Below are 55,205 nucleotides of genomic sequence, written 5' to 3' on the forward strand. Positions count from 1 at the left end.
AGGGCCGCCGAGCCGAGCGCCAGGGCGGCCGCGCCGCCGACCGCGAGGTACGCCGTGCGGCCGTCGCCGCCGGTCTCGGCCAGGTTCACCGGGCTGCCGGCGGCCCGCGGCCGGTTCGGCTCGTCGGTGGCGGCCTGTGCGCCGCGGTCCGCCGCGGCCGTGTCCCCGGCCGACCGCACGGCCGGGTCCGGCGCCGGATGCGACTCCGGGCTCGTGGCCGGTTCCGCCGACGCGGGCGCCACCGGATCCGTCGTGGTCCGGGCGTCGTCGTCCCCGTGGCCGTGGTGCTCGACCGACGACCTGCCGGCGCCGTCCTCGATCTGCCGCTCGGTCGGCGCGGAGGCGGCCGGCGCCGGGGCGGAGCCGCCGGACGCGCCGCCGCCGTTCCCGCCGCCGTAGGTGACGTCCGAGCAGGAGTAGAACGCCTCCGGGCTGTCCGAGCGCTGCCACACCGCGTACAGCAGGTGCCTGCCCGAGCGTTCGGGCAGCGTGCCGGAGAAGGTGTAGAAGCCGTCCACGGCGACCGGGTCGGTGGCTGTCGCCACCGGATGCGCCAGATCGAGGTCGTCCCAGGCCGGCGACTTGGCCGGGTCGTAGCCCGGCTTGGTGAGGTAGACCGTGAAGGTGCCCTTGTGCGGGGCGGTCACGCGGTACCTGAAGGTGTACGCGCCGCTGCGCACGCCCGTCGCGGGCCAGTCCGCGCGGGGCAGGTCCAGGCCCTTGAACTCCTCGTTGCCGGCGCTGCACAGCCTGCCGTCCGGTATCAGCTCCCGGTGGCGGCCGTCCGCGTCGCCGATCCGGATGCCGTTCCAGTCGTACAGCGCCTGGGTGCCGCCGGCCTCGACGGCCGCCTTGCAAGCCGCCGACTTCGGGCTCTCCGGCCCCTCCGCGTAGCACTGGGCCACCCGGCTGACCGGGTCCCCCATGGAGCCGTGCGCGGCCGCGGGCGCCGCGGCGAGCGCGGTCAGGGCCAGCGGGGCCAGGCCAAGGACGGCGGAAGCGGCGGCCGTGCGGCGTGCGGGCATCAGGGGGACTCCTCGGGGCGGTTGTTCTGACACGGCGGGACGGATCCCGTTGAGTGGGACGGATCCCGTGGGGGTGATCAGAAGCTAGCCGCAACGCACCGCGGAAACGCCGGTTGGAGGTGGTGCGGGGAGATCCTTATGCTCGCGTTAAGGGAGCGCTGAGGCTGCGCTCAGGTGGGGATGGGACAGGGGCTGAGCGGTGGGCACGCAGGGCATGGCGGACGAGGGGATCACGGCGGCGTCCGCCGCCGACGTACCGGCCGTGAAGGCGGTGACCGACGCGGCCTACCACCCCTACATCGAGCGCATCGGAGTCGTCCCGGCGCCCATGGAGGCGGACCACGCGGCGAACGTGGCGGCGGGGAAGGTGTTCGTCGTCCGGGAGCCCGAAGGGGGCCGGGTGACGGGGCTCGTCGTGATCGAGGCGCGCGCGGACCATCTCTTCCTCGACAGCGTCGCCGTCCACCCCGACGCGCACGGGACGGGGGTGGGACGGCGGCTGCTGGAGTTCGTGGACACGCGCGCGCGTGCGCTGGGCCTGCCCGAGGTCAGGCTCTACACGAACGCGCTGATGTGGGAGAACCAGCGGATCTATCCGCGCTTCGGCTACGAGGTCGTCGAGCGCCGTGTGGACGGGCCCTACGACCGCGTCCACTACCGCAAGCGGCTGGTCTGACGTCTCATCGCCCGGTCGCCGGTCATGTGTCCGGCCACCACGTGCGCGCGATGTCCTTGCGGACCTCGGGCCGCCCGGCGGGACGCCGGTCCGCTTCCTCGCGGACGCGGCGGGCGTCCGTCTTCCTCAGGGGCTTCTGCACTGTCACTCGGCGCATGGCTGCCTCCTTCGAGGCCTACCGGGTCCGTCTTCGTACGGAGGTAGGACCTTTCGGGCGAGAGTCGCTTATCGGTGCGGGTCTGTCTGTGGCGGCTGTCACGATTCGGTTGTCAGTGGTCGGTGTCACTCTGGGGTGCATGAGTGCGCATACGACGACCGACGGTGACGGGGCGGGCTGGGCCGGGGTGGACTGGGACGCCCAGGCCGCCGTCTTCGACGAGGAGCCGGATCACGGGCTGCGCGACCCGGGGGTGCGCGCCGCCTGGGCCGAACGGCTGCGCGGCTGGCTGCCCGGGCGCCCCGCCGAGATCCTCGACCTCGGCTGCGGCACCGGCAGCCTGTCGCTCCTCGCGGCCGAGCAGGGGCATCGGGTGACCGGCGTCGACCTGTCCCCGGCGATGGTGGAGCGGGCCCGGGCGAAGCTCGCCGGCCACGACGCGGTGTTCCTGGCCGGCGACGCGGCGGACCCGCCGGTGGGCCGGCAGCGCTTCGACGCCGTCCTGGTCCGGCACGTCCTGTGGACACTGCCCGACCCCGCCCGCGCGCTGCGGCACTGGCAGGGGCTGCTGCGGCCGGACGGACGGCTCGTCCTGATCGAGGGAGTCTGGGGCACGCTCACCCCCGTCGGCATACCCCCGGACCGGCTGACCATGCTTCTGCGGCCACTCGTCTCCCACATCCACCTGGAGTCACTGTCGGCCGACGCGCGACTCTGGGGCCGTGAGGTGGACGACGAGCGGTACGCGGTGGTGGCCTCGGACTGAGCCCGCGCGAGCCGGTCCGGGAATCAGGACAGCAGGGCCTCGAAGCCGCCCTCGCGGGCCAGTCCCTCCAGTTCGTCGAGGGCGGCCAGGGCGGCGGCCGCTGCCCCGGGGTCGGTGCGCGCCAGGCCGCTCGCCGCGAACTCGTCCTCGTCCAGGCGCCGTACGTCCGTGCCGTCGGCGGACCGCCACAGGTCCAGGTCGAGGTCCTCGACGACGAGGTCCGTGCCGGAGCGGGTGGCGGGGCGGGTGACGTCGCAGTACCAGCCCTTCAGCGCGCCTGAGGCGTCGCGGACCTCCTTCACCGAGTACCAGCGGTCCCGCCAGTAGTGCTCGGTGAAGACGTCGCCCGGCTCGAAGCGTACGAAGCCGAAGTCGCGGGCGCCCTCGCCCGCCCACGCGGCCCGGACGGTGAGGCGCGTGCCGTCGTCGGACACGAGCGTGCCCCGGTAGCGGATCTTGGTGCGGCCGCCCTTGACGAGGACGACGTCCACCTCCGTCGGCGCCGGCGGCCGGCCGCCGGCCTCAGCCGAGTTCGCGGACATGGCGCACCTCCGTCCCGCAGACCGCGTACCCGAACCACTCGTTGATCGCGATCATCGGCGCGTTGCCGGTGTCGTTGCCCGTGAACGCTTCCGTGTACCCGGCGGCCCGGGCGCGGTGCAGCGAGTCGTTCTTGGCGAGCTTGGCCAGGCCCCGGCCGCGGAAGGCGCGGGCGGTGCCCGTCATGGCGGTGGAGTAGCGGGTGCCGCCGTCCGTACGGGCCGCGGTGAAGGCCGCGGGACGGCCGTCCACCACCGCCACCGACGTCAGTTCGGGGCTGAACAGCGGGTGCCGCCAGGTCTCCGCCAGCCAGGCCGCGTAGTCGGTGAACTCGTAGTCCACGTCGCTGGGTTCGTCCGCCGTGGTCTCCGCGTCCAGCTCGAACAGGGGGCGCGGGTCGTCGGCGAAGTCCGTGCCCCGGCGCAGTTCCACGCCAGGCGGCGGGTCCTGCCGCGGCGGCAGGGTGCCGCCCGCCAGGTCCAGGCGGAGGAAGCGCGCGCTCCGGCTCGCGCGGTAGCCGTGCCGCTCGGCGAAGGCGCGGTTGCCCGGCTCGTCCAGGACCCAGGAGTGCAGCCTGGTCGCCCCGTGCGCGGCCAGATGTTCCTCGGCGGCCCGTACGAGGAGCGTGCCGGCGCCGCGGCGGGTGTGCTCGGGATCCACGTACACGTTGATGTTGCCCTGGCCGGGCTCGGTGCTCTCGTGGGACAGGTGCACCTGCGCGGTGCCGATCACCTCGCCGTCCGCCACGGCGACCAGCGGCCGGTAGTGGGCGTCGGGGTGCAGGTGGGTGAGGTCGTGGACGAGTGAGCCGGGGGTGAACAGTATGAACGGCAGCGCGCGGTGCCGGACACGGGCGAAGCCCTCGAGGTCGGCCGGCGCGTCGGGACGCAGGTCGCGGATGATCACGGTCATGGAGGGGCACGCTACGGCGGAGACCGGGCGGGGTGCCTCCCATTTTCCGCTGGGCCTTACGCGCGCGGGTGCGGGACAATCACCCCGTGACGTTGAAGATCCACATCGAGGACGGCGCACCTCCCTACGAGCAGGTGCGGGCGCAGATCTCCGAGCAGGCGCGGTCGGGGGTGCTGCCGGTGGGGTACCGGCTGCCCACGGTGCGCGGGCTGGCCGAGTCGCTCGGGCTCGCGGCGAACACGGTCGCCAAGGCCTACCGGGCGCTGGAGACGGACGGCGTGATCGAGACGCGTGGGCGCAACGGCACGTTCGTCGCCGCCGCGGACTCGGCGGCGGCGCGGGAGACCGCGGCCGCCGCCCAGGCGTACGCCGAGCGGGTGCGACGGCTCGGGCTCACCGAGGACGACGCGCTCACCGCCGTCCGGGACGCCCTGCGGGCGGCCTACGGGGAGCGGTAGGGGAGCGGCGGCCCCGCAACAGAGTCACCGGCCCGGAGGGACCTTCTGCCGGTCACCCGTGAGCGCCGGAGTGCGGGTCACCGCCAGGCCCGCGCTCCTGGCCGCCCGTGCGAACACCACCGCGTCCTGGACCGCCGCCCCCGTCGGGTCGTTGTTGAAGTAGGTGTACACGTCCCTGGTGTCCGGCCAGGTCGTGGCGATCCGGTCGACCCAGGTCTCCAGCGACCGCCGGCCGTAGTGCGGCCAGGCCCGGGCGCGGCCCACGTGGAAGCGGACGTACCCCCAGCCGGCCGTCCGCCACAGCGGCGTGACCGGGCGGGCGTAGGCGTCGGCCCAGCACAGGGCGGCGCCCCGGGCCCGGAGGACCTCGCGCACCTCCGGCGTCCACCACGAATCGTGGCGCGGCTCGACCGCGACCCGGGTGCCGGACGGGAAGCACGCCAGGCAGGCGTCCAGCAGTCCCGGATCCGCGCGCAGGGTCGGAGGGAGCTGGAGCAGCACCGGGCCCAGCCGGTCGCCGAGGCCCGCCGCGTGCGTCATCAGGCGGTGCACCGGCTCCCCGGGGTCCTTCAGCCGCTTGATGTGGGTGAGGTACCGGCTCGCCTTCACCGCGACCACGAAGTCCGCCGGGACCCGCTCCCGCCAGGCCTCGAAGGTCTCCCGCGCGGGCAGCCGGTAGAAGGCGTTGTTGACCTCCAGGGTGGCGAAGGCGGCGGCGTACTCCTCCAGCCACAGCCGTGTGGGGCACCCCTGCGGGTACAGCACGCCCCGCCAGTCCTTGTACTGCCAGCCCGACGTCCCGACGAACAGGGTCATACGCCCATCAAAGCACCGGTGCCCGCCCGGGACCCCTCACAGGTACAGACCCGCGTCGGCCCCCTCGCGCGGCTCCGGCAGCGCCGTCGGCGACGTGCCCCGCCGCAGCGCGTACAGCTCGGCGAGGGTCGCCCCGTCGCGGCCCACCCCTTCCTCGGTGCCCAGCCAGTTCACCGCCTCCCGGCGGGTCAGCCGGCCCACCTCGATGCGGGCCAGACACCGGCCCGGGCGGACCACGGCCGGGTGCAGGCGCTCCAGGTCCTCGTTGGTCGTCACCCCGACCAGTACGTTGCGCCCCTGGCCGAGCAGTCCGTCGGTGAGGTTCAGCAGCCGGGACAGCGCCTGGCCCGCGGTGTGCTTGGCCTCGCCGCGGATCAGCTCGTCGCAGTCCTCCAGCAGGAGCAGCCGCCAGCGCCCCTTGCCCGCCGTGTCCTCCTCGCCGATGGCGATGTCCATGAGGTAGCCGACATCGCTGAACAGCCGCTCCGGGTCCAGCACGCAGTCCACCTGGCACCAGTCGCGCCAGGACCGGGCCAGGGTCCGCAGCGCCGAGGTCTTGCCCGTGCCCGGCGGGCCGTGCAGCAGGAGCAGCCGGCCCGCGATGTCCTGGGGGGTCGTCTTCATCAGCCGGTCCATGGCGTCCGCGACCGGAGCGGTGTAGTTCGGCCGCAGTTCGTCCCAGGTGCCCGCCGAGATCTGCCGGGTGGTGCGGTGCGGGCCGCGCCGGGGCGAGACGTACCAGAAGCCCATCGTCACGTTCTCCGGCTGTGGCTCCGGCTCGTCCGCGGCGCCGTCCGTCGCCTGCTCCAGCACCTTCGCGGCCAGCTCGGCGCTGGTCGCGGTGACCGTGACGTCGGCTCCCCGGTTCCACCGGGAGATCAGCAGCGTCCAGCCCTCGCCCTCGGCGAGGGTCGCGCTGCGGTCGTCGTCGCGGGCCGCGCGCAGCACGCGGGCGTCCTCGGGCAGCAGGGTGGCGCCGGGGCGCACACGGTCGATGTTCGCCGCGTGCGAGTACGGCTGCTCGCCCGTCGCGAAGCGGCCGAGGAACAGCGCGTCGACGACGTCGGACGGCGAGTCGGAGTCGTCGACGGTGAGCCGGATCGGCAGAGCGTCGTGCGGGTTCGCGGGCATGCCGCCATGATCTGTCACGCGGGCGCCGCGCGCACCCGGTTTCCCCCGCGCGTCCCGTGCCGGCGCCCGGCCGGAGCCCGTCGCGGGCCGAGCCTGCCGGAACCCTGTCCCGCGGATGATTTCCGCCCTTACTGTTGTCCTTGATGAGACGTCATGGGGGGAATCCGGAGGCGGGGCGGTGGCGGCTCACCGCGCTGCTCGGCGTGGGAGTGACGGCGGTGGCCCTGGTCGTGGCCCTGCTCAGCACGCTGCCCGGCGGCGCGAGCACCGAGGGCACCACACGCGACGGCGGCAAGGTGCACGGGACACCGGCGACCCCGCGGAACGCGGACGAGCCGGACGTCGGCTGGGGCTTCACCCACACCCAGTTCAGCGCCGACGAGGGCAGCGCGGCCGCTACCGGCCGGGCCGAGGCGCTGCTGTCGAAGGACGGCGGCCTGCCGCAGAACCAGGCGATCATGGGCTGGGGCGCCGACAACCCCGAGCCGGTCAAGGGGCGTTACGACTTCGAGGCGCTGGACCGGCGGATCGACTTCGTCCGCGCCTCGGGCGGCACTCCGGTGATCACGCTGTGCTGCGCGCCCGACTGGATGAAGGGCGGCCGGGCCGGCGTGGACAACACCGACTGGAGCCAGGACGCCCTGGAGACCGCGCCGACCCGCGACCACTACAAGGACTACGCCGCACTCGCCGCGACCGTCGCCGAACGCTATCCGGACGTACGCCACTTCATCGTCTGGAACGAGTTCAAGGGCTTCTGGAACAACGCCGAGGGCCGCTGGGACTACGAGGGCTACACCGAGCTCTACAACCTGGTTCACAAGGCGCTCAAGCAGGTCGACCCCAAGATCATGGTGGGGGGACCGTACCTGGTCATGGACAGCGTCGACCCGCGGCAGAAGCAGGACGTCTCCACCGTCCTGAGGGGCCCCTGGGGAGCCCTGGACCAGCGGGTCCTGGACGCCTTCGCCTACTGGAACCAGCACAAGGCGGGCGCCGACTTCGTCGTCGTGGACGGCTCCAGCTACACCAAGGACGACGACCTGCTGCCCGACGAGTTCCGCGCCACCGACAAGCTGACGGACGTCGGCCGGTGGGTGCGGTCGCAGACGGGCGGCCTGCCGCTGTGGTGGGCCGAGTACTACGTCGAGCCCGCCGACCGCAACGACGACCGCAAGGACTGGTCCGAACCGCACCGCGTCGCCGTCCAGGCCGCCGGCCTGATCGCCATGGCCAAGGGCGGCGCCTCCACCGGCTTCTACTGGAACCCCGAGAACCGCACGGGCGACTGCCCCGGCTGCCTGTGGACCCCGACCGACTCCTCCGGCGGCGGCCGGGTGCTTCCCATGTACGACCTGGTCTCCCGGTTCAACCGGGCGTTCCCGCCGGGGACCCGGTACCGGACGGTGTCCGTCGCCCCGGACGACGTGCCCAACGTGCGCGTGCTGGCCGACGACCGGACGGTCCTGGTGGTCAACACCCTGAACCGCACGATCAGCGCGCGGATCGACGGCAGGCGCTTCGACATGAAGGCGTACGAGGTGAAGTGGCTCCAGCGGTAACCCGCCGGAGCCGCTCCACCCGCCGTCCGCTCAGCCGCCTCCCATGGTCAGGAACCGCTGCACCAGCGAGGCGAACAGCACCGCCAGCAGCGGCAGCGAGAACCAGAAGCTGCTCTGGAGCCACCGCAGCCGGCGCACACTGGGCCGCATCGCGACCCGGACGACCTCCCGCGCCGTCAGCAGCACGGTCAGCGCCAGCGCCGCGACTCCGCCGACCACCGACCACGGCGTCCACGTCACCCTCGGCCCGATGGGCCCCGGGTTCGGCTCGGGCACGGGATCGGAGGGCTGCTCACGCAGCTGGTACAGGGTCACGTCGTCGTTGCCGAGGACCTTCCTCAGCTCCCGCCGGTCGTCGAGGTGGCGCACCAGCCGCGACTCCCAGGTGGCCGAGTAGCCCACGTCCATCCGCAGATACGTCACCTGACTGCGGTTGATCATCAGGTACGCGTTCGGACCCGCGTCCTTGAGCGACTTGACCAGGCCCGAGACCAGCACCGGGTCGGCCGGAGCCAGGGTGGGCACGTAGTCGACGCGCTCCATGTCCCGCGCGCCCCACGGCATGGCCGGAGTGACGTTGACGGCCGGGTCGTTGCTCAGCCACAGCAGCCGTACCGTCGGCCTGTCGTGGGCGTACACGTAGTCCATGGCCGCGACCTCGCCGGGCCGGATCCGCTCGAAGGTCTCGTTGCCCCACCGGGCGACCAGGAAGCCGCCCATGAGCAGCAGGCCCGCCATCAGCGCGGCCAGCGGCGCCAGGCTCACCCGGTCCTTGTCCCGTTCCTCCGCGGTGGCGCCGGTGCGCGGGAAGAGCGCGAGCGCGGCGAGCAGGGCGGCCCCGGGCAGGGCGAACATGAAGACCCGCAGCGCCATCTCGCCGCCGTAGGACTGCATGCCGAAGCCGAGGAACGGCACGAAGGTGAGCACCGGCAGGGACCGCTCGCGGTACTTGTGCTCGCGTCGCCGCCACCAGCCCCAGCAGGCGAAGGCCATCACGGAGCCCGCCAGCAGCACGCGTGCGTACAGCACCAGTTGGTGGGTCGAGTCGCCGCCCTGGATCCGGCCCGAGACGGACGTCGAGACGTTGCTGCCGACGCCGCCGACCCCGCCGAACAGCTCGTCGAAGTGGCCGGACCAGTACGGCTCGGCCATGAAGCCCAGCCAGAACGCCGCCAGTACCGCGAACAGCACGGGCAGACCGCGCAGTTCGGATCGGCGGACCAGGACCAGCACGGCCAGCACGCCCAGCATCACGAACGGGGTGAGCTGGTGCGCCGGGACGCTGGCGGCGAACAGGCCGATCACCACCAGGAGCAGCACCGCCCGCTGCCGCCGGTCGGCCGGCTCCACCTCCGCCTCGCCCGGCCGGGCCTTGGTCCACAGCATCCGCGGCGCCCGGAACCAGACGAGGAGGATCGCCACGAAGGCCAGGTACAGCAGATAGGTGAAGCCCTGCGGGGAGAAGTAGTCCTGGCCCACCCAGCCGCTGAGCACGAAGATCCACACGCCGGTCCACCTGGCCCGCCAGCTCGCCCGCAGCGAGCGGGTCAGCAGGAACATGGGGGGCAGGTAGAGCAGCTGGATGGTCAGCGGCCACCAGCGGATGACCTCCGTGAAGTCGCTCAGACCGCACGCGCGGGCGACGAAGGCGGCCACCGCGAAGAACCCGGGCCAGCTCCACCGCGCGTCGAGGTCCGGCACGGCCGATCCGGTGCGGTCGATGAAGTCGATGAAGCCGAGGTGCTGCCAGGCGGTGGCGAAGCGCGGCTCGCTCTCGATCACCGCGGGCAGCGCGTGCAGGGAGACGACGGTGGCGACCAGGGTGACCAGCAGCAGTGCCCGGTGTTCGCGGCGCAGCCACAGCAGCGCGGCGAACACCCCGATCAGCAGCGCGGCGCCGGCCAGGGTCGGCAGCGGCAGCACCGAGACGAGACCGAGGCCGCCCATCCGGTCCAGGTCGGAGTCGTCAAGGCGCAGCGCGGGCACCCAGTACAGCAGCAGTGCCGCGGCCAGCAGACAACCGAGCAGGACGCCGGCCCGGGTGGGCGCGAGACGCTCCCGCCAGGACGGGTCGGGCCCGCTCCGGGCGAGGAGGTCCTCCTCCGGGGTGGCCTCCCGCGGCGAGGTCCCCATCTTCGGCACGACGGCCCCGTCCCTCGCCGCGAAGTGCGCCTCCGGCACGACGGCCCGCTCGCCGGCGGTGTACGGACCGCCGGGTACGACGGCTTGCTCTCCGGTGGGGTAGGGGCCGCCGGGTACTGCGGCTTGCTCTGCGGTGGAGTAGGGGCCGTCGGGTACGACGGCTCGGTCCTCCGGCCCGAACGGGGCGTCCACCTCTCGCTCTGCCGGTCCCGGCGAGGACGGCGAGACCGGATTCAGCTCCTCCACCGGCAGCCCCAGCGCCTCTGGTCCGTGCGGCCCGGCCGGGGGCCGGTCGGAGTCCACCGCGGCGGTGCCGGCGGGCGGGGTGCCCGGTCCGGGCCGTACGTCCGGCCGGCGCTCCACGTGGTCGAAGTCGATGTGGATGCCCAGGGCGAGGGTGTCGGACTCCGCTGCCCAGGCGGGCCCCCGGTGCGGTGCGATCCCGGCGGGGTCCTCGCGCGCCCCCAGGTCGGCGAGGTCCCCGTCGGGTGCGGCGTCGTCGGGGACGCCGGCGGAGGGCACGGCCCTGACGGTCCGGTACAGCTTCGGCGCGGCGATCGCGACGATCACGGCGAGGCTGGAGATCTCCGCGACGCCGGCGCCGGTCAGCCCCATCCGGGGCAGCAGCAGCAGCGTCAGACCCAGCACCAGCGCGCACAACAGGCCCTGGAGCCAGGCCAGTCCGGCGGTACGGCTCTGGGCGCGCAGCACCGCGAAGTACGTCTCCATCACGACCCGCAGCAGGGCGCCTACGGCGAACCAGCGCAGCAGCGGGGTGGCCGCGTGCGCGTAGCCCTCGCCGAAGACGTGCAGGATGTACGGCGCCAGCAGGAACAGCAGCCCGCAGATGGGCAGCATGATGCGGGCCATCCGCTTCAGCGCCTCGCGGGTGTTGGCGGCCAGCCGGGCCGGGTCGTGCGACCCCTCGACGGTCAGTGAGGCACCCATGTTGATGGCGAGCAGGTTGACCGTGCCGCCGATGGTGGTCGTGATGTAGAAGTACGCGTTGTCCGCGGAGCTGACCTGCGCGGCGATGATCACCGGCACCAGGTAGACGACCGCGAGGGAGAACAGCGAGCCGGTGTAGTCGCCCGCCAGGAACCGCCCGAGTTCCTTCGCGGTCGGCGGCTTGGCATGGTCCTCGGTCGCCCGTACGTGCCGGGGCACCAGGCGCCGGAACACCAACCAGCCCAGGGGCACGATGGAGAAGGCGATCGCCGCGACCCAGGAGACGAAGACGCCGGTCGTCGGGATCGCGGCGGCGAGCCCCACCAGCAGGGCCAGCTTCACTCCCGAGAAAACGGTGTTGCCCACCGGGACCCAGGGCGCGCTGCGCAGCCCGGTCAGCACCCCGTCCTGGAGGGTGAGCAGGTTCCACGCCATGACGGCGACGACGAAGCCGAGGCCGTGGGCGAGCCCGTGCAGGAAGCGGTACGACGGCCCCCACACGTCGAGGGTGAGCAGGAACATCCCGGCCGCGCACGCCACGATCAGCGAACTGCCCACGTACGTACGGGCGATGAGTCGCCCGGTGGCGCGGCCGGAGATCGGGATGAAGCGGGCCAGGGCCCCGGTGAGCGTCACCGCGGTCAGCCCGGCGAGGAGCTTCATGGCGGCGATGGCGGCCGAACCCTGGCCGACCGCGTCGTCGGAGTAGTAGCGGGCCGCGACCAGCCAGTAGCCGAGGCCCAGCACCGCGGAGATCCCGGTGTTGAGCATCAGCGCGTAGGCGTTGCGGAACAGCGGGTTGCCGCCGGGGGACCGGCTCCGTCCCGGCAGCCGCAGACGGCGCCCCGGCTGCTCGGGCGCGTCGGGTTCGGTGGCCGATGCCTCGGTGGTGGTGGTCGTGTCAGACACGGGTACGGATGGCCTTCCGGCGGACCTGTCGGGCTCTGCGGACCATGGCGTAGCCCTTGGTGAGGGCGCGGTCCCTGGCGAAGTTCCGGGTGATCGCGCGGCCCTCGACGATCCGCTCGAACTCCTCGGTGGTCGTGCTGCGGCGCACCGTGAGCCGGTGCAGCGCGTACGGGCCCTGTCGTCGGCGGGCCAGGGCGTTGCCGACGGCGAGGGCCTGGGTGAAGCCCGCCGCCCGCACCAGGGCCCGCACCCGGCGGCTGGAGTAGCCGTAGGGGTAGGCGAACGAGGCGGGCACGGTGCCCAGTTCACCGGCGACGATCTCCTTGCAGCGGATCAGCTCCGACCACAGGGTGTCGTCGTCGAGCTGGTCGAGCTGCGGGTGGGTGTGGCTGTGCCCGCCGATCTCGACCCCGCCGGCCGCGAGTTCGCGCACCTGGTCCCAGTCGAGCATGGTGTCCAGGCCCCCGCCGGTGTGGTGGGCGCCGCGGATCCAGCCCGTGGAGACGAACAGCGTGGCGGGGAAGCCGTAGTGGTCCAGCGTCGGCAGGGCGTAGCGGTGCACGCCCTCGTAGCCGTCGTCGAAGGTGATCAGGACGGGGTTCGCGGGCAGCGGCGGCGGGCCCCCGCCACGCCAGTGCCCGGCCAGCCGGGCCGTGGTGACCGGCTGGAAGCCCCGGTCCTTGAGCACGGCCATCTGCTCCGCGAACGCCTCGGGCGTCACGGACAGTTCGCGGGTGGCCTCGTTGGGCTCCGGCGCGACCGCGTGGTACATGAGCACCGGCACGGGCGCGCTGGTACGGCCGTTCATGTGGTGCGTCCCTCCTCGTCCTGCCCGGTCTCCTCGGTCTCCCCGGTCTCCCCGGTCTGCGGGGTCTGCGGGGTCTGCCCGGTCCTCACGTCCCGCGGGGCGTGCGCGATCCCGGCCGCCGATGACACCGATGACACCGATGACACCGATGACACCGAGAACGCCGTGCCGCTCCGCCGGGCCCTGACACTGCCGACGGCGTAGCCGCCCGCGGCCGTCAGCACCCCGGCGACGATCGCGCCGGCCCGGCCCGCGCCGCCCGGCCGGGCCAGCAGCGCGTCCCGCAGCCCGCGGGCCACTCCCGAGGGCAGCACCCGGGTCGTGTACCGGCGTTCGGACTCGAGGCCCTTCTGCGCGCCGACGCTCCGCGCGACCAGCGCCTTCGACAGGCCCTCCGCGTAGACGCGGGTGCGGAAGTAACGGAAGTGCTCGCGCGCCTCGGGCACCCGGTGGTGGATGACCGCCCGGTCGTCGATCAGGAGGACCGCGTCCGGGCGGGCCCGGGTGAGCCGGATGCACAGCTCCGTCTCCTCGCACCCCAGCGGGCGCTTGTCGCCGTCGCGGCCGATGCCGGTGGCGAAGCCGCCCGCCGCGTCGAACGCCGTGCGCCGGAAGGAGGCGTTGCCGCCGAGCACGTTGCGCACCCGGACCCGGCCCGGCGGCAGGCCGCGGTAGGTGCAGCCCACCACCCAGTCGAACTCCTCCGGGAACCAGGCCGGCCGGCGGCCCGACGCCCAGACCGGGACCGTCCGGCCGCCGACGGCCATGACCCGCGGGTCCGCGTACCCCTCGGCGAAGTGCCGCAGCCAGTCCCGCTCGGCCACGGCGTCGTCGTCGAGGAAGGCGACGATCTCGCCGCGGGAGGCGGCGATGCCCGTGTTGCGGCCGGCGGACAGGCCGCGCGGGCCCGCGTTGGCGAGCACCCGCACCTCGCCGCCGTCCGGGTACTCCTTGTACTCCTTGGCCAGCCTCTCCAGCAGCGCCGGGTTGTGGTCCACCACCAGGAGGGTCTCCAGGGCCGGCCGGGACTGCGCCCGCACCGAGGAGACCGCCGCGAGGATGTCCTCCCAGCGGTCCTCGGTGTAGACGCAGATCACGACGGAGATGCCGAGACCGCTCAAGACGCCTCTCCCCGCACCGTGTCGAGCATCGGTGACCGACGGGCCTGGCGGCCCTGGCGGCGCAGTTCACGCCGGTTGGAGCGCTCCTTGAGGATCACCTTCAGCACCCGCAGTCCGTCCCGTACGGCGCGCAGATTGCTGGCGCCGTGGATGCGCAGGTACTCGTGGCTGGGGATCTCCTGCACCTTCAGTCCGGCCTTGACCACTCTGATGTTCATCAGCGTCTCGACCTCGAAGCCGGTGCAGTCCAGCTCGATCTTGTCCAGGCAGTGCCGCCAGAACGCGTTGTACCCATAGCACAGGTCGGTGTAGCGGGCGCCGAACTTGCGGTTGACCACGGCGCACAGGGCCCGGTTGCCGAGCTTGCGGATGAAGGTCATGTCGTCGGTGCCGCCGCCGTTGGCGAACCGGGAGCCCTTGGCGAAGTCCGCGCCCGAGACCAGGGCCGAGACGTACGAGACGATCTCGCCGCCGTCGGCCGAGCCGTCGGCGTCGACCATCACGATGATGTCGCCGGTGCACTCCTCGAAACCGGTGATCAGGGCATCCCCCTTGCCCTTGCCGCGCTGGTCGACGACCTTCACCTTGGGCCACAGTTCCCGGGCCACTTCGACGGTGTCGTCGGTGGAATTGCCGTCCACGAGGACCACTTCGTGAATCCAGTCCGGAAGTGTCTTGAAGACGTAGGGCAGATTCTCGGCCTCGTTCATGGCGGGAATCACCACGCTCACCGGCGGTGTGATGGCCAAGTGCGAGGAAATGGGCCGGTATTCCGCGGCGAGCGTCGGATCCTGTTCCGACGAAGGCGAGCGCAGAACGGAGCTCATGAGTCGTGTTCCCTCTCGTCCGGCGGACCGCCCGCCCCTCGGGCGGCCCGGCTGTGTATCCGGTTCGAAAGGGGGGTTGATCACCCGGGGCGCGCCGGAAAGGCTCTCCGAACACGCCGGGTGAGCTGGCAAAGCTGTCCGGCCTGCCGGAAGAACGGCAGCCGGTCGCGCGGCACGGCTCGGTCACACCTGCGGTCACCGAGCACGGCACCCCCCTACCGCGCTCCGCGCCGGAACGTCCCGGCCCCGAGCCCTCCCCTTGAGCCGCTTGCAGACGGACCGATGCGGGTGAGATGTACGACGGTATTGATGATTGAACCAGTATGGCAAGACCTGGAACGAGGCCTCACGTTTTTGTTGGTTTTGCCGTAACGCAACCCTGTACGTACTGTTCAGCGCCTGGAACGGATTTGTCCCATGCGTTTGAGGATCCTGTCCGCGGGCTCGAACAGTTCCGGCCGCGACAGCACCGCGTTGCGCAGCGCCCGGACCGGGGCGCGGCGCGCCCGATGCCCGAGCGCCACCGGATGACGCCGTGTCACCCACCCTTCGCACACGCTGAGTTCGCGTGTCCTCAGGGAGTCCTTGTACTCCTTCTGGCCCCGGCCGAGATCCAGGTACGCGATGCCGTCGGCGGCGGCCGCCTCGGCCATGCGCAGATGCAGGATCAGCCCCGGGGAGAACTTCGCGTACGCCGGGTCGTAGGCCGGGAACCAGCAGGCCAGCACCCGTTCGGAGCGCAGCCCGAAGTGGGCGGCGACCGGCCGGCCGTCCGCGTACAGCACCGACAGGATCCCCGCGAAGGAGTCGGAGCGGGTGTGGAACAGCTGTGTCACCAGGCGGGTGATCCACTCGTGCGCGAAGCGGTCGCTGCGCCCGGTCCGCCGGTACTGGGCGGACTTCCAGGCCATCAGCCCGCGCAGCGCGGCGGGGTCGCGCTCGTCGTGGACGTAGCGCACCGGGCCCGTGTCGCGGCCCAGCCTGCGTTCCTTGGCGAGTGTGGTCCGGGTGAACTTGGGCGACCGGGCGCGCAGTTCGCGCACATACGTGTCGTAGCCCTGGTCGACGTCCATGACCGGGGACGGGAAGCTGCCGGAGGCTCCCGCCTCGAACGGCTCCTGGCCCGCCACCAGGTGGTCGAACTCCCAGACGGCCAGTGAGCAGGCCCGCAGCAGCTCACGGGCGTCCCAGGTGAAGCCGGGCCGGTGCACCAGGCCCTGGCAGTCGGAGACGCCGAGCCCGACGGCCCGGCCGACGCCGGTCGCCGATCTCTGGAACGGGAAGAACGCGGCGGGCTCGCCGTCCTCGCGGACCACCGCGATCCGCACCCCGCGTCTGCACCGGCCCACCGCGAGCGTGAACTCGGGGGACAGGAAGGGGTTCGCCAGTTCCTCCGCACCGTGCAGATGAGCCTTGGACTGCATCGCGGTCCACGCCGCCCGGTCGGCGGCGCTCAGCTCGCCGGGGCGGTACACGCTGATGTCCACGTCAGGAGCCCTGTCTTCTCGCCGTACGGCCGCGCTGCCGCCGCACCAGAACCAGCAGGAGAACGAGGGAGCTGAACGCGGTGACGGCCAGCAGCCCGCCGCTGACGGACCATCGGTGCACGGCCAGCATCCCCTGGGCCACCAGCATGTCGAGGACGACCGCGCCCGCCACCGAGACGAGGACACGGCCGAAAGGATCCAGCCCGCGCAGCGCGGCGGCGATGGCCGCGGCCGGCGCCGCGAGCAGGAAGAACAGCGTCAACGGGCCGCGCAGGGGGGAGTTGGAGCCGGTGAGCGCGAGCAGCGCACCGATCCCCCCGACTGCCGTCGCGGCGCCCGCGAGCAGCGGTGACAGGTCCCTCCCCGGCCCTGGCCGCGCCCGCTGTGTGCCCGGTGTTGAAGCTGTCTTGATGCGTATGGTCTGCATTGGCGACTTTGCCCCCCGAAGCGCCGGATGCCGGGCTTCAATGTCGCGCAGCCCGCGGCGCTCGTCAAGATGCGGAAGCCGCTCGTACGGGTGCTCGCCTGCTTACGGACCTCCTTCGAGTGGCCGGTTCCCGACCTCCCAAGCCTCTTGCGTCACAACGGATTTCGTTGATCGCTGAAAAGTTTTGACATGGACACTTCCCTGTCAACACGCGTAGCTGCTACCACGGTTACGGCAGAGATCCTGCTAAAGGGAGGTTCCATGAGACGAAGTTCCCGAATTTCCGCCTATATCGGTTCCCTCCTCCTGGCCATCGGCCTCGCCCTGACCGGGGCGGCGACGGCGCAGGCGGCCCAACTGGCAGCGAACGGCCCGTACGTGGCCCTCGGCGACTCCTACTCATCCGGGGTGGGCGCCGGCAGCTACATCAGCTCCAGCGGCAGCTGCAACCGCAGCACGAACGCGTACCCCTACCTGTGGAACGCCGCCAACTCCCCGTCGTCGTTCTCCTTCACCGCCTGCTCGGGTGCCAGGACCGACGACGTACTGGCCAACCAGCTCGGCCCGCTCAACTCCGCCACCGCCCTCGTCTCGATCACCGTCGGCGGCAACGACGCCGGGTTCTCGGACGTCATGACGACCTGTGTGCTCCAGTCCGACAGCGACTGCATCTCGCGCATCAACACCGCCAGGGCGTACATCGACTCGACGCTGCCCGGCAAGCTGAACAACCTCTACTCGACGATCCGCACCAAGGCTCCCAACGCGCGCGTGGTCGTCATCGGCTACCCCCGCTTCTACCTGCTCGGACAGCTCTGCCTGGGCCTCAGCGAGGCCAAGCGCTCCGCCATCAACGGCGCCGCCGACTACATCGACGCCGCCATTGCCAAGATCGCCGCCAACCACGGCTTCGTCTTCGGCGACGTCCGCACCACCTTCACCGGCCACGAGATCTGCTCCGGAAGCTCATGGCTGCACAGCGTCAACTGGCTCAGCATCGGCGAGTCCTACCACCCGACGGCGGCCGGCCACTCCGGTGGCTACCTCCCGGTGTTCAACAAGGCGGCCTGACCCGCCGTCACCACCAGGCACCACCAGGCCCTCTTCGCGCCCGAAGCGGAGACCCCGCCCGCCGGGGTCTCCGCCGCGCCGGCCCGCCCCTCGGGCCGAGCCTGCGGGACCTCTCGGTCATCGCTCAGCCCAGCGCCGCTGCCGCCCCCTTGAGCATCAGCCCGGCCCCCAGAGCGACGACCACGCACGCCGACCCGAGCGGTGCGGTCCTGCGCACCAGGGCCGCCGCCGGGCCCGCGGTCCAGCGGGGGCGCCCGTCCAGCAGCCGGTGCACGCCGCTGCCCAGCTTCACCACGGCGATCCCGGCCGCGGTGAGGGTCAGGGCGAGTCCGACGCCGTACGCCACCACGAGCAGCAGCCCGAACCAGGCCTGCCCCAGCGCCGCCGCGCCCACCAGGACCACCACCGCGGACGGACTGGGCACGAGCCCGCCGGCGAACCCCAGGAGCAGGGTGCCGCGGAGGGTGGGGGCCGCGGGGTGGGTGTGGGTGCGGCCGCCGTGAGTGTGTTCCAGGCCGTGATCGTGGCTGTGCGCATGCCCGTGCCCATGACTGTGACCGTGCCCGTGGTCGCGGTTGCGCCAGGCGCGGCGTACGAGGCCGGCGCCCGCCAGGGTGACCAGGACGCCGCCGGCGACTCCCAGCCAGGCGATCACCGAGGGCGCGGCCGCGGAGCCGGCCGCGACCAGCAGCCCGAGCGCGACCACGCCGAGCGTGTGAGTGACGGTCACCGAGGCGGCCAGCGGCAGGACGTCCCTCGGGCGGGCCCGGCCGCCGCGCGCCGCCGCCATCGCCGCCATGACGGTCTTGCCGTGGCCCGGGGCCAGGGCGTGCAGGGCGCCGAGCCCGACGGCGACGACCAGGGCGAGGGCGGCGAAGCCGAGGGTGAGGTCGTGCCGGGCGACCAGGTCGTCCAGAGCCCGTGTCCAGCGGTCGGCGCCGCGGGGCAGCACGGAGGCGGCGGGCGCGTCGCGCCGCTCGTCGGCGAGCGCGGGGCCGCCCGGCCGCACCCGCAGGGACGCGGCGGAGGTGTCGGCGGGGGAGGACAGCAACCGCGCCGGATAGACGGTCAGTTCGCGGGACACGGAAGCCTTCGGCACATCGGACGCGGTGAGCGTCATCCGGTCGCCGCGCGCAGTGATCTCCCGCCAGCCGGGCCCGGAGGACGCCTCCGCGCCGCGGAAGCCGACGGCGGTGGCTCCCTCGGGCAGCGGCGCGCTGAGCCCGCACTCCACCCGGAGGGTGTCGAGGCCAGCCTGGCCGGGGCGCACGCGCGCGTGGCTGCCGTGCGCGGTGATCGCGACCGTGCGCCCGTCGACCGTGACGGTGCTGTCCCGCGCGGCCTTCTCGCACCGCTGCCGGGCCCACGCCGCCAGGCCGATCCGCTCGATGTCCGGCTTGGCCTGGGCCGCCGGGATCTCGGCGAGGTCCTCGACGTGGTCCACACGGAGCACGCCGGGGGAGGCGACCAGCCCGTCGTAGCGGTTGACGGTGAAGTTCCCGAGCGGATGCGCGCTCGCGGCGCCGGCCGGGACGAGGACGAGCGCGCAGGCCGCGGCGAGGAGGGCCGCGGTGGCGCGGAGTGGGTGGAGGTGTTTCACCGGGCTGTCTCCAGGGACTTCAGGGTCGTGCGTGCCGTGCTGGCGGTGAGGGGGGAGAAGCCGGGGTTCGGTTTCACGGCTGTGTTGCGGTGGCCGGTGGCCGTGGCCTGCTGGGCGTGGGGGAGGGCTTCCAGGGGGCGGCCGTTCTTGTGCGGCGCCCTGGCGGGGGCGGCCGCGGTGGTGTGGAGTGCGGTGGCGTGGAGTGGGTGGAGGTGTTTCACCGGGCTGTCTCCAGGGACTTCAGGGTCGTGCGTGCCGTGCGGGCGGCCAGGAGGGAGAAGCCGGGGTTCAGTTTCAGGGCGGCTGTGAGGTGGGTGCGGGCGGCGTCGGTGTGGCCGGTGGCGTGCTCGATCATGCCGCGGTGGTAGAGGAACGCGGCGTTGCGGTAGCCGGTGGCCGTGGCCTGCCGGGCGTAGGGGAGGGCCTCCCGGGCGCGGCCGTTCCTGAACAGCGCCCAGGCGAGCGCGTCCGCGGTGTGCACGGTGTGCCGGCGGGCCCACTCGGCGCGTGCCGCGCGCAGCGCCGCCCCGGCGTCGCCGTGGTCGGCGGCGGCGAGCGCGGTGTCCAGGTCGGCGTTGACGCCGCCCGCGCGGGCGAGCGCGATCCAGGCGTCGACCAGGGCGTACTGGTTCCGCGCCTTCGCCCGGTCACCGGCGGTGCCGCGGGCCTCGTACAACTCCCCGAGCGCGACGAGCGGTCCGGGCAGCGGGGAGCGGGAGACGACGTCCTCCAGGTCCGTGACGGCGGCGGCGAGGTCACCGCTCGCCGCCCGGGCGCGGGCGCGGCCCTCCAGGGCGGGCAGGTAGCCGTCGTCGGCGGCGAGGGCCCGCGCGTAGTGGCCGAGGGCGGCCTTGTGGTCGCCCTGGTTCCAGGCGAGTTGGCCGAGCTGCGTGGCGACGTAGGCGATGTCGCCACGGGAGGTGGCGGCGGCGAGCGCCTGCTCGAGGACACGGCGGGCGGTGGTGACGTCGCCGCGCAGCTCGTGCACGTAGGCGTAGCGCGTGAAGACCGGCACGCCCGGGCGCCGGGCGTCGGCGGTGTCGGCGGCCTCGGACGCCTCGTCGTACCGGCCGAGTTCGACGAGGGCGTCGATCCGGGAGGACAGGGCGCGCTCGCTGTAGGGGTTCCGCTCCAGGGCCTGGTCCGCGTGGGCCAGGGCGTCGGCGAAGTCGTGCCGGGCGGCGGCGAGCGCGGCCCGGCCGGCGAGGGCCGGGTCGTTTCCGGGCGCCAGCTTCAGCGACCGCGTCAGCGCCCTCTCGGCCTGCGGGTACCGCGAGGGATCGCCCTTGGTCCGCGCCTCCTCGACCTCGGCGAGTCCGAGGGCGGCCCAGGCGGCGTGGTCCTTCGGCCGCGCCCGCAGACGCGCCTGGAGCGACGTGATGCCGGTGCCCGCACTTCCCCCGGCGAGCAGCTCCGGAGCCACGGCCCCGCCCGCGAGGCCGGCCGCCTCATGGCCGTCCCGTCCCGCTCCCACGGCCAGGGCACCCCCGGTCATGACCACGGCCAGCAGAACCACGAACCCGGCGAGCGGCCCCCGCCGCCGACGGCGCCCCGTCGCGGCGACGCGCCCGTCCGCGACGGCTCGGTCGCCGGGCTCGCGGGACACCGGCGGCCGCACCTCCAGGGCACTGCCCTCCGCCTCGCGCTCCCCGGGGGAGCTGGGGGTGCCGTCCTGCGGGCCTTCGGCCTCGCGCTCCGCCGGGGCCGTGGGGGAATCGTCGTGCGGGTGTTCGCGGTGGTGTTCTCTCGGTGGGCCGGCCGGGCCGTGGTCGGGCTCGGCGGGCCGGTTCTCCGAGGGCGTCGCGGGACCGGTGGTGTGCGGTCCGCGGTCAGGTGGGGTGGGGTCGTCGCGCCGGGCCATGCCCTCTCCTTGGTCGCCTGGGTGTTCGGGCCGAACCGCCGGTACGGCCGTGGTCGCGTGGGGTGGCGCGGCCCGCGTCGTGGGGGATGTGCGGAACGCGGGCCGCGCCGGCCGGTGGGGGCGTGGGTCAGTACGGGCGCTGCGAACGGCGGCGCCACCAGGACAGGCCCGTGCCGATCAGCAGAACCCCGGCCGCTCCCGCGGCCGCCGAACCGGCCATCAGTATCGTGTCCCCGGAGGCCCCCGCCGGCCGCAACGCGTCGCCCAGCCCGCTGCGCACGTCCGCGCTCGTGCTCGCGGCGACCCGCCCGCGCGAACCCGACGTCGGCTCGGCCACGTACGGGAACGAGCTCTCGAACTTCCGGTCGTTCGCGTCGACCGCGTCGCCCAGGTCGTTCTTCGCGCCGAGCAGCGCGCCCTCCATCACCTGGAGCGCCGCGTCGATCACGTCGTCGGTGAGCCTGCGGCCGTTCGGGAAGCCCGCGTTGTCGCCGTCGAGGACACCCAGCCGCTTCGGATGCGGGCTCGGCTCGATCGAGGTGTTCAGCCGCAGCTGCTCCGACGGCCTTACGTACGGCGGCTGGTTGAGGTTCTTCACGCCCTTGAGGAACACCTCCACGAGATCGTCGCGCGGCTCGGCGGGCGCCTTGATCTTGTAGATCTGCTCGATGAGTTTCGGCAGTTCGGGATGGGTGACGTTCCGGAGGAACCGCGCGTCGTCGTGGGGCGAGGAGGCGTTGAACCCGTCCTTGTCCTTCTGCGGGTTGACGACCTCGTTGACGAGCGGGTTGCCCAGACGCGAGACCTGCGTGAAGCCGCCGCGGGCGTTCCTGCGCTGCGTGGTCGACCAGATGCCCACGACGGGCTGCCCGGCCGACTCGCGGATCAGGTCGTTCGGCACCTGGAGGGCGATCGTGTTGACGTTGTAGCCCTTGAGGGTGTCGTTGCCGACCTCCGAGAGGTCGCCGCCGTACAGCAGGTCGAAGACGCGCAGGTCCGCGAAGAACGGGTCGTCGGCCTGCCCGGCGAACGTCGCGGCCCCGCTCGCCGTCCGGTGGACGGCCTGCTTCCGCAGCGCGCCGTAGTCCGGCATCGACGCCTTGCCGACGTTCGACGGCGCCACCGGCACACCGTCCGCGAGCCGCGTCGTGGACACCTGCCGCTCGTGGCGCAGCCTGATCAGATCGACGTCGTACGTCTGGGTCACGTTCAGGGTCGGGTCGTCCAGGCTGTGCACCGGACCCGTGTTGTAGAGGAACGTGTTCTTGTCCTTGACGTGCGTTCTGAACGTGAACCGGAAGACCAGGTCGCTGCGCGCGTCACCGTCGTTGTCGATGCGCAGGTCGTACTGGGCGTCGTCCGCGAACGTGTAGAAGTTCGGACCCCCGGCCGGCTCCTCGAACGGTATCCAGTTCGCCACGACGGTCGTGGTGTCGGGCTTGTCCGGGCTGACGAACGCGTACAGGTCCGTGTTGTCGTACTGCGGGGCGCCCGAGACGAGCGGCGCCTCCCGGTGGCTGGAGGCGGCGGCCCGCCCGGGTTCGAGCACGGCCGTGCCGGCGGCCGCGAGCCCCCCGGCGGCCAGCGCGCCGCAGACGAGGGAGGCGAGGCCTCTGCGTCCCTCCCCGGGAGCCGAACGCCCGGGGGTGCCCCCGCCGCGCCTGGAGAGACTGGAGAAAGGTGTCATGCCGATCCGTCCTCAGTGCCGACTTGCCTGTCGTACGGGGATTCGGAGTCCGGGCCGGGACGGATCGGTCCGCCGGCGGATTTCTTTTCCCACCGCTCGACCCGCGTTTTCGGCCCGCGGATCCGTACCTCATCCGAAGGGCGCGCACGCTGCGCGCCCCGCGTGCGTGAGGACGGGCCCACGGCGGCCGGCGGAGAGGGGGCGGCGGGTGGAGGCGGACGAGCTTCTGGTGCTCGTGGCGGGGGGCGACCACAAGGCGTTCGAGGAGCTGTACGGGCTGGTGTCCGGACCCATCTACGGGCTGGTGCGGCGCGTGGTGCGCGACCCGGCCCAGTCCGAGGAGGTCGCCCAGGAGGTGCTGCTCGAACTGTGGCGCTCCGCCCCGAGGTTCGACCCCGGGCGGGGCAGCGCCCTGTCCTGGGTGCTCACCCTCGCCCACCGCCGCGCCGTCGACCGGGTGCGCAGCGTCCGCGCCGCCGGCGAGCGGGAGCGGCGCGAGGCGGTGCGCGCCGCCTCGCCCGCCTTCGACCACGTCGCCGAGGAGGTCGAGGCCGGACTGGAACGCGAGTGGGTACGGCGCTGCCTGGACCGCCTCACCGCCCTGCAACGCCAGTCGGTCACCCTCGCCTACTACGACGGTTACACCTACCGTGAAGTGGCCGAGCGGCTGTCCCTGCCGCTGGGCACGGTCAAGACGCGGATGCGCGACGGGCTCATCCGGCTGCGCGAGTGCCTGGGATGTGCCGCATGAGCCTGCTCGACCGCCTGCTGCGCCGCGAGGACCCGCACTCCCTCGCCGCGCCCTACGCCCTCCACGCCCTGGAGCCCGCCGAACGGGTCCGCTTCGACAAGCACCTGAGGAACTGCTCCGCGTGCGCCGCCCAGGTGCGTGCCCTGTCCGAGGACGCGGTGCGTCTGGCCTGGTCCGCCGCCACCCCGGCGCCCGCCGCGCTGCGCGAGCGGGTGCTGGCCGCGATTCGCGACACCCCTCAGGATCCCGAGCCGGCGCGTGAGCACACGCCCCAACTGCCCCCGCACGTCTGGGGGACCCGGCCGCCGCCCGCGCGCACCCGTGCGCCCCGGCCGCGCCCCCTGTTCGTACCGTTCTCCACCGTGACCGCCGCCGCGGCCCTCGTGGTCGCCGCGCTCTTCGCCGTGCAGGCGAACCGGATCCAGGACGAGCTGGCGGCCCAGCGGGACCGGGCACGTGAGATCGCCCACGTTCTCGCCGCCCCGGACACCCGGGCCGCCACCAGCCGGGACGCGGAGGGCCGCAGTATCGGAGTGATCGCTTCCGCTTCCCGGGAGCGGGCCGTGGTGACCCTGGGCGGGTACGCGGATCCGCCCAGTGGCCGGGTGCGCCAGCTGTGGCTCATGCGCCCCGGCGCGCCACCGCGCTCCCTCGGCCTGTTCGAGGGTGACGCGCCCCTGGTCGTCTCGGGCCTCACCCGGTCGGCGACATCACTCGCCGTGACCGTCGAACCCGACGGGGGGTCACCCGGGCCCACTACACGGCCGATTGTTCAACTCGCCTTGAAAACGGTCGGATTCGGAGAGTAATCGTCAACACCCCTCCGGGGAAGGTGAATCCTGCCACCGCGATACACGAGTGCCCCAACGGGGCGATAGGGTTACTCTGCCCGGGCCGGGTGGACTCGTACGGGTGGGGAGTGACATGGAGCAGATAACAGTGCGCAGCAGGGCCAGGGTCCCTGCGATCACCTGCGGGAGCAGCGCGACCAGCTCGCGTCTCGACCGCCACCTGTCGGTGCTGGCCGGCCCCGCCGTGCCGCAGCGGGAGACGGCCGAGGCGACGTCGCTGATGCGCGAGCTGACCGCACGTGGCCCGCACGACCGCACGGGCAGGCGAGCCAGGGTCCACCGTGTGTCGCTGTTCGCGCCGCTGCGCAGGCTGCGCCGCTCGCTGTTCGGCGCGCGCTGAGTCCCGACCCGCGTCTCCTCGGCCCGTTCACCCGACCCGCGCTCAGGCCACCACGCCGTCCCGGCGCGGCGCCGCGATCCCGCCGTCCGTCATTCCCACGGCACGCAGCGGTGCCCCGGTGTGCTGTCCGAGCGCGGGAACATCCCCCGCGCGAAGTCACCTCCGTCCACCCGCTCGACCTGACGAGCCGAGCCCCGAGATCGGCGAGCTGCCGGGCTGCGTAACGGCGCCGACACGGCCTGCCCGACAGCGGCCACGGTGACGTCCTCCAGAGGGCGGCGGAAGCTGATCCGCGCCCCGGACCACGACCCGCGGCCACCCCTTTGTCACCGGAGCGGATCATCCACCCGGGCGGGAGGATCGCCGCCGGGCGCCCGTCCACATCCGGCGGCGGCCCCTCAGATCAGGGTGAACTGACCCTCGGGGCCTTCCTCGCGGTGGTCGAGGACCGAGGCCGGCCGGCGGGCCGCGTCCGGCACCGGCAGGACCCCCGCGGACCGCAGGCCGGTCGCGGTGATCGCGTCCGCCACCTCCAACGCCTCCCGGCGCGGCCCCAGTTCGGCCAGCAGGGCGAGGACCGTGATCAGCTCAAGGAGCTCGGACGTCCACGCCTGCGGCCAGGCCGCAGGGCGGACGGCCGCCAGCGTGCCGGGTTCGCCCCGCGCGGTCCGCGCGGCGAACCACTGCTCCAGGACCCGCACCGAGCCGGTCTCGAAGTCCCAGGCCTGCGGCGGGACCGGGGAGACACGGCCCTCGTCGAGGTGCAGGGTCTCCTCGTCGCGGTCGTAGCGCAGGGTCAGCGGGCGTGCGGGCAGCGGGGCGCGGACGTAGGGGCGGCGGCCGCCGGGGAGCTTGGGGCGCTCGCCGTCGCGGCGCATCAGCCACAGCGCCCGGCGGCCCAGTTCCACTCCGGCCGCCCAGACTCCGGCGTCCCCGGTGAGCGGGACCACCGGGCCGTCCGGACCGGGGCGCGCCGCCGCGAGCGTCCAGGCGAGGACGTCCTCGGGGGCGGGGCGGTGCCCGAGGCGGGCGGCCAGGTGGTCCAGCAGGCCGGGCGCCAGGTTCGGCTCCGCCGCCCCCGGACGGCGGTACAGGGGCCGGATGCGTCCCGGACGCAGGACGGGCAGCAGGGACGTCGCCAGTAGGGGCGGTCCGGCGCCGGGCGCGGCGGCCGTCTCCGCCACGAAGACCTGCCGCGCGTCCGCCACCCGCCACAACTCGGGGCGGGCCGCGTCGATCAGACGGTGGTCGGGAATCAGCCACTGCTCGTCGAACGGCGCCACGAGCACACGCACCGGCTCCGGGCAGGGGCCCGAGGCGCGGATCAGTCTCCCGGTGCCGCCGGTCCGGCCCGGCAGCTGCCCGACGGCCGTGTAGGGCGTGCGCGAGCGCGTCGGCTCGAACAGGGCCTCCCGGTCGGGGCCCTCGGCCTTCAGCAGGGCCTCCCAGCGGGCCCTGAGACAGCCCGCGTCGGGAGCCACCGGCCACCCCCGGCCCAGCCGCGGCGGTGCGACGGACCACGGCATGAGGTCGGCCAGCGGCGGAGCGTCGTCGTGCGTCACGCCGGGCATCGTACGACCTGACCCGGACGGCCGGGTCAGGTGGCGTCGAGGGTGACCGTGAAGGAGAAACGGTCCCCCCGGTAGTGGATCACCGCCACGTCCAGCGGCCGCCCCGCCGCGTCGTAGGTGATCCCCGTGTAGTGCAGGATCGGGCTGAGCAGCGGGACCTGCAGCAGCCGCGCCGTCTCCGGATCGGCCAGCCGGGCCTGGACGGTGTCCGTGATCCGGCTGATGTCCGCGCCCACCACGTCCCGCAGCACCTTGGTCATCGGCCAGCGCACCAGATCCTCCGGCGTCATCCGGCGGGCCAGCTCCGGACGGACGTAGTTGCGGGCGTGGTTGGTCGGCTCACCGGTCTTCTCGTCGCCGCGCAGCCGGTGGTACGTCGCCACCTCGCCCAGATCCGGGAAGAACTCGGCCAGTTCGGCGGGCACCGTCTCCGTACCGTGGGCCAGCAGCTCGGTGGTCATACCGGACTGCTGGGCCACGATGGCGTCCACCGAGCCCAGCAGCCGCACCGGGGCACCCCGCCGGGCACCGGGCTCGATGAACGTGCCGCGCCGCCGGTGCCGGGTGATCAGCCCCTCGTCCTCCAGCTCCTTCAGCGCCTGCCGCATGGTCAGCACGCTCACGCCGTAGTGCCCCGCCAGTTGCTCCTCGGTGGGCAGGCGCAGCGGGTCCTGGGGCGAGCGGCCGAGGATCGAGGCGCGCAGCGACTGCGACACCTGGTACCACAGCGGCAACTTGCGGTTCAGGACGATCGAATCCGGGGCGAAGGAGGTCACGGTTCATCCGTACCGGTAGGGAATCGATCAGGGCAAGGGGCGGAAGTGACGCTCCAGCCCCTGCCAGACGTCGTCGTACCGTCGCTGAAGGTGCTCCGCTCCGGCAGCGTGCGGCGTGAGCGTCAGCGGCCAGCGCGTCTCGAACATGAACGCCAGCCCGTCGTCCACCTTGTGCGGCTTCAACTCCGCCGCGCTCGCCCTGTCGAAGGTCTCCCGGTCCGGACCGTGCGCCGACATCATGTTGTGCAGCGAGCCGCCGCCCGGCACGAAGCCCTCCGCCTTGGCGTCGTAGGCGCCCTCGATCAGGCCCATGTACTCGCTCATCACGTTCCGGTGGAAGTACGGCGGCCGGAAGGTGTCCTCGCCGACCAGCCAGCGCGGCGCGAAGACGACGAAGTCCACGCCGGCCAGGCCCGGGGTGTCGGAGGGCGAGGTCAGCACCGTGAAGATCGACGGGTCCGGGTGGTCGTACGAGATCGTGCCGATCACGTTGAAGCGGCGCAGGTCGTAGACGTACGGCACGAGATTGCCGTGCCAGGCCACCACGTCGAGCGGGGAGTGGTCGTAGGTGGCGGTCCACAGGTTGCCGCAGAACTTGTTCACCACCTCCACCGGGCCCTCGGTGTCCTCGTAGGCGGCGACCGGAGCGCGGAAGTCGCGGGCGTTGGCGAGGCCGTTGGCGCCGATGGGGCCGAGGTCGGGGAGGCGGAAGGGGGCGCCGTAGTTCTCGCAGACGTAGCCGCGGGCGGTGGCGTCGAGAAGCTCCACGCGGAAGCGCACCCCGCGCGGGATGAGCGCCACGTCGCCCGGCTCCGCGTGCAGCAGCCCGAACTCGGTGCGCAGCAGCAGCCCGCCGCGCTCCGGCACGATCAGCAGCTCGCCGTCCGCGTCGCTGAAGACGCGCTCCATCGAGGAGTCGGCGTGGTAGAGGTGCACGGCCACGCCCGTGCGCTGGGTGGCGTCGCCGTTGCCGCCCAGCGTCCACAGTCCGGCGAGGAAGTCCGTGCCGCGGGCGGGCTCCGGCAGCGGGTTCCAGCGCAGCCGGTTCGGGTCGGGCACCGTCTCGGTGAACGGCGCCGTGCGGATCGTGCCGTTGCCGGTCCGGGTGAACGCCGGGTGCGCGGCCGACGGGCGGATCCGGTACAGCCACGAGCGGCGGTTGTGGGCCCGCGGCTCGGTGAACGCCGTACCGCTGAGCTGCTCCGCGTACAGCCCGAGCGGGGCGCGCTGCGGGGAGTTGCGGCCCTCGGGCAGCGCGCCCGGAACCGCCGCGGAACCGTGCTCGTTGCCGAACCCGGAGAGGTAGGTCAGTTTCTCGGCGGTCTTGCGTGCGTCCCCGCTCATGATCGCTCCCTTGCAACCTGATTCCTATGGAACACCGTAGGATTGGGCTTTCCGGGGCGCAAGACCCCCTACTCCGGGCGGAGGGCAGAACCCGACCTCAGGGGGATCCGGTGGGTCCGGCCGCTGCTCTAGGCTCCCCAGTCATGTCGTCGTGGACGCGGGGATCACTCGCTGCGCTCGCGGTCTGTGCCCTGCTCCTCGCCGGGCCGGCGGGCTGTGGACCGGAGGGCGCGCACGGGCCCGTGGACGGGAAGCCGCCCGAGCCCGTGGGCAAGCTCCTCGACCACACCGACGAGGAGGGCCGGCGCTACCGCGAGGTGGACCGGAAGAGCGCCCCCGAGGTCCGTGTCGAGGTGCGGCCGGACACCGACGGCGACTGGGACGTACGGCTGGCCGTGCGCCGCTTCCGCTTCTCCCCGGACGGCACGGCCCGGGCGACGGCCGGGCGCGGCCTCGCCCAACTGCTGGTGGACGGCCGGCTCGTCGTCCGTCTGCGCGCCCCGGAGTACCGCCTCTCCGGCCGGTTCGTCCCCCACGGCACCCATCACGTCACCGTCCGCCTCTACGCCGACGACGGCACGGTCTGGGCGGTCGGGGGCCGTCCGGTCCAGAGCACGGCCGACATCACGGCCGCGCCCCCGGAAGCGGCGGAAGCGCCGGAGCCGCCGGAGCCGTCCCGGTCCGTGTCTCCGAAGGCACCCGCCCCGGCCGCGTCCCCGAAGCCGTAGCGGGGTCGCGGTCCGGCCCGCCGGGGGCGCGCTTCACCCGCTCGTCGGGGGAGGGCATGATGAAGCCGTGTCCCACCCGACCCCGCTTCGCCGTGCGCCCGTGCAGCGGCGCAGTGCCGAACGGCTGACCAGGATCCTCGACGCCTGCGCCGATCTCCTCGACGAGGTCGGCTACGACGCGCTGACCACGCGTGCCGTCGCGGAGCGCGCCGGTGTGCCCATCGGCTCGGTCTACCGGTTCTTCGGCAACAAGCGCGCGATGGCGGACGCGCTCGCCCAGCGCAACCTCGACCGGTACACCGAGCGCGTCGCGGAGCGGCTGAAGGAGGCGAAACAGGAGGGGGAGGCGGGGAAGGCGGGGAGCGGCGGATGGCGTGCCGCCATGGACGCCGTCCTGGACGAGTACCTGGCCATGAAGCGGACCGCCCCCGGGTTCTCCCTCGTCGACTTCGGCAACCAGATCCCCGTCGGCGCGCGCTACGCCGAACCCAACCACCGCGTCGCCGACCGGCTCACGGATCTCCTGTCCGGCTATCTGCGCCGCCCGCCCGACGACGACCTGCGGCGCACCTTCCTGATCGCCGTCGAGACCGCCGACACCCTGGTCCAACTCGCCTTCCGCGTCGACGCGCAGGGCGACGAGCGGATCATCGGGGAGATGCGGCGGATGCTGCGTGCCTACCTGGCGCGGGTGCTGGACTGAGGTCGGTTTCCCGTTGCCGTGAGGTCCCGGCGGGGAGGGGCGGGAAACGGTTGCGCCGGGCGGGGGAAAGCTGACGGCGCGTCGGGTGCCGGTCGCTTCGCGACGCGAACGCATGTGAAAGACAGTCAGATGAAAGAGCGATTTGTATGAAAATCGTCTGACTCGGAGGAACACGCATGTCCACCCTGACAAACCCACGCACCTTCGGCTCCCGCGTCGGCGCCGTCGCCCTGACGGCCCTGACCGCGGCCGGTGCCACGTGGCTGGCGGCACCGTCCGCCATGGCCCAGGGGGAAGCCGGCGACATCAAGATCCATCGGGTGGGCGTGCCCTTCGGAGTCTCGAAGGACGACCCCGTGGTATGCCGGTTCTACCTGGACGCCGCCAACTTCGACGTCCTGCCCAGCATCGGCTACAGCATCCAGCCGCAGCCACCGCTGCCCAACAGCGCCACCGTCACCGGCACCATCGCCCTGGGCGCCGGCGCGGGCCACACCGACCCGCTGGGGCTCGCCGACGGGCAGTACAAGATCACCTGGACCGTCGCCGGCACTCCCAAGGAGAAGATCTTCCGCGTCAACTGCCGCGGGGACCACGGCTGGCACGCGGGGGCGCATGGTCCCGGCGGCCGGATCGAGGACCCGGGCCGCAACGAGGGCGTGGGCTACGGCCGCGGCGACCACGGCGGTCCGCTGGGCGGCGTCCACGCGGGCGGCGGTGGTCTCGCCTCGTCGGTCGCGGCCTTCTCGCCGGTGACCGGGGCGGCGGCCGTGGGTCTGGTCGTGGTCAGCGGGGTCGTGTACACGCGGCTGGCCCGCCGGCGCCTGCATGGCGCCGCGTAGGCGCAGACGCAGGCCCTGGTACCGGACCCGCGCCTACCGCCTGGCCAGGACGACCGTGCTCGCGGTCGTCCTGGTCACGGCCGGGAACCGGTGCGGTGGGCAGCACGACGGCACCGCGCCGGAGCGAGCCGCCGGGCCGGGCGCCGTGGCCCCGGCCCACCCGGATCCCTCCGGTGCGGGGGGCGACGGGGAGGACGGCGGCAGGGCGGACGGCCGCGCCCCGGCACGCGGCGATTCCGGCACGGACGGTTCGAACGGCGACGGCCCGGACCGCGGCGGGTCTCCCTCGCCACGTCCCGGATCCTCCTCGCGCCCGCCCGCGCCGCTGCCCCGGTCCCGTGCGACCACCCTGCGCATCCCCTCCCTCGGCGTCGACGCGCCCATCATCGGGGTCGGCCTCGACGGCGACCGGGAGCTCCAGACACCACCGGTCGACAAGCCCAAGCTCGTCGGCTGGTACGACGGCGGCCCCACGCCCGGGGAGCCCGGCACGGCGGTCGCGGTCGGGCACCGCGACACCAGGACCGGCGCCGCCGTCTTCGCCGGGCTCGGCCGGCTCGGGCCGGGCCACCGCATCGAGGTCCGGCGCGAGGACGGCCGCACCGCCGTCTACACCGTCGACAAGGTACGGGTCTTCGACAAGGACCGCTTCCCGGACAAGGAGGTGTACGGCACTTCCCGCCGCTCCGAACTCCGCGTGATCACCTGCGGCGGCCTCTACACCCACAGAGCCGGCTACTCCAGCAACGTCGTCGTCTTCGCCCACCTGACCTCGACGACCTGACACCGGGAGGCGCGGCGGGCGGGTGGCCCACGGCCGGCCGCCCGCCCTGAACATGATCGTCCGCTTTCTCGCCCGGCGGACGGTGGCGTCCGATCCTGCCCGGTCTCTTCCCCCCGGCGCGCACATTCCGTTAACTTCCGTGACTCATACGCCCCGTACGACCCGCACGAGGCGTTCGACCCGCGGAGCCTCAGTGCTCTGGTGAGTCCCGGGGGAATGCCTCATGACACGCGCCATCTCTCTGCACGACGTGAGCAAGACCTACGCCAAGGGCGTCCGCGTGGTGGACCGCCTCTCGCTCGACATCGCGCCCGGCGAGTTCCTCGTGCTGCTCGGGCCCTCCGGCTGCGGGAAGTCCACCGTGCTCAGGATGATCGCCGGGCTGGAGGAGATCACCGAGGGGCAGTTGCTGCTCGACGGCGAGTACGGCAACGATCTGCCGCCCTCCGGCCGGGACATGGCGATGGTCTTCCAGAACTTCGCGCTCTACCCGAACATGACCAGCCGCGACAACATCGGCTTCCCGCTGCGCATCGAGTCGCCCGGCGCGGACCCCGCCGGGCGCGTCGACGCCACCGCCCGGATGCTGGGCATCGAGGACCTCCTCGACCGCTTCCCCAGCCAGCTCTCCGGCGGCGAACGCCAGCGCGTCGCCATGGGCCGCGCGATCTCCCGGCACCCCTCCGCCTTCCTGATGGACGAGCCGCTGTCCAACCTCGACGCCAAGCTCCGCAACCATCTGCGCGCCGAAATATCGAAACTGACCCGGGAGCTGGGCGTCACCACGGTCTACGTCACCCATGACCAGTCCGAGGCCATGTCCCTGGGCGACCGGGTCGCCGTCCTGCGCGGCGGCGTCCTCCAGCAGGTGGACACCCCCCGCGCGGTGTACGCCCTGCCCCGCAACGTCTTCGTGGCCGCCTTCATCGGCACCCCGCGCATCAACCTGCTGCGCGGCCTGGTCCGCGCCCCGCTCGACGGCGCCATGACCATCAGCCTGGGAAAGCAGTTCCTGCGCCTGCCCGAACCCCTTTCCCTGGACCACCAGTTGCTGCGCGTGCAGCAGGGCCGCGAAGTGATCGTGGGGCTGCGCTCGGAGGCCGTTCGGATCGCCCCCAGGTTCTCGGCCTCGTCCCGGCGCACGGGAGCACCCGCGCCCGTCGCCCGGCCCGGGGAGGTGACGATCACCGGGCTGGTGGAGCACATGGAGTTCCAGGGCCACGAGGTCCTCGTCCACTTCAACACCGGCTCCCGCCCCGCCGTCGTGCCCGATCTGGAGGCCCCGCGTCCCACCCGGCGCCCGACCCGGCGGCGCCGGCGCGAGGGCACGGTCCTGAACCGGCTGCGCGACCGGGCGGGCGCCCTGCGCGCGGGACCCGTGGTGGTGCTGGAGCACCCCGCCGGACCCGCGCCGGACCCGGTCGCCGCGCCGGAGCCCCGCCTGCCCGGCGACCTGGTCGTGCGGACCACGCCGGACATCGAACTGAGGCACGGGATGCAGGTGCCGCTCCTGGTCGACCTCGCCCGCCTGTTCGTCTTCGACCAGCGCGGCGAGCGCATCTGCCCGGCCCCGGACCGGCTGCCCGACCTGGAGGAGTGAAGGGGGCCCCGGCAGGACGAGGGGCGCGCGGCCGAGGGAAGGCTACCGGCGCTAGTTTATGGGCTGTCAGTAGCTTGTTCCCGCGGATGCTTGTTCACGCGGACGAGACCGGCGACGGCCCCCGCCCCGGAGGAGCACGATGAAGGCACACGACGGCATGTACATCGACGGCGCCTGGCGTCCCGCCGCGGGCCGGGACGTCATCGAGGTGGTGAACCCGGCCGACGAGCGGGTGATCGGCACCGTGCCCGCGGGCACCGCCGAGGACGTCGACGCGGCCGTACGCGCGGCCCGCGCCGCCCTGCCCGGCTGGTCCGCGACTCCGCCCGCCGAGCGGGCCGCCCGCCTGGCCGCGCTGCGGGACGCGCTGGCGGCCCGCGAGGAGGAGATCGCCGAGACCGTCACCGCCGAACTCGGTTCGCCGCTCGCCTTCTCCCGGACGGTCCACGCGGGCATGCCGATCGCGGTCGCCGGCTTCTACGCCGGCCTCGCGGCGACGTACGCCTTCGAGGAGAAGGTCGGCAACTCCACCGTGTACCACGAGCCGGTCGGCGTGGTCGGCGCGATCACCCCCTGGAACTACCCCCTGCACCAGATCGTCGCCAAGGCCGCCCCCGCGCTGGCCGCGGGCTGCACCGTCGTCCTCAAGCCCGCCGAGGACACCCCGCTCACCGCCCGGCTGTTCGCCGGGGCGGTCGACGAGGCCGGGCTGCCGGCGGGCGTGTTCAACCTGGTCACCGGCGTCGGCCCGGTCGCGGGACAGGCGCTCGCCGAGCACCCGGACGTGGACCTGGTCTCCTTCACCGGATCCACGGCCGTCGGCAGGCGGATCGGCGCGATCGCGGGCGCCGCCGTCAAGAAGGTCGCCCTGGAACTGGGCGGCAAGTCCGCCAACGTCATCCTGCCCGGCGCCGACCTGGCCAGGGCGGTGAACGTCGGCGTCGCCAACGTCATGTCCAACTCCGGCCAGACGTGCAGCGCCTGGACCCGCATGCTGGTCCACCGCGACCAGTACGACGAGGCGGTCGCCCTGGCCGCGACGGCCGCCGCCAAGTACGGCGAGCGCATCGGTCCCGTGGTGAACGCCAAGCAGCGTGCGCGGGTGCGCGATTACATCGAGAAGGGCGTCGCCGAGGGCGCCCGCCTCGTCGCGGGCGGCCCCGGATCCCCGCGCGAACGGGGCTACTTCGTCAGCCCCACCGTCCTGGCCGACGTCACCCCCGAGATGACCGTCGCCCAGGAGGAGATCTTCGGCCCGGTCCTCTCCATCCTCCGCTACGACGACGAGGAGGACGCCCTGCGCATCGCCAACGGCACGGTCTACGGCCTCGCCGGCGCCGTCTGGGCGGGCGACGAGGCGGAGGCGGTGGCCTTCGCCCGCCGGCTGGACACCGGCCAGGTCGACATCAACGGCGGCCGCTTCAACCCCCTCGCCCCCTTCGGCGGTTACAAGCAGTCCGGCGTGGGCCGCGAACTCGGCACGCACGGCCTCACCGAATACCTCCAGACCAAGTCCCTCCAGTTCTAAGGGAGTCACGTCTCATGGCCGTACGTGCCGCCGTCCTGCCCGCTGTCGGCTCGCCGTTGGAGATCACCGGGATCGAGTTGCCGGAGCCGGGGCCCGGACGGGTTCGTGTCCGGCTCGCCGCCGCCGGGGTCTGCCACTCCGATCTGTCCCTGACGAACGGCACCCTGCGGGTGCCGGTGCCCGCCGTTCTCGGTCATGAGGGCGCCGGGACCGTCGTCGCGGTCGGCGAGGGCGTCACCCGGGTCGCGCCGGGGGACACGGTGGTGCTCAACTGGGCGCCGTCCTGCGGGAACTGCCACGCCTGCTCGCTCGGCGAGGTCTGGCTGTGCGCCAACGCGATGAACGGCGCCGCCGACGTCCACGCCCGCACCGCCGACGGCACCGCACTGCACCCCGGCCTGAACGTCGCCGCCTTCGCCGAGGAGACGGTGGTCGCCGCCTCCTGCGTGCTGCCCCTCCCGGACGGCGTCCCGGTCATCGACGCCGCGCTCCTCGGCTGCGCCGTCCTCACCGGCTACGGCGCCGTCCACCACGCGGCGAAGGTGCGTCCCGGTGAGACGGTCGCGGTGTTCGGCGTCGGCGGAGTGGGCCTCGCCACCCTCCAGGCCGCCCGGATCGCCGGCGCCGGGAGGATCGTCGCCGTGGACGTCTCCCCGGAGAAGGAGGAACTCGCCCGCCGGGCGGGTGCCACCGACTTCCTCCCGGCCACCGGCGACACCCCCCGCGAGATCCGCGCCCTCACCGGGAAACAGGGGGTCGACGCCGCTGTGGAGTGCGTGGGCCGCGCGGTCACCATCCGCGCCGCCTGGGAGTCCACCCGCCGCGGCGGCCGCACGACGGTCGTCGGCATCGGCGGCAAGGACGAGCAGGTCACCTTCAACGCCCTGGAAATCTTCCACTGGGGCCGTACCCTGACCGGCTGCGTCTACGGCAACTCGGATCCGGCCAGGGACCTGCCCGTGCTCGCCGGACACGTCCGCACCGGCCGGCTCGACCTGGCCGCCCTGGTCACCGACCGGATCTCCCTGGACGACATCCCGGCCGCCTTCGAGAACATGCTGGCCGGCAAGGGCGGCCGGGCGCTGGTGGTGTTCTGAGGCCCGCCGCTCGTCCCGGGGTCAGGACACGCGTTCCGGCCGGGGCTCCTCGCGCGCCGTCCGGGAGGTCCGGCGGTGCGGACGGGAGCGGGAGACCGCCACTCCGGCCAGGCACAGGGCCCCGCCCGCCAGGGTCACCGGACCCGGCACCTCACCCAGCGCCAGCCACGACATCAGCACGACCAGGGCCGGGACGGCGTACGTCGTCGCGCCCATCCGGCTCGCGGTCGTGCGGGACAGCGCGTAGGCCCAGGTCGTGAACGCGAGCGCGGTCGGGAACACGCCCAGATAGACCATGTTGAGCGTGGCCGGCAGCGGGGCGCGGGCGGACTCGTGGAGGAGTTGGCCGCTGAACGGGAGGCAGACGACCGCGCCGACCAGGCACCCGAACGTCGTCACCTGCAACACGCTCGCCCGGCCCAGCGCCGGCTTCTGGGCGACGACCCCGGAGGCGTACGCGACCGCCGCCAGCAGGCACAGCACCACGCCCAGCACCGAGGATCCGCCCCCGCCCGACATCGACAGGCCCACGGTCACCGCCCCCGCGAACGACACCGCCATGCCCGCCAGCAGCCGCGGCGGCATCGGATCCCCCAGCAGCCGTGCCCCGAGCAGCGCGATCAGCAGCGGGCCGACATTGACCACCAGCGCCGCGGTCCCGGCGTCCACCTGCTGCTCGCCCCAGTTCAGGGCCACCATGTAGAAGCCGAACCACAGCAGCCCGGATATCGCGATCCCGCGCCACGCGGCCCGCGGCGGCCACCCCTCCCGCCGCACCAGGCAGATCGCGCCCAGCGTCAGGGCTCCGGCCAGCAGCCGCCCGAGGGCCAGCGCGCCCGGCGAGTACGCGGCACCCGCGCTGCGGATCGAGACGAAGGCGGAGGCCCACAGCACCACGGTGACCGTGGCGGCCGCGGCGGCCAGGCGGGACGGGGAGACGTTCATCATGCTTCCTGAGGTTAGGTGGGCAGGGGCGGGCGGGGCTCGCGGATTTCGGACGGCCAGTACCGGCCGGCGGCGCGCTCAGCGCAGCGCCGCCGTCTCGATCCCCAGCAGGCCGGACAGGGCGCGCTCGCCGGCCGGGGTGACCTTGACGGCGCGCTCCGAGCCGATGCGCACGCACCAGCCCGCGTCGAAGGCGTGCCGGCACAGGGCCGCGCCGGCGGCCCCCGCGAGATGGGGGCGCCGTTCCGTCCAGTCGAGGCAGGCCCGGACCAGCGGGCGCCGCCCCGCGCGGTCCAGGCCGATGCCCGTCGTGCCGAACCAGGCCAGCCCGGCGTCCGTGAGCGCGAAGCCGAGGTCCTGGCGCAGCAGTCCGCGCGCGGTGAGCGCGTCGGTGAGCGCGATGCCGAGCCGCCCGGCGAGATGGTCGTAGCAGGTGCGCCCGCGGGCCATCGCCGAGCCGGCGCTCGACTCCCGCAGTGTGCGCGGCCGGCGCGCGGCCCGCGGGGCGGCCTGGGCGGCCAGGTCCTCCACGAGCTGGGCGACCCGCGCGTCGGCCAGGCGCACGTACCGGTGCCGGCCCTGCCGCTCCTCGGTGAGCAGCCCGCCCGCGACGAGCTTGCCCAGGTGCTCGCTGAGCGTGGACGCGGCGACGCCCGCGTGCCGGGCCAGTTCGCCGGCCGTCCACGCCCGCCCGTCGAGCAGCGCCAGCAGGCACGCGGCCCGCGTCTCGTCGGCGATGAGCCCGGCGAGCGCGGCCAGCGGTGGTGCCACGGGTTCCTGGCGCCGGGTCCGTATCCGTTCTCCGGTGCTCATGAAGCCAGCATGGGACACGGACGCTTCGGCGCGCGCCGAAGCGTGCTCACGTGCTCCGCCCCACCTGCTCGTACTGCCGCGCCAGCCCGTCCAGCAGCGCCGCGAGGCCGGTCTCGAAGGCCCGTTCGTCGATCTTCTCCTGCTGCTCGGCCAGCAGATGGGCCTGCCCGAGACGCGGATAGTCGGCCGGGTCGTAGGCCCCGGCGTCGTCCACGAAGCCCCCGGCGAAGGAGCCGAGCGCGGAGCCCATGATGAAGTACCGCATCAGCGCGCCGATGGAGGTCGCCTGCGCCGGTGGCCAGCCCGCGTCGACCATCGCGCCGTAGACCGCGTCGGCCAGCCGCAGCGCGGCGGGACGGCGGCCGGGGCCGCGGGCGAGGACCGGAACGATGTTCGGGTGGTCGCGCAGGGCGGCCCGGTAGGACACGGCCCAGTCGTGCAGCGCGGTCCGCCAGTCCCGGCCGTCCTCGAACATCGACAGGTCCACCTGGGCGCTCACCGAGTCCGCGACCGCCTCCAGGATCTCGTCCTTGGTCCGGAAGTGGTTGTAGAGAGAGGGCCCGCTCACCCCCAGCTCGGCGGCGAGCCGGCGGGTGGAGACGGCCGCCAGGCCCTCCGCGTCCACGAGCTCCCGCGCCGTCGCGACGATGCGGCCGGTGCTGAGGAGCGGGGTGCGGGGTCGGGCCATGGCGGACATCGTAGAGCCGCGGGATCGAACAGGCGGCGCCCGCGCGGGCGGGCGTTCCGGGCCCCGGCCCCGGCAGCCGGAATTCTGAGTACGCGAGCTGAGTATCCCGGCGGATGCGGCGGCGGGCCCGCGGGCCGACGCTGGTCGCCATGAGTGACACACCGGTCAAGCAGCAGAGCACCGCCGCCTTCTACGGCCAGGCGGTCGCCTCCTTCGGCATCGCCATGGCGGCCACCGCCATCGGCATCTTCAGGCTGAACGCCGACGCCTGGGTGCGCGCCTTCCTCGCCATCGCCGTCCTGTACCTTGTCACCTCCGCGTTCACGCTCGCCAAGGTGGTCAGGGACCGCCAGGAGGCCGGCCGGATCGTCAGCCGGGTCGACCAGGCACGGCTGGAGAAGCTGCTCTCCGAACACGATCCCTTCGAGAAGCTGTGAGACCGCGGTCCGCCCCACACCGTCGGCCCGCAGGCTAAGCGAGCGCTCACCCTCGGCGGTATGGTGGACCCCCTGACGCGAAAGAGGGGCGAGCGATGACTACGGCGGAGGAGACGGCCGGCGGTGACCCGCAGCCGTGGGGCGAGGTCACCCCCGACGCGGCCCGGCGGCTGCTCGTGGCCGCCGTGGAGGCCTTCGCCGAACGGGGCTACCACGCGACGACGACCCGCGACATCGCGGGCCGGGCCGGAATGAGCCCGGCCGCCCTCTACATCCACTACCGGACCAAGGAAGAACTGCTCCACCGCATCAGCCGGATCGGCCACGAGAAGGCGCTGGAGATCCTGCGCACCGCCGCCCGGCGCGAGGGCGGCGCGACCGAGCGGCTCGCCGACGCCGTCAGCTCCTTCGTGCGCTGGCACGCGGGCGGGCGCACCACCGCCCGGGTCGTGCAGTACGAACTGGACTCGCTCGGTCCGGACGCCCGCGCGGAGATCCTCGCACTGCGCCGCCAGGTCGACGCCGAGGTGCGCGGGATCATCGAGGACGGCGTCGCCTCGGGCGAGTTCGACGTGCCGGACGTGCGCGGCACCACGCTTGCCGTGCTCTCCCTGTGCATCGACGTCGCCCGCTGGTTCAACCTCGACGGCCCCCGTACCCCCGAGGAGGTCGGCGCGCTGTACGCCGACCTCGTGCTGCGGATGGTCGGGGCCGGCGGGCGCCCACCCGAGAGGCCCTAGAAGTAGTACCGCACCACCGACTCCGCCACGCACACCGGCTTGTCGCCGCCCTCGCGCTCCACGGTGAAGGCGACGGTCACCTGCACCCCGCCCGGCACGTCGTCCACGCCGGTGATCACGGCGGTGGACCGCAGCCGTGAGCCGACCGGGACGGGGGCGGGGAAGCGGACCTTGTTGGTGCCGTAGTTGACGCCCATCCGCACGCCCTCGACCGCGATCAGCCGCGGCCCGAAGAGCGGGAGCAGCGACAGGGTCAGATAGCCGTGGGCGATGGTCGTGCCGAAGGGGCCCGCGGCGGCCTTCTCCGGGTCCACGTGGATCCACTGGTGGTCGCCGGTCGCGTCGGCGAACAGGTCGATCCGCTTCTGGTCGATCTCCAGCCAGTCGGTGTACCCCAGCCGCTCGCCCACCGCCGCCCTGAGTTCGTCGGGGGACGTGAAGATCCTCGGCTCCGCCATGTGTCCGGCCTCCCGCCTCGCGGTCGAAGTCTAAGCAACTGCTTAGCATGGCCGGGTCCGGGGCCCCTGTCAACGGACCGGGCGGGTGACGCGGTGGGTAGGCTCTGAGGGGTGCCCCAGATCCCCGAGAAGATCCACGAGCTGACCGTCGGCCAGCTGTCGGCCCGCAGCGGCGCCGCCGTCTCCGCCCTGCACTTCTACGAGTCCAAGGGTCTGATCAGCAGCCGCCGCACATCGGGCAACCAGCGCCGCTACTCCCGCGACGCGCTGCGCCGGGTCGCCTTCGTCCGGGCGGCGCAGCGCGTGGGCATCCCGCTCGCCACGATCCGTGAGGCGCTCGCCCGGCTCCCCGAGGAGCGCACTCCCACCCGGGAGGACTGGGCCCGCCTCTCCGAGGCCTGGCGCTCCGAACTCGACGAGCGCATCAGGCAGCTCAACCGCCTGCGCGACCACCTCACCGACTGCATCGGCTGCGGCTGCCTGTCCCTGGACACCTGCGTGCTGTCCAACCCGGACGACGTCTTCGGCGAACGTCTGACGGGCTCGCGCCTGATGGCGGAGCGGGGGAGCGGCGCCGGCCGCGCGTAGTCCCCCCGAGGCCGGCGGCAGCGCATCCTGGCGGAACCGGCCGCCGCCGCGCCGCACCCCCCCGCACCCCCCCGGACCGCCCCGCGAGGCGCGCCGGTCCGTCCCGTGCCCACGGGCACCGGCGGTCCCCGGCCGCCGGGCGGACTCCGAGGCGCCCCGTCATCCGTCCGGCAGGACCGGCGCACCTCACCTCAAGGGCCTGCCGTCGTGGTCAGGCGGACATCAGCAGCCGCCCCCGCCTGGCGTACGCCAGGGCCTCCGGCGTGAGAACGGGCAGCGGGACCAGGATCCCGCAGTCCGCGCAGACCGGGCCGGACGACGGCTCGTGATCCAGGTCGTACGTCCAGGCCAGCCGCTCGCCGCCGCACACCGGGCACGCCGCGCCCGGTTCGCGCTCCAGCGCGGCGATCAGCCGGCTCAGCACCTCGGCCAGCGGTTCCCTCGGGTGCACCCGGGGGTCGTCGCACCAGGCGACCCCGAAGCCGCCCCAGGTCATCCGGTGCCAGTCGTCCACGCTGCCCGGCCTGCGCAGCCCGTCGTGCTTCTCCTGCTTACGGCGCCTGGCGAACCCGGCCTCGTAGTCGAGCCACACCGAACGCGCTTCTTCCAGTTCGTCCAGTGCGGCCACGAGCCGCACCGGATCGGGGGACCTGTCCTCGGGACCGAACCCGGCCCGGGAGCACAGATGGTCCCAGGTCGCCCTGTGCCCATAGGGAGCGAACCGCTCGAGGCACTTGCGCAGCGAGTAACGCCGCAGCGCCAGATCGCACCGCGGGTCCCTCACCTGTCTCGCCAGACTCCGGAAACCGGCCATCGCCCTGCACCTCCGTCACACCTGCATCCGCACTTCGGTCACTGCGGCGTCGTCGTACGGAGCCGTCGTGACGGCTCCGCCGGATAGACGTGCCGACATCCGATCCGGCTCCATCCGTTTTCCGATGCCCGCCATAACGCCGCCCTGGTTGACCCTCACGAGGTGCCCCCAAAAAGTGACGCATGTTCATCTTCCCCCTGAGGGATACCGGCGGTAACGTCCCGGCACCACCCCCGTCGGGAGGAGCTGCCATGCACCGGCGCACCCCACATTTCGCGCTTGACAGACTGAGAACTCCCCGCAGATTCCCCGGGTTCCTGAAGACCGCATCGGTATGCGTCCTCATTGCCGGTCTTTTGTCACCCTTTTCCCAAGCGGCCGCGGCCGCGACTCCGGCCGGCGGCGCCGCCGGGGCGTCCGCCGCGGCCTCGAACGACTACTGCGGCGGCCAGTGCTCCGACATCCTGCCGCCCGGCGAGAACGGCAACGCCACCCTCGCCCAGATCCTCCTCAACCAGGCCTTCGGTACCCAGCCGAGCCACGCCGAGGACCAGCTCGGCCCGTACGCCAACCTGGCCACGGGCTACCCGGCGCTCACCGACGCGAAGATCAACTCCTTCTTCAACGACGCCTCGTTCGGCGTCCCCTCCGGGCAGGTCGCCTCCACCGAGAAGCCCGCGGGCCGCGGTGACGTGACGATCGTCCGCGACAAGAAGACCGGTGTGCCGCACATCACGGGCACCACCCGCTACGGCACCGAGTTCGGCGCCGGGTACGCCGCCGCCCAGGACCGGCTGTGGCTCATGGACGTCTTCCGGCACGTCGGCCGCGGGCAGCTGACCTCCTTCGCCGGCGGCGCGGCCGCCAACCAGGGCCTGGAGCAGGAGTTCTGGCGCAACGCCCCGTACACCGAGGCCGACCTCCAGGCACAGATCGACCGCGCCGTGGCCGGGAACGGCGCCCGCGGGCAGCAGGCCCTCGCCGACGTGAACGCCTACCTCGACGGCATCAACGCCTACATCGACGCCTCCGACTCCGGTCGCTACTTCCCCGGCGAGTACGTCCTGACCGGCCACAAGGACTCGATCACCAACGCCGGCACCATCGCCCGCTTCAAGGTCACCGACCTGGTCGCGCTGGGCTCCGTGGTCGGCGCCCTGTTCGGCTCGGGCGGCGGCGGCGAGGTGAACAACGCGGTGTCCCTGCTGGCCGCCCAGTCCAAGTTCGGCGTCGAGGAGGGCACCAGGATCTGGGAGTCCTTCCGTGAGCGCAACGACCCCGAGGCCGTCCTGACCGTGCACGACGGCAGGAGCTACCCGTACGCGACGAAGCCCGACGACCCCAGGGGCCGGGCCCTGCCCGACGCCGGCTCGGTGGCCCAGGAGCCGCTGGTGTACGGCCGCACCGGCAGCGCGGCGACCGCGGCCGCGCGGGGCGCCACCTCCTCGGCCGCGAAGAGCGCCCTGACCTCCGCACGGCGCGGCATGTCCAACGCCCTCGTCGTCGGCGGCGAGCACACCGCGAGCGGCCACCCGGTCGCCGTCTTCGGTCCGCAGACCGGCTACTTCGCGCCCCAGCTGCTGATGCTCCAGGAGATCCAGGGGCCGGGCATCAGCGCCCGCGGCGCCTCCTTCGCCGGTCTGAGCATGTACGTCGAACTCGGCCGCGGTCAGGACTACTCGTGGAGCGCCACGACCTCCGGCCAGGACATCATCGACACCTACGCCGTCGAACTGTGCCAGGACGACTTCCACTACCTGTACCGCGGCACCTGCACGGCCATGGACAAGGTCGAGCAGACCAACTCCTGGAAGCCCACCGTCGCCGACGGAACGGCGGCCGGCTCCTACACCATGCGCGTGTGGCGCACGAAGTACGGGCCGGTCGAGTACCGCGCCACCGTCGGCGGCAAGAAGGTCGCCTACACCACCCTGCGCTCCTCCTTCCTGCACGAGGCCGACTCGATCATCGGCTTCCAGATGCTCAACGACCCCGACTTCGTCAAGGGCCCCGAGGACTTCCAGAAGGCCGCGCAGCACATCAACTACACGTTCAACTGGTTCTACGCCGACTCCCGGCACACCGCGTACTACAACAGCGGCGACAACCCGGTGCGGGCGAACGGCGTGGACGCCGAGTTCCCGGTGTGGGCGCAGCCGGCGTACGAGTGGCGGAACTGGGACCCGTCGGTCAACACCGCGGACTACACCCCGCCCTCCGCCCACCCCGCCTCGGTCGACCAGGACTACTACGTCTCCTGGAACAACAAGCAGGCCCTGGACTACTCCGCGGCCTCCTGGGGCAACGGCTCCGTGCACCGCGGCGACCTGCTGGAGGACCGGGTGCGGAAGCTGGTCGCGGCCGGCGGGGTGACCCGTGCCTCGCTGGTGAAGGCGATGGCGGACGCCGCCGTGGCCGATCTCAGGGCCGAGGACGTGCTGCCGAACCTGCTGAAGGTGATCGACAGCGCGCCGGTGACCGACTCCACGGCCGCGGCCGCGGTGGGCAAGCTCCGGACATGGCTCTCCGCGGGCGCCAGACGCACCGAGACCTCGGCGGGCTCCAGGACCTACGCCAACGCCGAGGCCATCCGGATCCTGGACGCCTGGTGGCCGCTGCTGGTGAAGGCCGAGTTCGAGCCGGGACTGGGCAGCGGCCTGTATGGGGCCTTCACCGCCAACCTGCCGGTCGACGAGTCCCCGTCGGCCGGGCACGGCCCGACCGGCTCGCACGCCGGAAGCGCCTTCCAGTACGGCTGGTGGAGCTATGTCGACAAGGACATCCGGGCGGTGCTCGGTGAGCCGGTGCGGGGTCCGCTGGCACGGACGTTCTGCGGCGGCGGCAGCCCGAACGCCTGCCGGGACACCCTGATCGGCACGCTGAAGCAGGCGGCCGGAGCCACCGCGGCCCAGGTCTACCCCGGCGACGACCAGTGCTCCGCGGGTGACCAGTGGTGCGCCGACTCGATCGTCCAGCGCGTCCTGGGCGGCATCAAGCACGGGAAGATCAGCTGGCAGAACCGGCCGACCTTCCAGCAGGTCGTGGAGTACACCGGTCACCGCTAGCTAGTGCCGCAACAGGCGACGTTCGCCCCGTCGCGACGCCCGGCACGCACTCTCGCCGCACCGCCCGAAAGCCCAAGTACATCCAGTACGAGGACTTCCGGCCGGCACACCGAGAGCACGCACCGGACGCCGCTCCTTTACGGGCAAACGTTGCCTGCCGCGGCACTAGTGCTGCCACCGGAAAGGTCCACCGGCTCGCGTTGCCCGGCACGGCACCTCGCCGCGTTGTCGCGTCACCCGAGTACATCCAGTACGCGGGCGATGCTCCGTCTTGCGGTGCTCCCCCACGGCCTGAACGGCGTGGGAGGTACCCGCAGCACCGGACGCCGCGAGCTTCCCGGCACACCTTTCCAGTCACAGCACTGGACCCTCCGAACGGGCGGCGGGCCGGTGTCAGCGGACACGGCCCGCCGCCAGCACCACCCGTGCCAGCTCCGGGTGCACGATGTCGCTGTGCGCGCCGGCCGGAGGGCCGCCGCGCCTGACCACCTCGGCCGCGTCCACGTTCACGCATCCCGACGCCGGGAACGGCGCGGCCAGGGCCGCGGAGAGGGTGCACGCGCGCGTGCCGGGCACCGCCTGCACGCCGTCGTGCCCCATCGCACCCCAGGCGGCCCCGAGCAGGGCGCCGACGTCGAGGCCGAGCACCGACCGGTCGTCGTCCGCCATCCGCGAGGCCAGCGGATACAGCGTGCCGAGGGCCGTGTCGAAGCGGGAGTGGCAGCACACCAGGGGGCCGTCGACACGGCGCTCCCGGCCCCGCAGCACCCCGCCCGCGCGCCGATCGCCGGGCAGCCGGGGCGCGAACGCGTAGTGGGAGAAGGCCCCTTGGAGCAGCGTCACGGACTTCACCGTCCGGACCCCCTCGGGCAGCCCGTCCAGCGCGAACGACACCAGCCGCCCGCCGAAGCTGTGGCCCACCAGATGGACCCGCACCCCGGGCGCCGCCTGAGCGAGCCGTCCGACCACCGGGCCGAGCCCCCGCTCGCCGACCGTGCCCGCGCGCCGCTTCATCGTGTAATACGTCGCCTGCCGCAGCAGCTCCTTCGCGCCGTCCCACGGGTTCGGCAGCGTGAACGGCCGCTGCCCGCCCGGTTCCCCGAGCCCGGCGAGGGCGTCGGCGAACTCGGCGCAGACCTGCGCCGCGGGCCGTGCGAACATCGCCGGCTCGCGCTGCGGCACGCCCTCCGTCACGGTGTCCGCCGCGAACCGGGCCCACGGCCCCGGCGACACGTCCTCGACCAGCCGCCGCACCAGCCGTCCGAACTCCTCCAGCGCGGCCGGTTCGCGCGCGGGGCCGTCCAGCATCCGCGCGAGCGCGTCGACCACCGGGGCCCGCCCGGGGAAGGTGTCCCGCAGCGCCTTCCGGGTGTCCTTGTCGAGCGCGGCCGACGGCGCCGGCCCGGCGGCGGTGGACCGGGGGAAGCCGGGGACGGGCTCGTCGCAGAACCGCATCGACGGCCACACCACCCCGACGTACCCGATCCGGGCCTCCGGGGCGAGCCGCGGGACCGGTTCGAAGAAGCTGCTGTAGAGCCGGGTCGCGCCCGAACGGTCGTTGTTCCAGCCGTGCGCGAAGACGATCAGGTCGCGCACCGCCCGCCGTTCGACTCCGGCGAGCAGCCGGTCCCGCTCGGCGCCGTCCACGTCCCCGTCGGCGTCGAAGGTCAGTTCCCAGTAGGGAGCCACGCTGATGTCCGGTACCGCCATGACCGACCCCCTCGTCCCCCGGAAGCGGAGCGATGTGTCGCGCATCGTCCTGCCAACGGGCCGGGCCGGCCAGGGGTCACGGCTCATCAGTAGAGGAGGTATTGCTCCCGGGTCTTCCGGAACGCGGCCAGCTCCTGCCGCCAGGCCGCCACCACCTCGTCGGTGCCCGCGCCGGCGTCGATCATCGTGCGCACCTGAGTGGAACCGGTGAGCTTGTCGATCCAGTTGTCCGAGCGCCAGGCGAACCCGCTCCAGACCCGCTTGGCGGTCACGAGCAGCGCGATCCCGGTCCGCACCGGATCGAAGGCGTCCCGGTTGTGCACGTGGATCTGCACCCCGCCGACGGTCGTGTCCTGGAACTTGGAGAAGGTGGGAGTGAAGTACGCCTCCCGGAAGTGCACGCCCGGCAGGCGCAGCGCGTTGGCCGCGGCCGCCCAGCGCCCGTCGACGCCCGCCGCGCCCAGCAGCTCGAAGGGCCGGGTGGTGCCCCGTCCCTCCGACAGGTTGGTGCCCTCGAACAGGCACGTTCCGGAGTAGACCAGGGCGGTCTCGGGAGTCGGCATGTTCGGGCTCGGCGGCACCCAGGGCAGCCCGGAGGCGTCGTAGAAGTCCGACCGCCTCCAGCCGGTCATCAGGACGGTCTCCAGCGGTACCGGCGTGGTGAGGAACTCCCCGTTGAACAGCCGCGCCAGCTCGGCGACGGTCATGCCGTGCGCCTGCGCGATCGGCCGGCGCCCGACGAAGGTCGAGAACTCCTCATGCAGCACCGGACCCAGTGCCTCCCGGCCGGTCACCGGGTTGGGCCGGTCGAGCACGACGAACCGCTTGCCGGCGAGGGCCGCGGCCTCCATGCAGTCGTAGAGCGTCCAGATGTAGGTGTAGAAGCGGGCGCCCGCGTCCTGGATGTCGAAGACGACCGTGTCCACGCCGGAGGCCGTGAAGACGTCGGCGAGCGGCTGCCCGCTCTTGAGGTACGTGTCGTACACCGGCAGCCCGGTGGCCGGGTCGTCGTAGCGGCCCTCCGAGCCGCCCGCCTGCGCGGTGCCGCGGAAGCCGTGCTCGGGGCCGAAGACGGCCACCAGGTTCACCCGGCGGTCGGCGTGCATCACGTCCACGATGTGCCGCACGTCCCGGGTGACGCCCGTCGGGTTGGTGACGATCCCGACCCGCTGCCCGCGCAGGGAGGCGTAGCCATCGGCGTCGAGGCGCTCGAAACCGGTGCGCAGCGGGCGGTTGCCACCGGGGGCGGCCTGGGCCGGGGCCGCCACGGCTCCGGAGGCCGCGGCGGCGGCGGTGGTGGCGAGCAGGCTCCGTCTGGACAGCTTCATACAGTGACCTCCGTGATCGCTGCGGGTGTCATGCTCACGCACGCTAGCGTGCGCCCGTCCGCCAGGGAACGAAGCGGACGGCGCCTCCTGCGGAACATCACTTCCGGCACCACATACCGACTGGTTAGTCTGATGCGACGGAGTCGAGTCGATCCGTGTCGTGTCGTGTCGGAGTCAGGCCGAAGGAGACCGATGGTGCAAGCCGTGCAGGGTGCGGGAGTGGTCGTCACCGGGGCCGGGGGCGGTATCGGCGCCGCGCTGGCCCGCCGGTTCGCCGCCGAGGGCGCCCGGGTCGTCGTCAACGACCTCGACGCCGACCGGGCCGCGTCCGTCGCCGGGGAGATCGGCGGCATCGCGGTCCCGGGCGACGCCTCGAAGGTCGTCGCCACGGCCCGTGACGCGCTCGGCGGCACGGTCGACGTCTACTGTGCCAACGCGGGCGTCGGCTCGGGCGGTTCGGAGGCGGCCGGGGAGGAGGTGTGGGCACAGGCCTGGGACGTCAACGTCATGGCCCACGTCCGCGCCGCCGAGGCGCTGCTCCCCGCCTGGCTGGAACGCGGCAGCGGCCGGTTCGTCTCCACCGTGTCCGCGGCCGGACTGCTCACCATGATCGGCGCGGCTCCGTACAGCGTCACCAAGCACGGCGCGTACGCCTTCGCCGAGTGGCTGTCGCTGACCTACCGCCACCGCGGGATCAAGGTGCACGCGATCTGCCCGCAGGGCGTGCGCACCGACATGCTGGCCGCCACCGGCAGCGCCGGCGACCTGGTGCTCCGGCCCACCGCGATCGAGCCGGAGGACGTGGCCGGCGCGCTGCTCGACGGTATCGCCGAGGACCGCTTCCTGATCCTGCCGCACCCCGAGGTCGCCGGGTTCTACCGGGCCCGGGCCGCCGACCCCGACCGCTGGCTGACGAACATGAACCACATCCAGCGGAAATGGGAGGAGGCCGGCTGACACCGGGGGCGCGGGCGACCGGGGCCGACCGAGATCCTGCCGGACTTGCCGAGGACGGCAAATGGGAAGATCCTCCGTCGGGAACTGCGTTCCCGTAGGCAGCACAGCGAGCAGGAACACGGAAGGCAGGTGGCGGCAGGTGCCCAGGACGACGGACTCAGGCGGCACTCCGGTGCCGCAGCGGCTCCTGGCCGCCGCCACCCGGCTCTTCGCCGAGCAGGGCTACGACCGCACCTCGGTGCAGGAGATCGTCGAGGCGGCGGGCGTCACCAAAGGGGCGCTCTACCACTACTTCGGCTCCAAGGACGACCTCCTGCACGAGGTGTACGCGCGCGTGCTGCGCGTCCAGCAGGAGCGCCTGGACGCCTTCGCGGACGCCGACGAACCGGTCGAGAAGCGGCTGCGGGACGCGGCGGCGGACGTGGTGGTCACCACCATCGAGAACCTCGACGACGCCATGATCTTCTTCCGCTCGATGCACCACCTGAGCCCGGAGAAGAACAAGCAGGTGCGCGCCGAGCGCCGGCGCTACCACGAACGCTTCCGCGCGCTCATCGAGGAGGGTCAGCGGGCCGGCGTCTTCTCCACGGCGACCCCGGCGGACCTCGTGGTCGACTACCACTTCGGCTCCGTCCACCACCTGTCGACCTGGTACCGGCCCGACGGCCCGCTCGGCCCTCAGGAGGTCGCCGACCATCTGGCCGACCTGCTGCTGCGGGCACTGCGGCCGTAGCCGGCACCCGTACGGCCGGCCTTCGCACGAGCGGGTGCGAGGGGGCGGCCGCAGCCGTGCCGCGGTGCCGCCCCCGGGGCCGGTTCACCCCCGTGACCGGTGTGCCTTCAGGCGTTCGTAGGCGGCCAGCCCGTCCGGTACCCACTCCCACTCGCCCAGGCGGCGTTCCACCTCGTCCTCGGGCAGGAAGTCGTGCCAGGCGACCTCCTCGGCCTGCGGCCGTACCGGCAGGTCGCAGCGGACCTGGTAGACCGCCGACCACCAGGTGCGGCCGGCGCCGTCGTCGTACAGGAACTTGAAGAGGTACTCGGGGCGGGGCAGCCCCGTCACCCCCAGTTCCTCCTCGGCCTCGCGCAGGGCCGCGTCGTCGTAGGCCTCGCCGGCGCCGACCACACCGCCGACGAACATGTCGTGGAGGGAGGGGAAGACCAGCTTGGTGGAGGTGCGCCGGTGGACGAAGAGGCGGCCCTCCGCGTCCCGGGCCTGGACGAAGACGCAGCGGTGGCGCAGCCCCTTGGCGTACGCCTCGCCGCGCGGGGACCGCCCGACGACCCGGTCCTGTTCGTCGACGATGTCGAGGATCTCGTCTTCAGCGCTCATGCCGCCATCCAAGCAGGCCGTCGCGCAAGCCGGCCGCCCTGTAAGCAGGCCGCCGTCGGGGTAGGTGGCCGTCACCGTCCGCGCGGGCGCGGGCGCGGGCCGGGCCCGGTTCAGCGTGCCTGCAGGTCGTGCTTCTGCTCGGGCAGCGCCGCCCCGTACGGCATCGCCGGGTGCAGGCCGAGCAGGACGATGCCCGTCACGATCGCCGCGAGGCCCGACGCCTCCCAGGCCAGCGCCCCGGTGTCGGTGCGCAGCCGGTCGCCGAGGAAGCCCACCCCGCAGGCGATCCCGGCCAGCGGCTCGGCCGCGGTCAGGGCCGGCAGGGACATGCGCAGCGGCGCCGTCTCGAAGGCGCTCTGCATGAGGATCAGCCCGGTGACGCCGATCGCCAGCAGACCGTACGGCTGCCAGCCGGTGAACAGCTCCGTCCAGCCGCCCGCCGAGAACCGCTGCCCGCTCACCCGGGTCAGCGCGTCCTGCACGCCGTAGAGGAGCCCGGCGGCCACCGCCAGCAGGACCGGTCCCCAGCTCAGCCGCGAGCGCTTGGCGTACGCCGTCAGCAGCAGGGCCACACCCACCATCGCGCCGATGATCAGCCAGTGCCGCAGCGGGTCGGTGACGGCGCTGCCGCCCCGCGGCCGCCCCGCCACGATGAACGCGGTCACGCCACCGGCCAGCAGGGCGAGCCCCGCCCAGCCCTGGCCGCCCAGTGGCTGCCTGGTCTGCCGTCGGGACAGGGCGAGGGCGAACAGCAGGTTCGTGGCCAGCAGCGGTTCCACCAGCGAGATCTCGCCCCGTCCCAGAGCGAAGGCGCCCAGCACCATGCCGCCGATCATCAGTCCCAGACCGCCCAGCCAGCGCGGCACCTTCATCAGGTCCAGCAGCAGCCGGGGCGAGAGGAAGTCGCCGAGCGGTGCCCGCTGGGCCGCGTTCTGCTGGAGCACGAAACCGAAGCCCAGGCAGCAGGCGGCGCTCACGGCGAGAATCACAACCAGAACCGACACGCTGCGTACCTCGATCATCCGGCCGGGCCACGGGGTGCGTAATGGCCGACTGTAGCGTCCCGGGGCCCGGTCCGCTGCCGGGATGACCCGGATTCGGGCGGTCCGCCCGGCCACGACGCCCCGCGGTCGGGGGTGATGGCGTGGCCCTGGACCAGGGCGGAACCCCCGGCACAGCCGTGCCATGGCATACGCCACAGGAGTGACGCTGCCGCGGGGCGGGCCGCCGTCACGGCCCGGCGACCGGGCTTCTTCGCAAGTACCGCCTGTGTAAGGGCAGTTGACGCGTGTAACGCGGGGGTGACCCTTGACGGAGCGCGTTGGCTGGGGGTTTGCTGTCCGTGATCAGCCGATGGCAAGCCGATGACCGACGAGCAAGCCGAGGCCGGTGGGCCGAACGGGGGGCCGCTCCCTGGGCGTACCGGGCCACGAACAAAGAGCGCGTGAGGAAGTTCCGCGGTGTCCCCACCCCCGCCTCCCCTCGGACGCGGCCGCAAGCGAGCGGCCCAGGCCTTCGACACCGCTCTCGACGACACCGAACTCCGTGACGCGCGTGCGGCGTTGGCGCAGGGCCGGTGGCAGGCGGTGCGCTCGCTGCTCGCGCGCACCAAGGACGACTGGGACCGCCGGGGACACCGCGTCACCGTCCTCGCCGAGGAGTCCCACACCGCGGCCTGGACCCGTGACTGGCTGCTCGCCGAACCCGAGTCCGCCGACGCCTCCGTCCTGCTCGGCATGTCCCTGGTGCAGGGCGCCCTGTGCGGCAGGGAGAAGCCCGACCGGGCCCGCGAGGCCTGCCGGGCGGCGGCCGAGCTGGCGCCCGAGGACCCCACGCCGTGGCTCGGCCTGCTCCTGCTGGAGCGTGGCCTGGGTGACGAGGAGGAGGTGGTCCGCCTCTTCGACAAGGTCCGCCACCGCCATCCCGACCACCACCACGCCCACCACCTGATGGTGGCCCAGCTGGCCGAGCGGCGCGCCGAAGCCGGCCCGGACCCGCTGCACGAGGTCTACGACTTCGCCAACTGGGCCGCCGAGCAGGCGCCCGCCGACTCACCGCTGGCCATGCTCCCGGTGGTAGCGCACGCCGAGCGCTACCGCGTCCTGGCCGGCGCCGGCCACGCACAGGCCGACCCGGCCGCCTCCGGGCACTGGACGGGCCGCCGGGCCCGCCAGGTGATGAAGGCCGCCTTCGACTGGTGGCTGGAGTGGGAGCAGGAGGGCCATGCCCGCCGCCTGGTCGATCTGAACTTCCTCGCCCACGCCAAGCACTGCGAGGGCCGGGGTGCCGAGGCCGCCGCCCTGTTCCACCGCATCGGCGACCATCCCACCCAGGTGCCGTGGGCGTACCCCGACCGAGATCCGTACACCGCCTTCCGCATCGCGCGCGCCGGCGCGCTCGGTGCGGCGTAGTGCCCCGCAACCCCGTACGCACCACGACCCCGACGCCCGAAAGGACGAACCCCCGATGACGACGGGCAGTTCGAGCACGAGCAGAACCACCGCCGACGGTGGCGCCATCAGCACCTTCAAGGGGCAGGAGCGCGCCCTGCGCGCCGACCGGCTCGGCACGGGGGGTCTGCTGCTCTCCGTGCTCGCGGCGACCGCCCCGCTCATGGTGGTCGCGGGTGTCATGCCCACCACATTCGCGGTGATGGGGATCGTCGGACAGCCGCTGCTCTTCGTGGTCCTCGGCACCGTGCTGATCCTCTTCAGCTTCGGATACGCCGAGATGAGCCGCCACGTCCACAACGCGGGCGCCTTCTACGCCTACATCTCCCGGGGCCTCGGCGGCACGGCGGGCGCCGGCGCGGCGCTCGTCGCCCTCGTCGCCTACAACGCGCTCCAGGCGGGCATCTACGGGATCTTCGGCTTCGAGGTCTCCAACCTGTTCGCCACCTACGCCGACGTCACCGTCGCCTGGTGGATCCCCGCGCTCGCGGCCGCGGCCGTCGTCGGCGTGCTCGGCTGGCTGAAGATCGACGTCAACGCGCGCGTGCTCGGCGTGCTGCTGGTCATCGAGGTCGTACTCGTCGTGATCTTCGACGTGGCGGCGATCGCCGACCCCGCAAAGGAGGGTCTGTCCCTGCACGCCTTCAACCCGGACACCCTCGCCGGCGCCGGCATCGGCACCGCGCTGTGCTTCTGCATCGCGGCCTTCCTCGGCTTCGAGCAGGCCCCGGTGTACGCGGAGGAGACCAGCCGCCCGCACGTCCTGGTCCCGCGCGTGATGTTCCTCGCCGTCGCCGGCGTCGCGGTCTTCTTCGCGGTCAGCAGCTGGGCCCTCACCGTCGCCACCGGCCCCTCGGCGATCATCGGCACGGCGCAGAAGGAGAGCGCCGGGCTGCTGTTCACCCTGACCGAGTCGCGGCTCGGCGGCACCTTCACCGACGTCCTGCACGTCCTGTTCGTCACCGGCATGTTCGCGGCCATGCTGAGCTTCCACAACGTCGTCGCCCGGTACGCCTTCGCCATGGGCCGCGAGGGCCTGCTGCCGGCCGCCTTCGGGCGCACGTCCAGCTCCAGCGGCGCGCCCGCGGCCGGATCCCTCTCGCAGACCGTCGTCTCGCTGGTCATCGTGATCGCCTTCGCCGTCACCGACGACAAGCCGACCGGCGACCCGACCGCGCCCGTGCTGCACCTGTTCACCTGGTTCGGCAACCTCGGCGCGCTCGGCGTGATCGTGCTGATGGCCGCCGCCAGCGTCTCGGTGATCGTCTTCTTCGTACGGCGCGGCGCGGCGGCCGCGCAGGCCTGGCGGCTGGTCACCTCCGCCGTGGCCGGCCTGGCCCTGCTGGTGATCGCCACCTACACCGTCAAGGACTTCGACGTCCTGGTCGACGCCGGCCCCGGCTCGGCCCTGAGCCGGGTGCTGCCCGGCATCATCGGCCTCGCCCTCGTCGTCGGCCTGGTCCAGGGCGCCGTACTGCGCTCCCGCAGGCCGGAGGCACACGCCCGCATCGGGCTGGGCAACGAGGCCTTCCAGCTGGAGAAGGCCGCGGAGGCGGCGGAGACCGCGGAGGCGGCGCCCTGAGCCCCGGGCAAGGAAAACAGTGACGGAAATCTGACGAACACCCGCGATCCCTGGTCCGCCGGGGGCGCGGGTGCTCGAATGAAGACGTGAACTCCGAACTCCCCGATGAGGAGGGACGGCCCGAGGAGGAAGGCCGTCCCATGGGCCGCCGCATCTTCCTCGCCACCGTCGGCCTCGGCGCCCTCGGCGTGGCCACCGCGCCCACACTGCAACGCGGCATGGAGGGCCTCCTCGGCGCGGTGTCCGGCAAGGACCCGACCGGTCTGACCGGCCTGCTGCCGAACGGCGGCGGCTTCCGCTACTACTCGGTCGCCGCCTCGGTCCCGCACAAGGACGCCGCGGACTACCACCTCACCGTCGACGGCCTCGTCGACCATCCCGCCACCTACACGCTGGCCGACCTCAGGGCCCTGCCCCGCACGCGCATGGTCCGCGACGTCCAGTGCGTCACCGGCTGGCGGGTGCCCGGCACACCCTTCGAGGGCGTACGGCTCTCCCGGCTGCTCGACGCGGCCGGAGTGCGGGCGGGCGCCAGAGCCGTCCGGTTCACCTGCTTCGACGGCACCTACACCGAGAGCCTCACCCTCGACCAGGCCCGCCGCCCCGACGCGCTGGTCGCGCTGCGCATGCAGGACAAGGACCTGACCCACGCGCACGGCGGGCCGGTCCGCCTCTACGTGGCCCCCATGTACTTCTACAAGTCGGCCAAGTGGCTCTCCGGCATCACCGTCACCGACCGCGTCGAGCCCGGCTACTGGGAGAACCTCGGCTACGACGTCGACGCCTGGGTCGGCCGTTCGAACGGACGCTCCGATGTCCCTACGAGCTGACACCCCGGCCCCGCCCGGCACCCGCGTCCGCCGCTTCACCCGGGCCGAGCGGTGGGTGCACCGGACCACGGCCGCGCTCATGGGCGTGTGCGTGGTGACGGCGGCCTGCCTCTACATCCCCCAGCTCGCCGAACTGGTCGGCCGGCGCGAACTGGTCGTCCGCGTCCACGAGTGCGCGGGCCTCGCCCTGCCCGTACCGGTCCTGCTGGGCCTGGCCTCCCGCGCCTTCCGCGCCGACCTGCGCCTCCTCAACCGCTTCGGCCGGCACGACCGGGTCTGGCTGCGCGCCGCCCTGCGCCGCGACCGCCGGCCCGCCTCCCGGCCGGCCGGAAAGTTCAACGCCGGCCAGAAGATCTACGCCGCCTGGATCGCCGGGGCCGCCCTGGTGATGCTCGGCACCGGTCTGATGGTGTGGTTCACGCACCTCACCCCGGTGGCCTGGCGCACCAGCGCGACCTTCGTCCACGACTGGCTCGCCCTGACCATCGGCGTCGTCCTGGCCGGCCACATCGGCATGGCACTCGGCGACCCGGAGGCCCGCCGCGGCCTGCGCACCGGCCTGGTGACCCGCGAGTGGGCGACCGGGGAACACCCGCTGTGGCGCCCGTAGACCCACTGGCG

At 73.2% G+C, this 55,205-nt stretch carries 53 protein-coding genes and 1 pseudogene (1 of these 54 only partly in view); 25 read left to right on the forward strand and 29 right to left on the reverse strand.

Translation table 11 applies throughout. The features are described 5' to 3' along the window. Positions 1 to 1,025, reverse strand: the 5' portion of a protein-coding gene (locus ACWC91_RS05675) for a lytic polysaccharide monooxygenase auxiliary activity family 9 protein (RefSeq protein WP_225076060.1). The gene continues 52 nt to the left of window position 1, outside the view; only the first 1,025 of its 1,077 coding nucleotides appear in the window; the start codon lies at positions 1,023 to 1,025; the stop codon falls past the left edge of the window. A gap of 214 nt (positions 1,026 to 1,239) precedes the next feature. Between ACWC91_RS05675 and ACWC91_RS05680 the strand changes: the two genes are divergently transcribed. Further along, on the forward strand, positions 1,240 to 1,701 hold the full coding sequence (locus tag ACWC91_RS05680; protein ID WP_225076291.1) for a GNAT family N-acetyltransferase: 462 nt from the start codon (positions 1,240 to 1,242) through the stop codon (positions 1,699 to 1,701). A gap of 22 nt (positions 1,702 to 1,723) precedes the next feature. Here the strand turns inward: ACWC91_RS05680 and ACWC91_RS05685 are convergent, their stop codons facing one another. Beyond that, positions 1,724 to 1,858: a hypothetical protein gene (locus tag ACWC91_RS05685; RefSeq protein ID WP_141362376.1), complete on the reverse strand. Its 135-nt coding sequence runs from the start codon at positions 1,856 to 1,858 to the stop codon at positions 1,724 to 1,726. Between the two features lie 139 nt (positions 1,859 to 1,997). Here ACWC91_RS05685 and ACWC91_RS05690 point away from each other — a divergent pair, with 139 nt between their 5' ends. Then, a complete protein-coding gene (locus ACWC91_RS05690; protein WP_225076061.1) occupies positions 1,998 to 2,624 on the forward strand; it encodes a class I SAM-dependent methyltransferase in 627 nt (208 codons plus the stop codon). A 23-nt stretch (positions 2,625 to 2,647) separates the two neighbouring features. Here the strand turns inward: ACWC91_RS05690 and ACWC91_RS05695 are convergent, their stop codons facing one another. Together ACWC91_RS05695 and ACWC91_RS05700 are read right to left on the reverse strand one after the other, a co-directional pair. Further along, positions 2,648 to 3,166 (reverse strand): DUF402 domain-containing protein, encoded by a 519-nt coding sequence (locus tag ACWC91_RS05695; RefSeq protein ID WP_225076062.1) that lies wholly within the window; start codon positions 3,164 to 3,166, stop codon positions 2,648 to 2,650. Next, positions 3,147 to 4,076, reverse strand: coding sequence for a GNAT family N-acetyltransferase (locus tag ACWC91_RS05700; RefSeq protein WP_376502781.1), 930 nt, complete (start codon positions 4,074 to 4,076; stop codon positions 3,147 to 3,149). Before ACWC91_RS05700 ends, ACWC91_RS05695 begins: the two co-directional genes overlap by 20 nt. A gap of 86 nt (positions 4,077 to 4,162) precedes the next feature. Between ACWC91_RS05700 and ACWC91_RS05705 the strand changes: the two genes are divergently transcribed. Continuing rightward, positions 4,163 to 4,534, forward strand: coding sequence for a GntR family transcriptional regulator (locus ACWC91_RS05705; RefSeq protein WP_376502783.1), 372 nt, complete (start codon positions 4,163 to 4,165; stop codon positions 4,532 to 4,534). 24 nt (positions 4,535 to 4,558) lie between these two features. Here the strand turns inward: ACWC91_RS05705 and ACWC91_RS05710 are convergent, their stop codons facing one another. Beyond that, positions 4,559 to 5,350, reverse strand: a complete 792-nt coding sequence (locus ACWC91_RS05710; protein WP_376502785.1) for a DUF72 domain-containing protein — start codon at positions 5,348 to 5,350, stop codon at positions 4,559 to 4,561. 36 nt (positions 5,351 to 5,386) lie between these two features. Beyond that, positions 5,387 to 6,481, reverse strand: a complete 1,095-nt coding sequence (locus ACWC91_RS05715; protein WP_281155286.1) for a DUF5925 domain-containing protein — start codon at positions 6,479 to 6,481, stop codon at positions 5,387 to 5,389. A 143-nt stretch (positions 6,482 to 6,624) separates the two neighbouring features. Between ACWC91_RS05715 and ACWC91_RS05720 the strand changes: the two genes are divergently transcribed. Further along, complete coding sequence (locus ACWC91_RS05720; protein ID WP_450643357.1) at positions 6,625 to 8,043, forward strand: GH39 family glycosyl hydrolase; 1,419 nt, start codon at positions 6,625 to 6,627, stop codon at positions 8,041 to 8,043. A 30-nt stretch (positions 8,044 to 8,073) separates the two neighbouring features. Here the strand turns inward: ACWC91_RS05720 and ACWC91_RS05725 are convergent, their stop codons facing one another. The 6 genes from ACWC91_RS05725 to ACWC91_RS05750 form a co-directional block, all read right to left on the reverse strand. Further along, entirely contained in the window at positions 8,074 to 12,042 is a 3,969-nt protein-coding gene (locus ACWC91_RS05725) for a lipopolysaccharide biosynthesis protein (RefSeq protein ID WP_450643356.1), read from the reverse strand. Next, the gene (locus ACWC91_RS05730; protein ID WP_225076069.1) at positions 12,035 to 12,850 is read right to left on the reverse strand and encodes a polysaccharide deacetylase family protein; all 816 of its coding nucleotides are present in this window, start codon (positions 12,848 to 12,850) and stop codon (positions 12,035 to 12,037) included. The genes ACWC91_RS05725 and ACWC91_RS05730 overlap by 8 nt, the downstream gene beginning before the upstream one ends. Further along, complete coding sequence (locus tag ACWC91_RS05735; RefSeq protein WP_450643354.1) at positions 12,847 to 13,971, reverse strand: glycosyltransferase family 2 protein; 1,125 nt, start codon at positions 13,969 to 13,971, stop codon at positions 12,847 to 12,849. The genes ACWC91_RS05730 and ACWC91_RS05735 overlap by 4 nt, the downstream gene beginning before the upstream one ends. Beyond that, positions 13,968 to 14,798, reverse strand: coding sequence for a glycosyltransferase family 2 protein (locus ACWC91_RS05740; protein WP_281155282.1), 831 nt, complete (start codon positions 14,796 to 14,798; stop codon positions 13,968 to 13,970). Before ACWC91_RS05740 ends, ACWC91_RS05735 begins: the two co-directional genes overlap by 4 nt. A gap of 392 nt (positions 14,799 to 15,190) precedes the next feature. After that, a complete protein-coding gene (locus ACWC91_RS05745; RefSeq protein WP_281155281.1) occupies positions 15,191 to 16,285 on the reverse strand; it encodes a GNAT family N-acetyltransferase in 1,095 nt (364 codons plus the stop codon). A 1-nt stretch (position 16,286) separates the two neighbouring features. Next, positions 16,287 to 16,712 (reverse strand): hypothetical protein, encoded by a 426-nt coding sequence (locus tag ACWC91_RS05750; RefSeq protein ID WP_225076072.1) that lies wholly within the window; start codon positions 16,710 to 16,712, stop codon positions 16,287 to 16,289. Positions 16,713 to 16,973: 261 nt separating this feature from the next. On the opposite strand from ACWC91_RS05750, the gene ACWC91_RS05755 reads away from it, so the two are divergent. Continuing rightward, entirely contained in the window at positions 16,974 to 17,783 is an 810-nt protein-coding gene (locus ACWC91_RS05755) for an SGNH/GDSL hydrolase family protein (RefSeq protein WP_225076073.1), read from the forward strand. A gap of 124 nt (positions 17,784 to 17,907) precedes the next feature. On the opposite strand, the gene ACWC91_RS05760 is transcribed toward ACWC91_RS05755, so the two are convergent. From ACWC91_RS05760 to ACWC91_RS05775, 4 genes are all read right to left on the reverse strand, one after another. After that, the gene (locus tag ACWC91_RS05760; RefSeq protein ID WP_450643351.1) at positions 17,908 to 19,383 is read right to left on the reverse strand and encodes a nickel transporter; all 1,476 of its coding nucleotides are present in this window, start codon (positions 19,381 to 19,383) and stop codon (positions 17,908 to 17,910) included. Further along, entirely contained in the window at positions 19,380 to 19,604 is a 225-nt protein-coding gene (locus ACWC91_RS05765) for a hypothetical protein (protein ID WP_376502791.1), read from the reverse strand. Before ACWC91_RS05765 ends, ACWC91_RS05760 begins: the two co-directional genes overlap by 4 nt. Further along, a complete protein-coding gene (locus tag ACWC91_RS05770; RefSeq protein WP_450725813.1) occupies positions 19,601 to 21,244 on the reverse strand; it encodes a tetratricopeptide repeat protein in 1,644 nt (547 codons plus the stop codon). Before ACWC91_RS05770 ends, ACWC91_RS05765 begins: the two co-directional genes overlap by 4 nt. 127 nt (positions 21,245 to 21,371) lie before the next feature. After that, complete coding sequence (locus tag ACWC91_RS05775) at positions 21,372 to 22,931, reverse strand: DUF4331 domain-containing protein (RefSeq protein WP_450725815.1); 1,560 nt, start codon at positions 22,929 to 22,931, stop codon at positions 21,372 to 21,374. A 208-nt stretch (positions 22,932 to 23,139) separates the two neighbouring features. On the opposite strand from ACWC91_RS05775, the gene ACWC91_RS05780 reads away from it, so the two are divergent. The 3 genes from ACWC91_RS05780 (at position 23,140) to ACWC91_RS05790 (ending at position 24,873) form a co-directional block, all read left to right on the forward strand. Continuing rightward, on the forward strand, positions 23,140 to 23,682 hold the full coding sequence (locus ACWC91_RS05780) for a sigma-70 family RNA polymerase sigma factor (RefSeq protein WP_141362409.1): 543 nt from the start codon (positions 23,140 to 23,142) through the stop codon (positions 23,680 to 23,682). Further along, positions 23,679 to 24,491 (forward strand): anti-sigma factor, encoded by an 813-nt coding sequence (locus tag ACWC91_RS05785; protein WP_225076078.1) that lies wholly within the window; start codon positions 23,679 to 23,681, stop codon positions 24,489 to 24,491. Before ACWC91_RS05780 ends, ACWC91_RS05785 begins: the two co-directional genes overlap by 4 nt. A gap of 115 nt (positions 24,492 to 24,606) precedes the next feature. Beyond that, positions 24,607 to 24,873 (forward strand): hypothetical protein, encoded by a 267-nt coding sequence (locus ACWC91_RS05790; RefSeq protein ID WP_141362413.1) that lies wholly within the window; start codon positions 24,607 to 24,609, stop codon positions 24,871 to 24,873. Between the two features lie 143 nt (positions 24,874 to 25,016). Here the strand turns inward: ACWC91_RS05790 and ACWC91_RS05795 are convergent. From ACWC91_RS05795 to hmgA, 4 genes and pseudogenes are all read right to left on the reverse strand, one after another. Next, positions 25,017 to 25,163, reverse strand: a pseudogene (locus ACWC91_RS05795) (CoA transferase); the annotation flags it as partial. Positions 25,164 to 25,271: 108 nt separating this feature from the next. Beyond that, complete coding sequence (locus ACWC91_RS05800) at positions 25,272 to 26,444, reverse strand: type ISP restriction/modification enzyme (RefSeq protein WP_281155278.1); 1,173 nt, start codon at positions 26,442 to 26,444, stop codon at positions 25,272 to 25,274. Positions 26,445 to 26,470: 26 nt separating this feature from the next. Next, a complete protein-coding gene (locus ACWC91_RS05805; RefSeq protein ID WP_225076080.1) occupies positions 26,471 to 27,220 on the reverse strand; it encodes a GntR family transcriptional regulator in 750 nt (249 codons plus the stop codon). 27 nt (positions 27,221 to 27,247) lie between these two features. After that, complete coding sequence (gene hmgA / locus ACWC91_RS05810; RefSeq protein ID WP_225076081.1) at positions 27,248 to 28,564, reverse strand: homogentisate 1,2-dioxygenase; 1,317 nt, start codon at positions 28,562 to 28,564, stop codon at positions 27,248 to 27,250. A gap of 143 nt (positions 28,565 to 28,707) precedes the next feature. Between hmgA and ACWC91_RS05815 the strand changes: the two genes are divergently transcribed. The 7 genes from ACWC91_RS05815 (at position 28,708) to ACWC91_RS05845 (ending at position 35,846) form a co-directional block, all read left to right on the forward strand. Next, positions 28,708 to 29,292 carry a hypothetical protein gene (locus tag ACWC91_RS05815; protein ID WP_281155277.1) on the forward strand — a complete coding sequence of 195 codons (585 nt, stop codon included), beginning with the start codon at positions 28,708 to 28,710 and terminating at the stop codon, positions 29,290 to 29,292. A 67-nt stretch (positions 29,293 to 29,359) separates the two neighbouring features. Beyond that, entirely contained in the window at positions 29,360 to 29,995 is a 636-nt protein-coding gene (locus ACWC91_RS05820) for a TetR/AcrR family transcriptional regulator (RefSeq protein WP_225076083.1), read from the forward strand. 176 nt (positions 29,996 to 30,171) lie between these two features. Next, positions 30,172 to 30,837 carry a hypothetical protein gene (locus ACWC91_RS05825; RefSeq protein ID WP_450643927.1) on the forward strand — a complete coding sequence of 222 codons (666 nt, stop codon included), beginning with the start codon at positions 30,172 to 30,174 and terminating at the stop codon, positions 30,835 to 30,837. After that, entirely contained in the window at positions 30,824 to 31,621 is a 798-nt protein-coding gene (locus ACWC91_RS05830) for a class F sortase (protein ID WP_225076085.1), read from the forward strand. Before ACWC91_RS05825 ends, ACWC91_RS05830 begins: the two co-directional genes overlap by 14 nt. 223 nt (positions 31,622 to 31,844) lie before the next feature. After that, complete coding sequence (locus tag ACWC91_RS05835) at positions 31,845 to 33,221, forward strand: ABC transporter ATP-binding protein (RefSeq protein ID WP_225076086.1); 1,377 nt, start codon at positions 31,845 to 31,847, stop codon at positions 33,219 to 33,221. A 139-nt stretch (positions 33,222 to 33,360) separates the two neighbouring features. After that, complete coding sequence (locus ACWC91_RS05840) at positions 33,361 to 34,749, forward strand: aldehyde dehydrogenase family protein (protein WP_281155275.1); 1,389 nt, start codon at positions 33,361 to 33,363, stop codon at positions 34,747 to 34,749. A 14-nt stretch (positions 34,750 to 34,763) separates the two neighbouring features. Then, positions 34,764 to 35,846 carry a Zn-dependent alcohol dehydrogenase gene (locus tag ACWC91_RS05845; protein ID WP_450643926.1) on the forward strand — a complete coding sequence of 361 codons (1,083 nt, stop codon included), beginning with the start codon at positions 34,764 to 34,766 and terminating at the stop codon, positions 35,844 to 35,846. A 21-nt stretch (positions 35,847 to 35,867) separates the two neighbouring features. Here ACWC91_RS05845 and ACWC91_RS05850 read toward each other — a convergent pair whose 3' ends face one another. The 3 genes from ACWC91_RS05850 to ACWC91_RS05860 form a co-directional block, all read right to left on the reverse strand. Beyond that, the gene (locus ACWC91_RS05850) at positions 35,868 to 36,794 is read right to left on the reverse strand and encodes a DMT family transporter (RefSeq protein WP_376502811.1); all 927 of its coding nucleotides are present in this window, start codon (positions 36,792 to 36,794) and stop codon (positions 35,868 to 35,870) included. A 75-nt stretch (positions 36,795 to 36,869) separates the two neighbouring features. Further along, complete coding sequence (locus tag ACWC91_RS05855) at positions 36,870 to 37,604, reverse strand: ArsR/SmtB family transcription factor (protein WP_450725817.1); 735 nt, start codon at positions 37,602 to 37,604, stop codon at positions 36,870 to 36,872. A 46-nt stretch (positions 37,605 to 37,650) separates the two neighbouring features. Then, a complete protein-coding gene (locus ACWC91_RS05860) occupies positions 37,651 to 38,292 on the reverse strand; it encodes a TetR/AcrR family transcriptional regulator (RefSeq protein ID WP_225076091.1) in 642 nt (213 codons plus the stop codon). A gap of 149 nt (positions 38,293 to 38,441) precedes the next feature. Here ACWC91_RS05860 and ACWC91_RS05865 point away from each other — a divergent pair, with 149 nt between their 5' ends. Beyond that, entirely contained in the window at positions 38,442 to 38,729 is a 288-nt protein-coding gene (locus ACWC91_RS05865) for a YiaA/YiaB family inner membrane protein (RefSeq protein ID WP_141362437.1), read from the forward strand. A gap of 95 nt (positions 38,730 to 38,824) precedes the next feature. Continuing rightward, a complete protein-coding gene (locus tag ACWC91_RS05870; RefSeq protein WP_450644988.1) occupies positions 38,825 to 39,469 on the forward strand; it encodes a TetR/AcrR family transcriptional regulator in 645 nt (214 codons plus the stop codon). Here ACWC91_RS05870 and ACWC91_RS05875 read toward each other — a convergent pair. Then, positions 39,466 to 39,927, reverse strand: coding sequence for a MaoC family dehydratase (locus ACWC91_RS05875; RefSeq protein ID WP_141362441.1), 462 nt, complete (start codon positions 39,925 to 39,927; stop codon positions 39,466 to 39,468). The two genes, ACWC91_RS05870 and ACWC91_RS05875, sit on opposite strands and share 4 nt — an antisense overlap. A gap of 111 nt (positions 39,928 to 40,038) precedes the next feature. Between ACWC91_RS05875 and soxR the strand changes: the two genes are divergently transcribed. Further along, positions 40,039 to 40,515 (forward strand): redox-sensitive transcriptional activator SoxR, encoded by a 477-nt coding sequence (gene soxR, locus ACWC91_RS05880; RefSeq protein WP_141362443.1) that lies wholly within the window; start codon positions 40,039 to 40,041, stop codon positions 40,513 to 40,515. 211 nt (positions 40,516 to 40,726) lie between these two features. Here soxR and ACWC91_RS05885 read toward each other — a convergent pair whose 3' ends face one another. Beyond that, positions 40,727 to 41,329 (reverse strand): hypothetical protein, encoded by a 603-nt coding sequence (locus tag ACWC91_RS05885; protein ID WP_281155271.1) that lies wholly within the window; start codon positions 41,327 to 41,329, stop codon positions 40,727 to 40,729. Between the two features lie 251 nt (positions 41,330 to 41,580). Here ACWC91_RS05885 and ACWC91_RS05890 point away from each other — a divergent pair, with 251 nt between their 5' ends. Then, positions 41,581 to 44,394, forward strand: coding sequence for a penicillin acylase family protein (locus ACWC91_RS05890; RefSeq protein ID WP_450643981.1), 2,814 nt, complete (start codon positions 41,581 to 41,583; stop codon positions 44,392 to 44,394). Between the two features lie 393 nt (positions 44,395 to 44,787). Here the strand turns inward: ACWC91_RS05890 and ACWC91_RS05895 are convergent, their stop codons facing one another. Together ACWC91_RS05895 and ACWC91_RS05900 are read right to left on the reverse strand one after the other, a co-directional pair. Then, a complete protein-coding gene (locus ACWC91_RS05895) occupies positions 44,788 to 46,104 on the reverse strand; it encodes a serine-threonine protein kinase (protein ID WP_450643980.1) in 1,317 nt (438 codons plus the stop codon). Positions 46,105 to 46,190: 86 nt separating this feature from the next. Then, positions 46,191 to 47,432, reverse strand: a complete 1,242-nt coding sequence (locus tag ACWC91_RS05900) for an exo-beta-N-acetylmuramidase NamZ family protein (RefSeq protein ID WP_450643979.1) — start codon at positions 47,430 to 47,432, stop codon at positions 46,191 to 46,193. A 192-nt stretch (positions 47,433 to 47,624) separates the two neighbouring features. Here ACWC91_RS05900 and ACWC91_RS05905 point away from each other — a divergent pair, with 192 nt between their 5' ends. Both ACWC91_RS05905 and ACWC91_RS05910 read left to right on the forward strand, forming a co-directional pair. Continuing rightward, entirely contained in the window at positions 47,625 to 48,389 is a 765-nt protein-coding gene (locus ACWC91_RS05905; protein WP_281155269.1) for an SDR family oxidoreductase, read from the forward strand. 139 nt (positions 48,390 to 48,528) lie between these two features. Further along, on the forward strand, positions 48,529 to 49,122 hold the full coding sequence (locus ACWC91_RS05910; protein WP_141362452.1) for a TetR/AcrR family transcriptional regulator: 594 nt from the start codon (positions 48,529 to 48,531) through the stop codon (positions 49,120 to 49,122). Positions 49,123 to 49,206: 84 nt separating this feature from the next. Here the strand turns inward: ACWC91_RS05910 and ACWC91_RS05915 are convergent, their stop codons facing one another. Next, a complete protein-coding gene (locus ACWC91_RS05915; protein WP_225076098.1) occupies positions 49,207 to 49,722 on the reverse strand; it encodes an NUDIX hydrolase in 516 nt (171 codons plus the stop codon). A gap of 110 nt (positions 49,723 to 49,832) precedes the next feature. Beyond that, positions 49,833 to 50,726: a DMT family transporter gene (locus ACWC91_RS05920; RefSeq protein WP_398227657.1), complete on the reverse strand. Its 894-nt coding sequence runs from the start codon at positions 50,724 to 50,726 to the stop codon at positions 49,833 to 49,835. A gap of 456 nt (positions 50,727 to 51,182) precedes the next feature. Between ACWC91_RS05920 and ACWC91_RS05925 the strand changes: the two genes are divergently transcribed. From ACWC91_RS05925 to ACWC91_RS05940, 4 genes are all read left to right on the forward strand, one after another. Then, complete coding sequence (locus tag ACWC91_RS05925; protein ID WP_225076100.1) at positions 51,183 to 52,133, forward strand: hypothetical protein; 951 nt, start codon at positions 51,183 to 51,185, stop codon at positions 52,131 to 52,133. Positions 52,134 to 52,188: 55 nt separating this feature from the next. After that, positions 52,189 to 53,754 (forward strand): APC family permease, encoded by a 1,566-nt coding sequence (locus ACWC91_RS05930; RefSeq protein WP_376502824.1) that lies wholly within the window; start codon positions 52,189 to 52,191, stop codon positions 53,752 to 53,754. A gap of 86 nt (positions 53,755 to 53,840) precedes the next feature. Then, the gene (locus tag ACWC91_RS05935; protein ID WP_450643978.1) at positions 53,841 to 54,584 is read left to right on the forward strand and encodes a molybdopterin-dependent oxidoreductase; all 744 of its coding nucleotides are present in this window, start codon (positions 53,841 to 53,843) and stop codon (positions 54,582 to 54,584) included. After that, positions 54,568 to 55,194 (forward strand): cytochrome b/b6 domain-containing protein, encoded by a 627-nt coding sequence (locus tag ACWC91_RS05940; protein ID WP_450643977.1) that lies wholly within the window; start codon positions 54,568 to 54,570, stop codon positions 55,192 to 55,194. Before ACWC91_RS05935 ends, ACWC91_RS05940 begins: the two co-directional genes overlap by 17 nt. Positions 55,195 to 55,205 lie beyond the last annotated feature (11 nt).

This window comes from Streptomyces sp. NPDC001204 (assembly GCF_053598035.1).

Excerpts from the sequence above, each read along its gene's own strand:
- ACWC91_RS05900 (WP_450643979.1), bottom strand. The coding sequence starts at position 47,432 with ATGAAGCTGTCCAGACGGAGCCTGCTCGCCACCACCGCCGCCGCCGCG.
- ACWC91_RS05860 (WP_225076091.1), bottom strand. The coding sequence starts at position 38,292 with ATGGCCCGACCCCGCACCCCGCTCCTCAGCACCGGCCGCATCGTCGCG.
- ACWC91_RS05870 (WP_450644988.1), top strand. The coding sequence starts at position 38,825 with ATGACTACGGCGGAGGAGACGGCCGGCGGTGACCCGCAGCCGTGGGGC.
- ACWC91_RS05905 (WP_281155269.1), top strand. The coding sequence starts at position 47,625 with ATGGTGCAAGCCGTGCAGGGTGCGGGAGTGGTCGTCACCGGGGCCGGG.
- ACWC91_RS05695 (WP_225076062.1), bottom strand. The coding sequence starts at position 3,166 with ATGTCCGCGAACTCGGCTGAGGCCGGCGGCCGGCCGCCGGCGCCGACG.
- ACWC91_RS05850 (WP_376502811.1), bottom strand. The coding sequence starts at position 36,794 with ATGATGAACGTCTCCCCGTCCCGCCTGGCCGCCGCGGCCGCCACGGTC.
- ACWC91_RS05840 (WP_281155275.1), top strand. The coding sequence starts at position 33,361 with ATGAAGGCACACGACGGCATGTACATCGACGGCGCCTGGCGTCCCGCC.
- ACWC91_RS05700 (WP_376502781.1), bottom strand. The coding sequence starts at position 4,076 with ATGACCGTGATCATCCGCGACCTGCGTCCCGACGCGCCGGCCGACCTC.
- ACWC91_RS05930 (WP_376502824.1), top strand. The coding sequence starts at position 52,189 with ATGACGACGGGCAGTTCGAGCACGAGCAGAACCACCGCCGACGGTGGC.
- ACWC91_RS05815 (WP_281155277.1), top strand. The coding sequence starts at position 28,708 with ATGTCGTCGTGGACGCGGGGATCACTCGCTGCGCTCGCGGTCTGTGCC.
- ACWC91_RS05875 (WP_141362441.1), bottom strand. The coding sequence starts at position 39,927 with ATGGCGGAGCCGAGGATCTTCACGTCCCCCGACGAACTCAGGGCGGCG.
- ACWC91_RS05835 (WP_225076086.1), top strand. The coding sequence starts at position 31,845 with ATGACACGCGCCATCTCTCTGCACGACGTGAGCAAGACCTACGCCAAG.
- ACWC91_RS05855 (WP_450725817.1), bottom strand. The coding sequence starts at position 37,604 with ATGAGCACCGGAGAACGGATACGGACCCGGCGCCAGGAACCCGTGGCA.
- ACWC91_RS05740 (WP_281155282.1), bottom strand. The coding sequence starts at position 14,798 with ATGAGCTCCGTTCTGCGCTCGCCTTCGTCGGAACAGGATCCGACGCTC.
- ACWC91_RS05800 (WP_281155278.1), bottom strand. The coding sequence starts at position 26,444 with ATGCCCGGCGTGACGCACGACGACGCTCCGCCGCTGGCCGACCTCATG.
- ACWC91_RS05730 (WP_225076069.1), bottom strand. The coding sequence starts at position 12,850 with ATGAACGGCCGTACCAGCGCGCCCGTGCCGGTGCTCATGTACCACGCG.
- ACWC91_RS05865 (WP_141362437.1), top strand. The coding sequence starts at position 38,442 with ATGAGTGACACACCGGTCAAGCAGCAGAGCACCGCCGCCTTCTACGGC.
- ACWC91_RS05755 (WP_225076073.1), top strand. The coding sequence starts at position 16,974 with ATGAGACGAAGTTCCCGAATTTCCGCCTATATCGGTTCCCTCCTCCTG.
- ACWC91_RS05790 (WP_141362413.1), top strand. The coding sequence starts at position 24,607 with ATGGAGCAGATAACAGTGCGCAGCAGGGCCAGGGTCCCTGCGATCACC.
- ACWC91_RS05830 (WP_225076085.1), top strand. The coding sequence starts at position 30,824 with ATGGCGCCGCGTAGGCGCAGACGCAGGCCCTGGTACCGGACCCGCGCC.
- ACWC91_RS05895 (WP_450643980.1), bottom strand. The coding sequence starts at position 46,104 with ATGGCGGTACCGGACATCAGCGTGGCTCCCTACTGGGAACTGACCTTC.
- ACWC91_RS05715 (WP_281155286.1), bottom strand. The coding sequence starts at position 6,481 with ATGCCCGCGAACCCGCACGACGCTCTGCCGATCCGGCTCACCGTCGAC.
- ACWC91_RS05770 (WP_450725813.1), bottom strand. The coding sequence starts at position 21,244 with ATGGCCCGGCGCGACGACCCCACCCCACCTGACCGCGGACCGCACACC.
- ACWC91_RS05785 (WP_225076078.1), top strand. The coding sequence starts at position 23,679 with ATGAGCCTGCTCGACCGCCTGCTGCGCCGCGAGGACCCGCACTCCCTC.
- ACWC91_RS05680 (WP_225076291.1), top strand. The coding sequence starts at position 1,240 with ATGGCGGACGAGGGGATCACGGCGGCGTCCGCCGCCGACGTACCGGCC.
- ACWC91_RS05750 (WP_225076072.1), bottom strand. The coding sequence starts at position 16,712 with ATGCAGACCATACGCATCAAGACAGCTTCAACACCGGGCACACAGCGG.
- ACWC91_RS05685 (WP_141362376.1), bottom strand. The coding sequence starts at position 1,858 with ATGCGCCGAGTGACAGTGCAGAAGCCCCTGAGGAAGACGGACGCCCGC.
- ACWC91_RS05825 (WP_450643927.1), top strand. The coding sequence starts at position 30,172 with ATGTCCACCCTGACAAACCCACGCACCTTCGGCTCCCGCGTCGGCGCC.
- ACWC91_RS05690 (WP_225076061.1), top strand. The coding sequence starts at position 1,998 with ATGAGTGCGCATACGACGACCGACGGTGACGGGGCGGGCTGGGCCGGG.
- ACWC91_RS05940 (WP_450643977.1), top strand. The coding sequence starts at position 54,568 with ATGTCCCTACGAGCTGACACCCCGGCCCCGCCCGGCACCCGCGTCCGC.
- hmgA (WP_225076081.1), bottom strand. The coding sequence starts at position 28,564 with ATGAGCGGGGACGCACGCAAGACCGCCGAGAAACTGACCTACCTCTCC.
- ACWC91_RS05710 (WP_376502785.1), bottom strand. The coding sequence starts at position 5,350 with ATGACCCTGTTCGTCGGGACGTCGGGCTGGCAGTACAAGGACTGGCGG.
- ACWC91_RS05845 (WP_450643926.1), top strand. The coding sequence starts at position 34,764 with ATGGCCGTACGTGCCGCCGTCCTGCCCGCTGTCGGCTCGCCGTTGGAG.
- ACWC91_RS05890 (WP_450643981.1), top strand. The coding sequence starts at position 41,581 with ATGCACCGGCGCACCCCACATTTCGCGCTTGACAGACTGAGAACTCCC.
- ACWC91_RS05775 (WP_450725815.1), bottom strand. The coding sequence starts at position 22,931 with ATGACACCTTTCTCCAGTCTCTCCAGGCGCGGCGGGGGCACCCCCGGG.
- ACWC91_RS05720 (WP_450643357.1), top strand. The coding sequence starts at position 6,625 with ATGAGACGTCATGGGGGGAATCCGGAGGCGGGGCGGTGGCGGCTCACC.
- ACWC91_RS05885 (WP_281155271.1), bottom strand. The coding sequence starts at position 41,329 with ATGGCCGGTTTCCGGAGTCTGGCGAGACAGGTGAGGGACCCGCGGTGC.
- ACWC91_RS05915 (WP_225076098.1), bottom strand. The coding sequence starts at position 49,722 with ATGAGCGCTGAAGACGAGATCCTCGACATCGTCGACGAACAGGACCGG.